The 51,154-nt window shown below is 50.3% G+C and carries 45 protein-coding genes; 4 read left to right on the plus strand and 41 right to left on the minus strand.

Going from position 1 to position 51,154, the window contains the following annotated elements:
* From RW092_RS16025 to ftsE, 5 genes are all read right to left on the minus strand, one after another.
* A partial coding sequence (locus RW092_RS16025; protein ID WP_316010665.1) for a PDZ domain-containing protein occupies positions 1–1,291 on the minus strand: 1,291 nt, incomplete at its 3' end.
* Between the two features lie 140 nt (positions 1,292–1,431).
* Positions 1,432–2,883 carry a S41 family peptidase gene (locus tag RW092_RS16030; RefSeq protein WP_316010666.1) on the minus strand — a complete coding sequence of 484 codons (1,452 nt, stop codon included), beginning with the start codon at positions 2,881–2,883 and terminating at the stop codon, positions 1,432–1,434.
* A gap of 380 nt (positions 2,884–3,263) precedes the next feature.
* Positions 3,264–4,481 (minus strand): murein hydrolase activator EnvC family protein, encoded by a 1,218-nt coding sequence (locus RW092_RS16035; protein ID WP_028538113.1) that lies wholly within the window; start codon positions 4,479–4,481, stop codon positions 3,264–3,266.
* Positions 4,482–4,679: 198 nt separating this feature from the next.
* On the minus strand, positions 4,680–5,594 hold the full coding sequence (ftsX, locus tag RW092_RS16040) for a permease-like cell division protein FtsX (protein ID WP_036625958.1): 915 nt from the start codon (positions 5,592–5,594) through the stop codon (positions 4,680–4,682).
* Complete coding sequence (gene ftsE, locus RW092_RS16045; RefSeq protein WP_009225387.1) at positions 5,584–6,270, minus strand: cell division ATP-binding protein FtsE; 687 nt, start codon at positions 6,268–6,270, stop codon at positions 5,584–5,586. The genes ftsX and ftsE overlap by 11 nt, the downstream gene beginning before the upstream one ends.
* A gap of 232 nt (positions 6,271–6,502) precedes the next feature.
* Here ftsE and RW092_RS16050 point away from each other — a divergent pair, with 232 nt between their 5' ends.
* Positions 6,503–8,116: a VanW family protein gene (locus RW092_RS16050; RefSeq protein ID WP_316010667.1), complete on the plus strand. Its 1,614-nt coding sequence runs from the start codon at positions 6,503–6,505 to the stop codon at positions 8,114–8,116.
* A gap of 259 nt (positions 8,117–8,375) precedes the next feature.
* On the opposite strand, the gene RW092_RS16055 is transcribed toward RW092_RS16050, so the two are convergent.
* A complete protein-coding gene (locus RW092_RS16055) occupies positions 8,376–9,041 on the minus strand; it encodes a PDDEXK family nuclease (RefSeq protein ID WP_016314100.1) in 666 nt (221 codons plus the stop codon).
* Positions 9,042–9,408: 367 nt separating this feature from the next.
* Between RW092_RS16055 and RW092_RS16060 the strand changes: the two genes are divergently transcribed.
* Positions 9,409–10,725: a CynX/NimT family MFS transporter gene (locus RW092_RS16060; protein WP_316010668.1), complete on the plus strand. Its 1,317-nt coding sequence runs from the start codon at positions 9,409–9,411 to the stop codon at positions 10,723–10,725.
* Between the two features lie 93 nt (positions 10,726–10,818).
* Here RW092_RS16060 and RW092_RS16065 read toward each other — a convergent pair whose 3' ends face one another.
* The 13 genes from RW092_RS16065 to argC all read right to left on the minus strand — a co-directional run bounded on the left by RW092_RS16065 (position 10,819) and on the right by argC (position 26,820).
* Complete coding sequence (locus RW092_RS16065; RefSeq protein WP_028538117.1) at positions 10,819–12,090, minus strand: MFS transporter; 1,272 nt, start codon at positions 12,088–12,090, stop codon at positions 10,819–10,821.
* A 98-nt stretch (positions 12,091–12,188) separates the two neighbouring features.
* Positions 12,189–13,739, minus strand: coding sequence for an MDR family MFS transporter (locus RW092_RS16070; RefSeq protein ID WP_016314103.1), 1,551 nt, complete (start codon positions 13,737–13,739; stop codon positions 12,189–12,191).
* Position 13,740: 1 nt separating this feature from the next.
* Complete coding sequence (locus tag RW092_RS16075; RefSeq protein ID WP_316010669.1) at positions 13,741–14,487, minus strand: hypothetical protein; 747 nt, start codon at positions 14,485–14,487, stop codon at positions 13,741–13,743.
* Between the two features lie 27 nt (positions 14,488–14,514).
* Positions 14,515–15,237 carry a hypothetical protein gene (locus RW092_RS16080; protein ID WP_016314105.1) on the minus strand — a complete coding sequence of 241 codons (723 nt, stop codon included), beginning with the start codon at positions 15,235–15,237 and terminating at the stop codon, positions 14,515–14,517.
* Positions 15,237–15,881, minus strand: coding sequence for a YhbD family protein (locus RW092_RS16085; protein WP_316010670.1), 645 nt, complete (start codon positions 15,879–15,881; stop codon positions 15,237–15,239). The genes RW092_RS16080 and RW092_RS16085 overlap by 1 nt, the downstream gene beginning before the upstream one ends.
* 239 nt (positions 15,882–16,120) lie before the next feature.
* Positions 16,121–18,109 carry a methyl-accepting chemotaxis protein gene (locus tag RW092_RS16090; protein ID WP_316010671.1) on the minus strand — a complete coding sequence of 663 codons (1,989 nt, stop codon included), beginning with the start codon at positions 18,107–18,109 and terminating at the stop codon, positions 16,121–16,123.
* Between the two features lie 308 nt (positions 18,110–18,417).
* Positions 18,418–19,833, minus strand: a complete 1,416-nt coding sequence (gene argH / locus RW092_RS16095) for an argininosuccinate lyase (RefSeq protein ID WP_316010672.1) — start codon at positions 19,831–19,833, stop codon at positions 18,418–18,420.
* Positions 19,834–20,091: 258 nt separating this feature from the next.
* A complete protein-coding gene (locus tag RW092_RS16100) occupies positions 20,092–21,330 on the minus strand; it encodes an argininosuccinate synthase (RefSeq protein ID WP_316010673.1) in 1,239 nt (412 codons plus the stop codon).
* Positions 21,331–21,355: 25 nt separating this feature from the next.
* Positions 21,356–22,318: an ornithine carbamoyltransferase gene (gene argF / locus RW092_RS16105; protein WP_016314114.1), complete on the minus strand. Its 963-nt coding sequence runs from the start codon at positions 22,316–22,318 to the stop codon at positions 21,356–21,358.
* Positions 22,319–22,321: 3 nt separating this feature from the next.
* Positions 22,322–23,554: an acetylornithine transaminase gene (gene argD, locus RW092_RS16110; protein WP_316010683.1), complete on the minus strand. Its 1,233-nt coding sequence runs from the start codon at positions 23,552–23,554 to the stop codon at positions 22,322–22,324.
* An 87-nt stretch (positions 23,555–23,641) separates the two neighbouring features.
* Complete coding sequence (gene argB, locus RW092_RS16115) at positions 23,642–24,427, minus strand: acetylglutamate kinase (protein ID WP_085278196.1); 786 nt, start codon at positions 24,425–24,427, stop codon at positions 23,642–23,644.
* Between the two features lie 64 nt (positions 24,428–24,491).
* Positions 24,492–25,727 (minus strand): bifunctional glutamate N-acetyltransferase/amino-acid acetyltransferase ArgJ, encoded by a 1,236-nt coding sequence (gene argJ, locus RW092_RS16120; RefSeq protein WP_316010674.1) that lies wholly within the window; start codon positions 25,725–25,727, stop codon positions 24,492–24,494.
* Between the two features lie 40 nt (positions 25,728–25,767).
* A complete protein-coding gene (argC, locus tag RW092_RS16125; RefSeq protein WP_410055543.1) occupies positions 25,768–26,820 on the minus strand; it encodes an N-acetyl-gamma-glutamyl-phosphate reductase in 1,053 nt (350 codons plus the stop codon).
* A 235-nt stretch (positions 26,821–27,055) separates the two neighbouring features.
* On the opposite strand from argC, the gene RW092_RS16130 reads away from it, so the two are divergent.
* Complete coding sequence (locus RW092_RS16130) at positions 27,056–27,757, plus strand: PIG-L deacetylase family protein (protein WP_316010675.1); 702 nt, start codon at positions 27,056–27,058, stop codon at positions 27,755–27,757.
* 343 nt (positions 27,758–28,100) lie between these two features.
* Here the strand turns inward: RW092_RS16130 and RW092_RS16135 are convergent, their stop codons facing one another.
* From RW092_RS16135 to RW092_RS16160, 6 genes are all read right to left on the minus strand, one after another.
* Positions 28,101–28,997 carry a YitT family protein gene (locus RW092_RS16135; RefSeq protein WP_316010676.1) on the minus strand — a complete coding sequence of 299 codons (897 nt, stop codon included), beginning with the start codon at positions 28,995–28,997 and terminating at the stop codon, positions 28,101–28,103.
* Between the two features lie 134 nt (positions 28,998–29,131).
* Positions 29,132–30,248, minus strand: a protein-coding gene (gene prfB, locus RW092_RS16140; protein ID WP_316010685.1) for a peptide chain release factor 2 whose coding sequence is annotated in 2 segments (ribosomal slippage) — positions 29,132–30,175 and positions 30,177–30,248 — 1,116 coding nt in all. Because the reading frame shifts where the segments join, the coding sequence is not laid out codon by codon here.
* Between the two features lie 412 nt (positions 30,249–30,660).
* On the minus strand, positions 30,661–33,168 hold the full coding sequence (secA, locus tag RW092_RS16145; protein WP_028538132.1) for a preprotein translocase subunit SecA: 2,508 nt from the start codon (positions 33,166–33,168) through the stop codon (positions 30,661–30,663).
* Between the two features lie 224 nt (positions 33,169–33,392).
* Positions 33,393–33,944 (minus strand): ribosome hibernation-promoting factor, HPF/YfiA family, encoded by a 552-nt coding sequence (hpf, locus tag RW092_RS16150; RefSeq protein ID WP_016314123.1) that lies wholly within the window; start codon positions 33,942–33,944, stop codon positions 33,393–33,395.
* Positions 33,945–34,075: 131 nt separating this feature from the next.
* Positions 34,076–34,582: a VanZ family protein gene (locus RW092_RS16155; RefSeq protein ID WP_016314124.1), complete on the minus strand. Its 507-nt coding sequence runs from the start codon at positions 34,580–34,582 to the stop codon at positions 34,076–34,078.
* Positions 34,583–34,737: 155 nt separating this feature from the next.
* On the minus strand, positions 34,738–34,935 hold the full coding sequence (locus RW092_RS16160; protein ID WP_009225364.1) for a cold-shock protein: 198 nt from the start codon (positions 34,933–34,935) through the stop codon (positions 34,738–34,740).
* Positions 34,936–35,388: 453 nt separating this feature from the next.
* Here RW092_RS16160 and RW092_RS16165 point away from each other — a divergent pair, with 453 nt between their 5' ends.
* Positions 35,389–37,323: a tetratricopeptide repeat-containing glycosyltransferase family 2 protein gene (locus tag RW092_RS16165; protein ID WP_316010677.1), complete on the plus strand. Its 1,935-nt coding sequence runs from the start codon at positions 35,389–35,391 to the stop codon at positions 37,321–37,323.
* A 67-nt stretch (positions 37,324–37,390) separates the two neighbouring features.
* On the opposite strand, the gene RW092_RS16170 is transcribed toward RW092_RS16165, so the two are convergent.
* The 16 genes from RW092_RS16170 to RW092_RS16245 all read right to left on the minus strand — a co-directional run.
* Positions 37,391–40,297 (minus strand): IPT/TIG domain-containing protein, encoded by a 2,907-nt coding sequence (locus RW092_RS16170; protein ID WP_316010678.1) that lies wholly within the window; start codon positions 40,295–40,297, stop codon positions 37,391–37,393.
* A gap of 75 nt (positions 40,298–40,372) precedes the next feature.
* Entirely contained in the window at positions 40,373–40,723 is a 351-nt protein-coding gene (locus tag RW092_RS16175) for a hypothetical protein (protein ID WP_167669339.1), read from the minus strand.
* Positions 40,724–40,734: 11 nt separating this feature from the next.
* Positions 40,735–41,133 (minus strand): flagellar export chaperone FliS, encoded by a 399-nt coding sequence (gene fliS / locus RW092_RS16180; protein WP_016314128.1) that lies wholly within the window; start codon positions 41,131–41,133, stop codon positions 40,735–40,737.
* Entirely contained in the window at positions 41,133–41,483 is a 351-nt protein-coding gene (locus tag RW092_RS16185; protein WP_016314129.1) for a flagellar protein FlaG, read from the minus strand. Before RW092_RS16185 ends, fliS begins: the two co-directional genes overlap by 1 nt.
* Positions 41,484–41,502: 19 nt before the next feature.
* A complete protein-coding gene (fliD, locus tag RW092_RS16190; protein WP_016314130.1) occupies positions 41,503–42,438 on the minus strand; it encodes a flagellar filament capping protein FliD in 936 nt (311 codons plus the stop codon).
* 166 nt (positions 42,439–42,604) lie between these two features.
* Complete coding sequence (locus RW092_RS16195; RefSeq protein WP_316010679.1) at positions 42,605–43,411, minus strand: flagellin N-terminal helical domain-containing protein; 807 nt, start codon at positions 43,409–43,411, stop codon at positions 42,605–42,607.
* Between the two features lie 104 nt (positions 43,412–43,515).
* Positions 43,516–43,743, minus strand: a complete 228-nt coding sequence (gene csrA / locus RW092_RS16200; RefSeq protein ID WP_016314132.1) for a carbon storage regulator CsrA — start codon at positions 43,741–43,743, stop codon at positions 43,516–43,518.
* Positions 43,744–44,166 carry a flagellar assembly protein FliW gene (locus RW092_RS16205; RefSeq protein WP_316010680.1) on the minus strand — a complete coding sequence of 141 codons (423 nt, stop codon included), beginning with the start codon at positions 44,164–44,166 and terminating at the stop codon, positions 43,744–43,746.
* Positions 44,167–44,222: 56 nt separating this feature from the next.
* A complete protein-coding gene (locus tag RW092_RS16210; protein WP_016314134.1) occupies positions 44,223–44,783 on the minus strand; it encodes a DUF6470 family protein in 561 nt (186 codons plus the stop codon).
* A gap of 37 nt (positions 44,784–44,820) precedes the next feature.
* On the minus strand, positions 44,821–45,717 hold the full coding sequence (flgL, locus tag RW092_RS16215; protein ID WP_016314135.1) for a flagellar hook-associated protein FlgL: 897 nt from the start codon (positions 45,715–45,717) through the stop codon (positions 44,821–44,823).
* 15 nt (positions 45,718–45,732) lie between these two features.
* Positions 45,733–47,298: a flagellar hook-associated protein FlgK gene (flgK, locus tag RW092_RS16220; RefSeq protein ID WP_316010681.1), complete on the minus strand. Its 1,566-nt coding sequence runs from the start codon at positions 47,296–47,298 to the stop codon at positions 45,733–45,735.
* Positions 47,299–47,339: 41 nt separating this feature from the next.
* Positions 47,340–47,837, minus strand: coding sequence for a flagellar protein FlgN (locus tag RW092_RS16225; protein WP_016314137.1), 498 nt, complete (start codon positions 47,835–47,837; stop codon positions 47,340–47,342).
* Between the two features lie 2 nt (positions 47,838–47,839).
* The gene (gene flgM / locus RW092_RS16230; protein WP_016314138.1) at positions 47,840–48,130 is read right to left on the minus strand and encodes a flagellar biosynthesis anti-sigma factor FlgM; all 291 of its coding nucleotides are present in this window, start codon (positions 48,128–48,130) and stop codon (positions 47,840–47,842) included.
* A gap of 153 nt (positions 48,131–48,283) precedes the next feature.
* Positions 48,284–48,700, minus strand: coding sequence for a TIGR03826 family flagellar region protein (locus RW092_RS16235; RefSeq protein ID WP_036626084.1), 417 nt, complete (start codon positions 48,698–48,700; stop codon positions 48,284–48,286).
* Between the two features lie 112 nt (positions 48,701–48,812).
* Entirely contained in the window at positions 48,813–49,550 is a 738-nt protein-coding gene (locus RW092_RS16240; RefSeq protein WP_051135020.1) for a ComF family protein, read from the minus strand.
* 517 nt (positions 49,551–50,067) lie between these two features.
* The coding region (locus RW092_RS16245) for a helicase-related protein (RefSeq protein ID WP_316010682.1) at positions 50,068–51,154 on the minus strand (1,087 nt) is incomplete at its 5' end.

Below are 51,154 nucleotides of genomic sequence, written 5' to 3' on the forward strand. Positions count from 1 at the left end.
GCGGTGCGGGCGTGGCGCCCCGAGCGCCCCGCGCCGCGCGGGCGCTCGCGCGCGGGCGCAGCAGCTGCAGCAGCGAGAGCGGCTGCAGCCTTACCGCCGCCGGCGCCAGCTCGTCCGGCGCGAGAATCGCGCCGAGCTGGTGGTGATCGCCGGCGTAGATGGCGCGCTGGAGGAATTTACTCTCGCCCGCGAGATTCCGTACCTCCAGCTTGCAGAAAGCCGGGTTGATCCGCAGCGCCGCATGCAGATCTTCCTTCGTGGGCACCGGCACGCCGTTGACCTTCACGATCGACTCGCCGGCCCGAATGCCTAGCTCTTCCGCCGGACTGCCCGGCAACACCGCGAGCACCTTCAGTCCCCCTTGCGGATGGACAAACATCGGGCTGCGTTGCTGCTCCTCATAACGGCTCAGCCAAATCAACGCTTCGTGCAGCCCAAACGCCGCGAGGGCGGCCACCAGCATCAGCGGGCTCCACCACGCCGCGAGCAACGCCAGCACGGTGATCACCGCGCCATACCCCAGCAGGCGGCTGGATGAAACGCGCGCTTTATCCTGAGGCAGCATCCCCAGCGTCATCTCCGAGAATCCAAGCACGATCGGCAGCCCGATCAAGCTGAAGCCGTCTTGCCAGGCATCTCCGCCAAACAACGGCGTCCACGGCAGAACCCCGCCTAACGTCTGCGCCGGGACGAGCAAGAACAGCGGCACCGGCCACAAGCTTTGCATTTGATACCCGCCGATCAGCTTGCCTCTTTTTCCTTCAAAAAACAACGGCCCCGCAAACGAAGCCCCCTGCCAACGAACCAACAATCCTTCGGCCAAATGCAGCAAGCCGACCAGACAAAGCAATGCCGGAATATCCAGCTCCCGGACGACACGAACAACATCGCTTAGAACCGGGGCCTCTGCCGGATCCGGGATCAGATGGAATACAAACTGGAGGACACCCAGCACACCCACAGCGTAAGCGAGACATAAATAGCGGATGCGGAACAGCATCAGCACCAGCGTAACCACCCAAAGGCAGAGCATTCCCTCCATCGTCAAATTCATTCCAAGGAAGACGAAGACGACGGATACCGCCAGCCCCGCCAGCAGCCCGCCAAGAGCGGTTTGCCAAGTCTGCAAGCCCCAGCGGTGCAGGCGAACATGAAACAGACGGCGTTCCAGCACAACCTGTCTGCGATAGAGCAGCAGGATGACGATAATCGAGATATAGTAGAACGGCTGCAACAACAACTGCGCCCCCGCTTCCGCCAGACTCCACAATCCTTCGAGAATGAGATCCAAGAGGTATTCACGCTCCTTTTTTGGTGTACAAGTTCAAGCTTGTCCTCTATCTTTAGGAGTAATGATCAGTTCACCTATGTACTCCAACGAAAATCAGAAAAAAAGAGGGCCGCATTTCAGCCCTCTTAGGGATTCGACATTCACTTCGCAATTTCCTTCCGCATAATCTCGAGTGCCCGATTTAACTGCAAGTCGTTTTTCGGATCGCGGATTTGTTGGATGATGCTGGCTTCCAAAGCCCCGGCGGTTTTCTCGTCCAGCACGCCGTTTGCCGTAAGCTTCTGGTCCGTCTGGAACTTTTTCAGCGCCTTCTCGGTGCTTTTATCGAAATATCCGTCTTTCCGACCCGGATTGTATCCGAGTCCGTCCAGCATCGTTTGAGCGCTTTTGATATCCTCACCGAGCATATCGTATTTGTACGTTTTTTCCTTATTGATTGGTGCTACCATAAAATAATCCGGCTGGGACACCTCAACATCCGGCTTGATCCCTTTCTTATGAATCCATTCGCCGTTTGGTGTCAGCCACTTGGCGATCGTAATCTTCAGCAAGCTGCCGTCGCCCATTTCCTGACTGTAGCTGGATTGCACCGTTCCTTTGCCGTAAGTTGTCTCACCGACCAGCTTCGCTCCTGCAGATTCCTGAAGCGCCCCGGCCAGAATTTCCGAGGCGCTCGCGCTGCCCTTGTTGGTCAACACGGCGACCGGGTAGGACTTCCCACTTCCTTTGGAAACCGATTGCTGCCGGCGTTTATATTTATCCTCGATTTGGACGATGGCTTTCCCTGCCGGCACGAACTGTTCGGACATCGCCTCGACGACGTCCAGCACCCCGCCCGGGTTGTTGCGCACATCGATGATCAGGCCTTTCATGCCTTGTTTCTCGAGGTTTTCCAGCTCCTTCTTGAAACGATCCGCCGTATTCAGCGAAAACTCGGTCACCGTAATAACCCCGATTTTGCCATCCTTCATCTCGGCATAGACCGTTTCCAGCGCAATGTCATCGCGGACAATCTCAAATTCCAGCGTATTGGCGACGCCAGCGCGTTTGACCTTCACCTTCGCAACGGTGCCTTTCGGGCCGCGAATTTTGGCCACTGCCTCATTTAAGCTCAGCCCCTCGAATGACTCCCCATTCACCGACAACAGGATATCCTTCGGTTGAATGCCGGCTTTTTCAGCAGGAGAGCCCTTGATTGGGGAAACGACCACGACATTGCCGTTCTCCATGGACACCTCTGCCCCAATTCCGGTAAAAGAACCCTCAATCTGCTCCGAGAATTGCTGTGCCGTATCCGGGGCCATGTACGAGGAGAAAGGATCCCCCAGCGCATTCATCATCCCGTCGATCGCACCATCAATTAACTTGTTCGTATCCACGTCCTCGACGTAGTTTTTTTGGACGAGCTGCAGCGCCGTCTCGATTTTTTTGATATTTTGCTTCGAGCCGGTGCCGGCCGTGTCGGCATAACTTCCGCTGCGCAGCGGTCCCGTTCCGGCAAAGCTCCATTCCCCCGTCAGCGTTAACGTCAACAAGCTGCTGACCAGCATGGCTGCGACAACGAGCAGGGCTACCGTACGACCTTTAAACATCCTTGATCACCGCCTCCGAAAAAATGAACATCACCGGGCGGCGTGCCCGGCACGTCCGAATTGAACGTCACATAGTATATGTTCCACCCATGAGAAATATTTACAATTTAAGGTGGTTTTAAAATTGGCTTCTTATCACGTGGCACTCTCAAGTAGCCTAGTCGACGTCGAATCTTGAATTCAGCCGGGCCTTCCGTTGCTCACGTAGCCCGTACAAGCTTATGCTTCCGAAGTCGTTTTCTACGAAAACGTTTAGCTCCGCTACTCAGTCTCTAGCTTCATCCAACCTTCTCGGTGCTAATAACCCAATCTAACGGTGAAAACGGACCCTGCCCCAAAGAGGCGGTATCCGTTTTCGCTCGAACACTATAGTTATTTTATTACAAATAAGGCATTGGGTCTACCGGGTTACCGTTGATCCGGACTTCGAAGTGACAGTGAGGACCGGTGGAATTGCCCGTGCTTCCGACTTCGGCAATTTTTTCGCCTTTCTTCACGTGCTGGCCTTTCTCAACCTTAATCCCGCCGTTGCGAATATGGCCGTAAAGCGTCCATACGTTGTCACCGTGGTCGATGATGACCGTGTTGCCGTAGCCGCTCCACCATTCTGCAACGATGACGACGCCGTCCTGGGCAGCATGAATGTCCGTACCTTGCGGTGCTGCGAAATCCACACCTGTATGGGTCTTCTTCACACCCGTAATTGGATGGATACGCGTACCGTAGCCGGAAGAGATGCGTGCACCATCCACCGGCAATCCAAAGGAACCTCCGTTCCCCTTAAATCCGCCGGAACCGGACGAAGTCTTCTTATATTTGTATACTTGTGCGGCCTTTAGCTTGTTCTTCTCTTGTTCCAACGCCGACCGTTTCTTCGCCAGCTCAACCAGGAGCGCTTCTTGCTCCGCGCTGATATCTTCGGATTCCTCGATCTCCGCGTTGTATTTCGCAATCAACTGCTGCTTCTCGATCTCCTTCGCTTCCAGATCGCTCTTCCGCGACTCGGCATCCGCATAAAGCTGCTTCACTTTGGCATAATCCTGCTCCAGTTGCTGCTTCTGTTGCTCAATCAGTTCCTTATCCCGTTTATGTTCGTCCAACAGGATATGGTCTTGATTGGCAATCGCTTGGAGGGAGTCCGCGCGCTCAAGAAAATCGGTGAAGCTGGTAGAGGACAGCAGCACATCTAAATAGGAAACGACGCCATCCGTATACATCAACCGAACGCGAGTGTCGAGTAAGTGGGATCGCTCTTCAATTCGCGCCTGGGTCTCGTCCAATTTTTGCGCGGTTTCACGCAGATCCTCTTCCGTTTCCTCAATTTCGAGGGAGATTTTCGTTAACTCATTGCTGACAACCTCAATCTGACTCATTAATTGCTTCAGATAGTTGGTGTTTTTATTGACGTAATGCTGCGCTTCCTGCTTCTGACTCTCGGCTTTCTCCTGCTGCGCTTTGGCTTGCTTAGCCTGCTCCTGAAGCTGCTTCAGCTCTTTGTCGATCTGGCTGATGGTTTTAGTCTTGGCGAAGCCTTCAGTAGGTTGGAAAATCAAAGCGGCTAATGCGACAACGGTGAGTGTGGTTATCCATTTCTTCAACTTCGTTTCCCCATCCTTCTTGTATAAGGTAGTTAAAAGTTCGACTTTTGTAGATCTAAGAATGAATAACTATGTAACCTCAGCTTCCTTATATCGCAAGAATAAACTTCCGCTAAACGCGGTCTTGCTACTTAGAGATTACGTCGATTAAGGTTTCTCTTATCGTGATGTAATTCTCCGAAGCATCTCGACGTCGCGCTACACCTTCAAAAACTTCCGAATCGACATCGTACTTCCCCAAATGCCAATCAAAAGTCCTAAGCCAACCAGTAATCCGCCTAGTTCCAGACCGATATCTTGGAGCGGCACCAGTTGAATGGCCAGCGTCACATCGGATTTGACCGAGGTCACCAGCTCGTTATAACTAAAGAACAGCACGCCAACGGTAATCAAAGAACCGATCAAACCTATGAGTGCGCCTTCTACGAAGAACGGCCAGCGTATAAAGGTATTCGTCGCGCCGACCAGCTTCATGATGCCAATCTCCCGGCGACGGGCTAAGATCGTAACCCGGATCGTATTGGAGATGAGGAACATCGCCATCAGGGCAAGACCCGCTACAAAGGCAAATCCGATATTGCGGATCGCCCGGGTGATTTTAAATAACTTTTCCACCGTACCTTGTCCGTAGTTAACCTTATAGATCGGCTTCTCTTCGTATTTATCGTTCAGGGCATTAATCTTGCTGGCTACGTAAGGCACCGTAGTAGGTTCAATGACCTGAACCTCAAACGTATCAGGAATCGGGTTCGTCGTCTCGTCGTACCCTTCCAGCAGATCCTTGCCTTCCTCGCCGAGCTTCTCCCGGAAATCCTTGAGGCCTTCGGCTTTAGGAATCAGTTTCACTTTGCTGACTTCTTCCATGGAGCCGATATCGTTATAGATCTGGTCGCGTACGGCTTCGGTCACATCTGAGTTGAGGTATGCTTTGATCTGTACCTGGCTGTCCGCCTCATCGGCAAACGCATTGACGTTCAGCACTAGCAAGGTGAACACGCCTAAGATCAGCAACGATACGATGATCGAGGTGATGGACGCCACCGACATCCAACCGTTGCGGAACACGCTCTTTGCGCCTTCCCGCAAATGCCGCAAGAAGGTGCTAATAGTCATAACCATATTCCCCTCTCAGCTGGTCTCGCACGATATTGCCGTGTTCAATCGCGATAACGCGCTTGCGCATCGTATTGACAATCTCTTTGTTGTGGGTAGCCATAACGATTGTGGTGCCGCGGAAGTTGATTTCGTCCAGCAGTTGCATGATCCCCCAGGAGGTCTCAGGATCGAGGTTCCCTGTAGGCTCGTCCGCAATAATGACAGATGGATTATTGACGATCGCCCGAGCGATCGCCACCCGCTGTTGCTCACCGCCGGATAGTTGGGATGGATCGCGGTTTGCTTTATTTTTCAGCCCGACCAGGTCGAGCACTTCCATCACGCGTTTCTTAATAATCTTCTTCGGGGCTTCGATAACCTCCAAAGCAAAAGCCACATTCTCGTAAGCCGTCAGCTTCGGAAGCAGACGAAAGTCCTGGAAAATCACCCCGATATTTCGGCGTACATAGGGAATTTTGCGAGGTTTTAGCTTACCAATGTTAAAGCCATTCACAGAAATCTGCCCCTTGGTAGGCACTTCTTCCCGGTAAATCAGCTTCATAAAAGTCGATTTCCCTGCGCCGGAGGGACCAACCAGATACACGAATTCATTACGGTCGATCTTGACCGAAACGCCTTTAAGGGCGTGGGTACCATTCGGATATGTCTTCCAGACATCCTGCATTTCTATCACTTGATCACGTCCTAAATCTATGATTCCGTTTCTATAGGTGGCCCTATCTTACATTCGACATGTTCCAGCCAAATCCTTTAAAAGTTGAGGAAATTCCTTGAAGTCCGATATTTATTGTAACAAAGATGTTACCACTTGAGTACCCGAAAGTTTCCAGCTGTTTGATCATACATATAGTTGTACAAGGTTCTTTTCTATGAATCTCAAGGGCTGCGGCCTAAAGGAGACGGCGATGAAAAAGAAACATTTGGCAGCTATATTTCTCTGCATTGGGCTTCTCGGCGCTGCAAGTTGGGGAGCGCTCGCACTTTATGTCTCACAGGACACCTTGCCTGCGGGCACCGTTGTGGCCGGACTGGATCTGGGCCGGCGCCAGCGTGATGAAGCGCTGCGGCTCCTTGACCAGGAGATCGCCGCATTAAACCGGAAGCAAGCTGTGTTTGCGGTCGACGGCACTACCAAAACCCTAACTTGGGAGGATGCCGGGATTACGTTTGACGCAGAAGCTTTTCATGATGAGGTACAGCGACTGGAAGAAGGCTCCTTATGGGAACGGGGAATGGCGAGAAGAAGTTTTCCTCGGCAGCAGACGCTCAGCATCACCTTCGATCCGAAGAAGCTGCAGACGATGTTTTCCCCGGAGTGGGAAAAGAATCGATTTGGCTCCCCAGTGAACGCCGTGCGAACGATTACGCCACAGGACCAAATTCGTTATTTGCCGGGTACGGCCGTGCAACGCATCGACTGGGAACGCTTATTGGAAATGGTGCCGAAGCAGCTTGGTGAAGAAGTACGTCGTTTGGAAAAAAATTCATGGCATGAACCAACCCCAAACGCATTATCGAAACAGCTTCCTACGTTGCAGTTTACCGTGCCGCTCAAAACTGTAGAGCCCGAAATCACCGTAGAACGGCTCCAAAAAGAAGGCATCCGCCGCAAAATCGTCCAGTTCTCCACAAGCCTGATGTCCAGCGGGGCCGGGCGGGTGCATAACGTGGACGCGGCAGCCCGCAGCATCGACGGGATGGTATTGGCTCCAGACGAAGTTTTCGATTACAACGAAGTGATTGAGTATGCCGAGAAAACGTACGGCTTCCGGGAGGCGCCGGTTATTTTTGGAGGGCGGCTGACCCCTGGGGTTGGAGGCGGGATTTGCCAGGTGTCGAGCACGCTCTACAATGCGGCGGTTCGCGCCGGGCTGACCATCGTGGAGCGGCGCAACCACTCCCTTCCGGTCAAATACTTGCCCAAAGGTCAGGACGCCACGTTCGCCAAAGGCTACATCAATTTCCGCTTCCAAAACACCTCCGGCCACCATCTCCTCATCCGCGCCGAGGTGAAAAACGGTCAACTAACTGTTAAGCTTTTTGGCGATATGCCGGAGAACGTGAGTTACACGCTGGAGTCGCGTACAACCGAAGTCATTTCCCCGCCCAACAAGTATGTGATCAACCGCTCCTTGCCTGCGGGCAGCCAGCAAGTGCTCGTGCGTGGAAAGCAAGGATATGTCGTGGAGACATACCGCATCAAGAAAGTGGACGGCAAGACGGTCGAACGCACTCTGCTCTCCAAAGACACGTACCCCGCGCAACCTAATGTCATCGCAGTGCGTGAAGTCAAGGCGGGGTCCACCGGGAGCAGCAATGGCGAAGATGCAGGCAGTGGCAATCGCGAGAACAATCGGAGCGGAAATGGCGGCAGCAAAGGTAGCGGCACGGGCGGTTCAGGAACCGGCGGTCAAGGCGGCTCGGGCAGCTCGGGTGGCAACTCCAGCGGCGGCAACTCCTCTGATAGCTTACCTAAGCAGATTTTGGAGGACGGCGTCACCGGGCCGAATTTTCGGTAAGAATCACGGGGAGGCGGCATCACCCCTCCTCCCTCCCTTCTAACCCCGAGGATAACGGTAAAAATAGGCCTTATTTCGTCAATTTCACGCCGCTTCACTGAAATAAGGGAAAATTGTGGCGTTATTTTACGATATGAAACCTAAACCCGCCCTTATTGCGACGTTTCCTTAAGGATAAGGACATTTTTTACCGTTATTTCCCCGGAAATTGTCTGGGGGAGTCAAATAAGACCACAAAAGGGCGTTATTCCCTCTTGGTCTACAAAAGAAGACGCTCGGCGTCGAGCGAAAGTCGATAAGAACGGATCCGCACGCTGCCGCTTGCCGGCTGGATCCACCGCTTCTCCAACAACTGCCGCAGCCATTTGCGCGCAGTTTTATTTTCCACGCCCATCGTTTGGCAGATATCCGCCGGTGTTAACGGTCTTCCCGCACGAAGAAACTGACGAAGCAGCTCCCTCTCCTGGTAGTTGATCTGCCTCAAATTATCCGCCTCCCCCAACCACCGTCCCATAAACTGCTGCAGAGTTTGCTGACAGTAACGCGGGTTCTCGCAGACATCATCGTAAGTAAATCGCAGCACCTTCCAGCCATCTAGGATCAGGTCGTTTTGCCGGCGGCATTGGTCCGAGAAGCGATCCCGGCTGATCCCGCGCAGATGCGGGCCGTATCCGTCAATTTCAATCGCTAGTTTTAGTCCGGAACGAAGATAAGCAAAGTCAAGATAGCGGTACCCATCCTTAAAATCCGTTACCTCGTATTCGGGATGAAGCTGCCGAAAATGCCCGAAAGCCGGCCACCACACTTTTTCGACAAAAGCTTTTTCCGCGTGCCCATGCCCCTCCCTCAACCTTCGTTCTCTCTCCCCTTGCCGACGTTCCAAATGCTCGCTGATCCACTGCGCATGCATCTGCTGAAATCCCATCCAACACCAACCTCCTCAATTTATGAAAAAAATAAAACGCCTTTCATCGACAGACGAGACAAACGGCATCGTCCGACAACAAAAGGCGTGTGCTTCACGACTCTATATTTTTCGGTTACACATGATTTTACCACATGCTCGTCAGATTCTTCCATATCCCTCTGGAACAAGTCATCTAATCCACAATTTGCCACTCCATGTAAACTTAAAGTATACTGATTGGCATCTGAGACCTGCCACAAACATTCCTCATAAATTTACTGCATAAAATAATTGACAGCTTCTCCAAACTAGGGTATCCAACTTTAAGCGAATCCATCGTTGTTGCTGAAATTATTGTCGATGTCAGAAGGAGGCTTCCTTATAGATGAATAAAACGATCGCGGCCGCCTCTAACCCAGACTTAGATCAAACGCGCCGCACCTCAGTATGGCTACTGGTCACTGCCGTGCTTCTGACCGCCGCTGCCCTGCGGTCGCCCATCACCGGCGTAGGTGCCCTCATTGGCGAAATCGAGGCGGCCACGGGCTTGTCGCACGCGATGTCGGGCATGCTGACGACACTGCCGCTGATCGCCTTCGCGGTGTTTGCGCTGGCTGCGCCGGGCTTGTCCGCAAAGCTGGGGATCGAGCGGACGTTGTTCTTCAGCATGGTCCTGATGACCGGCGGCATCCTAGTCCGCTCCCTGCCGTCCGTTGCTGCGCTATTCGCCGGCACCGCGTTGATCGGCATCGCGATTGCGGTTTGTAACGTGCTGCTGCCCGGGCTGATCAAACGCGACTTCCCGCAGCAAGTCGGTCTGATGACTAGCCTGTTCACCACGTGCTTAACCTTCTGGGCGGCGATTTCCTCCGGGATCAGCGTGCCGTTGTCCCAAGGCCCGCTGGGGTGGCGCGGTGCGTTAACGATTTGGGTGGTGTTGACGGCGATTGCCAGCTTGGCCTGGCTGCCGCTCCTGCCCAAACGCACCGAAGCTGGCCAGAACCAGAACAATGCAGCCGTTGCGGGCCGTTCCGTCGCCCCGAAGGAGGGGGAAGCAATCAGCACTTCCTCACGCCCCCAGTCCGATCAGCTTGATCTAAGCCCTGCTTCTGCTCCACGGATCCGCAATATTTGGCGTTCCAAGGTTGCCTGGCTGGTGACGATGTTTATGGGCTTCCAGTCGATCCTGTTTTACGTCAGCATTTCGTGGCTGCCGGACATCCTGCAGGAGCGCGGGATGAATGCCGAACAAGCCGGTTGGATGTTATCGCTGATGCAGTTAGTCAGTATGGCCGGCTCCTTCTTAATGCCGCTGTTCGCCGCGCGATCGGACAACCAGAAGTGGCTGACCGCCGCCTCCGCTGCGTTATGCGTGATAGGTTTTGGCGGCATCTGGGCCGGATCGGTCTCGTTAGCTCCACTCTTCATCCTTCTGCTTGGGGTTGGTTCCGGCTCCACCTTTGGTCTGGCGATCGTGTTCTTCTCGCTGCGCTCGCGCACAACGGAGCAGGCCAGTGCTCTATCTGGCATGGCTCAATCGATTGGTTATATCTTGGCTGCTTTTGGGCCAACGCTGTTTGGCTATCTCCACGATCTTAGCGGCAATTGGGACATCCCGCTTGCTGTGATCACCGGTGTTTCGATCATAACCGCCCTCTTTGGCTATGCCGCAGGGCGCAAGGGAGATGTTGATGCACGCTAAAGGAGATGCAAGCCCCAAGCCACAACTCAAAAAAGCTGTCCCCAAGGCCCTCAATTAGGCCCCAAAGGGACAGCTTTTTCATTACTGCCAACCTCAGCTCGTTGGCTGACCTTCCAGATGCGGCTGCGGTTGTGGCTGCACCGCCGGCTTGTGCTTGAAGATCGGGACTAGGATCATCGCGCCCAGCAGCATGATGGTGCCGGATACCGCGTAAATGCCAACAAGCGGGAAGAACGTCTTCAACACGCCGGACACCGACATCATGATGACCATCATGCCCATAAACATCGGGCTAAGTACGCCATTGACGCGGCCGACATAGGATTGCTCCGTCCATTGCAGGATCATCGTGTTGATTCCGATCTGGATGCAAGGGAATGTCAATCCGTTCAGGAACTGCAATGCCAACGTCAACGGAACGCTGGTCGACAGCCCCATGCCCACGATACAGACAGCGCTGACCGCCATCCCGAAGGCTAACAGCATTTGAGGCGGGATTTTTTTGGCTAAGCCCATAATTACACCGCCGCCAATCAACATCGCTACCCCGTTCACCGCCAGCAAAAATTGCAGGAATTCCTTAGGCTGACCCAAACGTTCGGTGACGACAAACAACCCCAGCGTCTGAATAATCCCAACCGAGAAGCCGGCGATGGCAAACGTGGCGCCCAATACCTTCAGTACCGGACTACGCCATACGTAGCGGAAGCCGTCCGCCAGTTCCTTGCGAATATTGGAGGTTTTCTCCTGTTTCTCCTCTGGCTCCGCATCCGCCGGCAGCCGGAACAGCACCAAAGCGGAGAGCAGGAAAGCCACGCCCATCACGCCAATCGAGATGTAAATCCCAAATTGATGATAGGAGTAAATCCCGAGCGACGGCCCAATCACCATGAAAATAGCGACCAACGACTGGAACAACGCCATCCCTTGCTGCACTTTATCCGGATGGACATGCTGCTTAAACAGCTTCATAACTGACGGCTGCGAGAACTGCGACAAAATGGCCGAGATAAAGGTGGCAAAATAAACCGCTTCCCACGAACCGTACAGCAACGTCAGCAGCACGGCGAAGACCGACACCGCGGACAGGAAGTCGCACCAGATCATCGTCCGCTTCGGCTTCCAGCGATCCGCAAATGCCCCTCCGATGAATGAGAACACGAAGATCGGCGCAAACTCCACGACGGAAATGAGCGAAATCGCCAGCGGATCGTTATTGGTCTGGTCGGTGACAAACATCAGAATCGCAAAGTTACGGACCCAGATCCCAATCTGCAAGAACAGGTTAGAGATCAGGATCGTCTGGTAGAACCTGTTCCGGAACAAGCTCCCGGAAGGCAAAGCCTGTGACTCATTACTTTTCACGTAAACACCTCATTATTGCTCAGGATAAACTATAGATTATCCATATGAACTGTAGGGATGTCAATTGTTTCTTTGATTCCCTTGAATCTGGATATATCTCACTCCGAAACCACCGGCTTCTTTTCAGTACGACTCGCCGCATTAGGCCCAAACCCGCTCATTTTGGCATGGCCCATAAAACATACCGTGATCAAAGCCAGAACAGCTGGCACCAGCGTCCACCAAAACATCGTGGTAATCGACTTCGACAGATCCGTTACAATCTGCTCCAGGACCGGTGCCGGTATGGCTTTACGTGCTTCCGAAGCCAGGAGCGTCCGAGGATCATCCAGGGATGGAAGCCCTTCGGCTCCGCCGCCCATGCCGGATAACGATTCACTTAACCGATTGGCGAACAAGTTGCGTTGCACGATCCCAAAAATCGTAATCCCCACCGTCATCCCCAGCGAGCGAATGAACGACATCGTCGAGCTGGCAGCTCCCCGCTGCGAAGGTCCAAAATCTTGAATGGCCGACATTCCCAATACAGAGAAGGAGAACCCCACGCCAAAACCTGCGATGGCCATATAAATCGACAGCATCAACTTGGTCGTGTCCGGCGTAATTGTGGCCAGCAAAGCGATCCCCAAGATAAAAATAACCGCCGATAAGATCATCACATTACGGAAGCTGGTACGCTGCACGAGAAAGCCCCCAACTTGGGAAGCAACTACAGAGCTCAGCGTCATCGGCAACAGGATCAAGCCCGAGTTGGTCGCCGTACCGCCCGTGACCCCTTGCACGAACAACGGAATATACACCGAAGCTGCAATAAATGCGGCACCGTAAAACAACCCGGCGAGGTTGCTGCTCGCAAACAGCCGTTTGCGGAACATCGCGAAGGAGATGATCGGCTCCTCCGCCTTACGTTCTACCAGCAGAAAAATCGTAAACAGCACGGCAAACGCCGCAAACAGGCCAAGGATCTGTCCGGAATCCCAGGCGTACAACTGCCCGCCCAGTTCCAAGGCAAACATCAGGGCAACCACTGCACCAATCAAGGTTACTGCCCCCCACCAATCGATGCGTTGTTTGGAGTGAACGGCCGATTCCCGGTAAAAAGCCAAGATCAGGAACAAAGCGACGATCCCCAGCGGGATATTGATGTAGAAATTCCAGCGCCAGTTCAGATGGTCGGTAATAAATGCCCCAAGCAACGGGCCGGCCAGGCTGGAGATCCCGAAGACGGCGCCAAACAAACCGCCCATGGCACCGCGTTTCTCCACCGGGAACACATCAAACACGATGGCAAAAGCGATGGGCATCAATGCCCCGCCCCCGATCCCTTGGATCGCACGGTAGATGCTGAGCTGTACAATGGTGTCAGCCGTACCACAGAGAATAGACCCTAACAAGAACAATGCTATGCCAAAAACAAAGAAACGTTTCCGCCCATACATATCGGACAGCTTACCGAAGATCGGCATCGCCGCCATTTCCGCGACCATGTATGCGGAGGTCACCCATACGTATTTATCCAGTCCACCGAGCTCGGACACGATCGTGGCCATTGCCGTAGACACGATCGTATTGTCCATGGCGGACATTAAGATGCCGAGCAGCAGACCGGCAACCACGAAGCCGAGACGGCTGCTTTTTTGTGTGTTCATCTTATTCATTCCTCCAAACGTTCAAGTGCTCCCCCACCTCGCTGTGCGGGTCTTGATGATAGTGCTTTGTATATTCCACGAGTCGGATCCGACAGCCCGGACCAATATGGACATCCCCGCCGCGCACGACATCGGCTACGGTATTTTCCAGACGAATGACATCCCCTTCAATCACCCTTGCCTGCAACGCCGGTGTGCCCCATTGCTTAAACAGCGATACCCACTTCCAGGTCGGGTGCGGAGCGATGCGGATTTGCCCGCCGACGATTTCTCCCGCTTCGCTGCGGCCAAACATCCCAATCTCCACCCGCTCGGCATTGATCGTGCCTTGGGTTTGTACTGACCCCTTAAGTCGCAACCGTTCGGCCTGACAGTCACCATTCAACTCGCAGCTTCCAAACAGCCCGATCTCCTCTCCTGCGATGCCGCCATCAATGCGAAGCTCCCCATTCAGCTTGGCTCGGCCAGCTTGAAGCCCGCCGCGGACGTTAAGGGTGCCGGTGAGATGCAGCTCTTCTCCGCGCATCGGCCCGGTAACCTCAATCGTGCCAGTCGCCTTGACGATCTCGGCACGTAAGCCTCCGTCCACCTCCAGCGTTCCGGTACAATTCAAGCTGCGGCAATCCACATCTCCATTGATTTCGCCTTCGCCGACAATTTTCACTTTATTAAAAACCCCGCCGTTTGATGTCCCGTTGCCAACAATCTTCAAATCGGCGCTGCGGTCTTGCATAACTTGTTCAGCCATCCTCAATCCCTCCTGAATGATGAGTCGTTATTTCTGTTCCGCGCGCCCAACCGAAGCCTGCGGTGAAACCTCATAGTGTTCCTTATACTCCACGCGGCCAATTTCGCAGCCCGGTCCAATCACAACCGAGTTACCGCGCACCACTTCCGCCTTCGTCCCCTCCAGCCGAATGTCATCTCCTTCGATTAGATCGACCGTCAACCGCGAAGCCCACATGGGAGAGATGTAATCCAACAGACGTTTGCCTTTGTGCTGGCGAACCACAATTACTTCCCCGCCGATTTCCTTCGCATGGCAAGGACCCTCCAAATCCAGCTTCAGATTTCCCGCATTCAGCATCCCGCCAACCTGAAGCTGACCGTCCACCTCCGCGGTTTCAAATTCGGCATTCCCGTCCAGCTTCAAAGCGCCGTCCACCTTCGCCGTCTCACCAATCACAGAGCCTTTGGATTGGAGCATTCCCCGGACATGCAGCGAGGTGAATCGCACATCTTGGTGGACCTTCAACATTCCGTCCAGCTCGATTTTGCCGCCCTGCAGCAACCCCTCCGAGGAACCAGTGCCGTTGAAGCTCATTTGGCCTGCTTGGATCGTTCCTTTGATTTTCAGCGTTCCGTTGGCTTCCAAGGACTCGCAGGTAATGTCTCCGTTCAAAGTGGCAATGCCCTCCGTCTGGATTTCACGGTACGCGCCGCCGGACGCCTGACCTACACCGTTAATTTTCAAATCCTTAACGCTTCGTTCCGCCATTATCCTTCACTCCCGCTCACCAATAGTTTTAATTCCTCTGTGCAGCGTGCCAGCGATAACCGAACAATCGTCCGGACACTGCGGTCAACAAAAATGTCCCCATCCTCCGGCACCAGAATAAAGGCGGCCACCCCCATTTTACGGATGAGATGTACGCCGCATTCCTTCCCAGCCAAGCCTGGTAAATGGTCCTCAAGCGCCTGAACCAATAAACGCCCTTCCTCGAGGGAAATTTCCCCGCTTTGCAACAGCTTATCAAGCACGTAGACGATTAACATCTGATCGAAGCCAAAGTTCGGCTGCGCCTCTTTCTTCTCTGTAGTCTCCATATATAAGTTCAATGATGTCGATGTAACAATGTTTCGTTCCAGAAGTTCATCCGCGCTTAAACGGATATCCTTCGGACTCCCCGAGAAGACGTCCGCCAGCGCATCCAGCGATAAATCATCCTTCATGCCCAGAATGCGGTCAATGCGCTGCAGGATTTTTTCCCTTGGAAAATACGTTTCCTGCCCGGTAAAAGACGATTTGCGGATAAACCACTGCTCCGGGATCAGGTTCTTGCGCTTCCAGCGGTACAACTGTCCATACGAAATACCCGTCAGATCCAGCAATTCCTTCTTGGAAATCAAATCCTCATTCATTGTCATGCTCCTTTCATTGCACAAACAGCGTAACATAACATTGTTACGTTGTAAAGCAGGCGTGAATGGAGATCGATCCAAGTCGTTGCTGCTATTCATCTTAATCGACCCTCGGATCTTCTCCATCCGTCTCGGGGCGGATTTATGCGCCCGGCTCAGGGTGGAAATCCGGCAAAAAATGCCCCTTCGCCACGAACTGTGACTAGGGGCATGAACGGAATTGATTCTATTTTGACCTATTATAGCTTAAACCGATCGATCTGCGCATGCATATCTGCGGCCATCCGAGCCAAGCCTTCTGAGGCGGAGGAGATCTCCTCCATGGACGCCAGCTGTTCCTGGGTTGCCGCCGTCACCTCTTGCAGGCCCTCCATGCTGCTGGCCGAGGTTGCCGCGATTTGTTCGACTGCGTGAGCAATTTGATCGGCACTCGCCGACATTTGCTGCGTGATGGCCGACACTTCATGAATTTGCTCCGATATCCGCTGCGTAGACCGCTCGATTGCTTGGAAGGCTGTTTGCGCTTCCTCGGTTACGGCTCTTCCCCGCTCGACATTCGTATTCACCTTATGATTCATAACTTCGTAGGCTTTGCTCGTAAGTTCGGTCATCTGCCCGATGGTCCGTTGAATCATTTCCGCTGTCGCTCCAGACTGCTCCGCCAGTTTTCGCACTTCGCCCGCTACCACCGCGAAGCCGCGACCTTCCTCGCCAGCCCGCGCCGCTTCGATCGCCGCATTAAGCGCCAACAGATTGGTTTGGTTGGCAATCTCCGTAATTGCACTGCTCATTCCGGCAACCTGTCCGCTGAGCTCATTCATCTGTTGCAGGATGTCCGCCGATTCCAGCGTCGACCGGCGAATCTCATCCATTTGCAAACCGACCAGATTCACCTTCCCGCTGCCTTCTCGAACCTCCTCCACCGTTTGCAACGAAGATTCGACGATCAGGCCGGACGCGTCCGCGATCTTCCGGATGCCTTGAGACATTTCATCCATCGTTTTGGCACTTTCTAACGAAGCAGCGGCTTGTTTCTCCGCATGATCCGAGGCATCCGACACCAGCTGGGCAACATGTTCAACCGCCTTGGCGTTCTGCTCGGTACTCGCATTTAATTCTTCGCTGGAAGCGGTCAACTGGCCAGCCGTTCCTGACATCTCTCGTACCATTCCCCGCAGGGAAGCCAACATGCCGTTGTAGTTCGCAGCCAATTCCCCAATCTCGTCCTTGCGCTTCGTAACGACGTCCTCGTCCAAGTAACCTTCACTCACCCGTTTAGCCGAGCGATTAAGCTGCTCGATCGGACGCGTGATGTTCAAGATCGTTAGGATGAGCAGGATTCCCGCAATGACCATGGAGACACCTAGAACCATAAGCGATGTCCACATGATCGGCTTCGAGGCGTCGCGGAATTCCTGCACATCCAGAACCCCAACGATTTTAAATCCGGTGAGCGGGTTGGTCGTAAAAAATGCACTCTCTGCCTTCCCCGTTTCAGGATCGTTGTAATTTAAGCGGCCCGATTCCGTCTCATGGATTTTCGCCAGATGTTCACCTGAAGCCTCTTCGCCAATCGTGTTGGTCGGATGTGAGACGTACTTGTTCGTACGGTCCAGGATATACACATAACCGTGTTCTCCCAGACGAATGCCGCTGACATCCAAGTTCAGCTTGGACAGGTCCAGGGAGACCGTGACCGCTCCTTGATGGTCTTTTAACGCACGGCTGATATATAGATTAAAATTGCCGGTCGTCGCCGATACGAACGGATCGATAATCACCGTGTCCTCCGGTCGTTGCATCGAAGAGAGATACCAATCACGATCGCGTGGATCGTAATCCTGTTTTCCAGGATCGGGGGATTTCATCCATGCACCGTTTTGATTGCCAACAACTAGAATCTCCAACTCCGGATGCTTAGCCATGAACAAGTCAATAAGGGACCGGATCTCAGGAGAATTGGCATCTATTTGAGCAGAATCGATTTGCTGCACCAGCTGCTCCACATTGCGAACTTCCGCCTCTACAATATGGTTAATCGTTTTATTCAATAGATTGACGCTCGCTTGGGTGTTATCATCCATTTGTTCATGTAACTGTTCGCTGGCGCGGGTGTAGCTGGAGTAAGAGGTCACCAAATTGGGAACTGCCAGCAGTACGGCAAAAATGATGAGCATCCGATTACGTAATGTACGGACCTCCAACAACTGCATCCATCTTTTTTTCATCGTGTTCTTCCCCTCTTATTTATTAATGGGCATTTAGTGATTCTTGTTGTCTGCCAAGGGTTAATCAACTACAAAACCGCCAGGATTGCTTCAGTCCGAGTCAATGCACCAAAATAAAAGCTTGGCAAGGTAAGTTATTACTTTTATTTCGACAAAAACCGACTATTTCTTTATATTTTTCTGAAAATTTCGTGAAGTTTCCATAAAATTCAATATCAATCGGAACTCAACCAAGGAAAATAAAAAACAGCCGTTCGTCTTTCGACGAAGGCTGTTTCTAAAGTTCTGTCTATGAAGCGGCGATTCACTTATTTACTTTTTTCCAAATATGCTTCCGCCCATTGGCGAGTCGCCTCCAGCTTGCTTTCTGCACGTTCGATGGCAGCCGTCACTTGAGCGGTAGCTGTCCCGCCGTATACGTTACGGGCATTCACGACCGTCTCCGGCTGGAGCACGTCATAAATGGTATCGTCAAACAATGGCGAGAACTGCTTGAACTCGTCTATTGTCAGATCCAGCAGGTATTTGCCGTTTTGAATGCAGTAAAGGACGGTTTTGCCGATAACTTCGTGCGCCTGACGGAACGGCAGACCCTTGCTTGCCAGGAAGTCGGCAATGTCGGTGGCGTTGGAGAAGTCCTGGTTGACCGCTTCGCGCATCCGCTCCTTGTTCACCTTCATCGTGGCGATCATCGGCGCGAACAGCTGCAGCGCTCCTTGCAATGTGGCGACGGTGTCGAACATGCCTTCCTTGTCTTCCTGCATGTCCTTGTTGTACGCCAGCGGCAGCGACTTCAGCACGGTTAACAGGCCCATCAGGTTGCCGTAGACCCGGCCCGTTTTGCCGCGAACCAGCTCCGGCACGTCCGGATTTTTCTTCTGCGGCATAATGCTGCTGCCCGTACAGAACGCATCATCCAGCTCGATGAAGCGGAATTCGGTGCTGCTCCACAGCACGAGCTCCTCGCTGAGACGCGAGAGGTGCATCATCAGAATGGAGGCGTTGGCAAGGAACTCGACGATAAAGTCACGATCGCTTACGGCATCCAGACTATTTTCATATACCCCGTCAAAATGCAGCTGCTCGGCTACAAAATGACGGTCGATCGGGAACGTCGTGCCAGCCAACGCCCCTGCCCCCAGCGGCAGCACATTAATCCGATTATAGCTGTCCTGCAGACGCTCGATATCGCGTTGGAACATGGACACGTATGCCAGCAGATGATGGGCGAACAGGATCGGCTGCGCCCGCTGCAGATGGGTATAGCCCGGCACAATCGTGTCGAGGTTCGCCTTGGCTTGTCCCAGCAGCGCCTCCTGCAGCTCCTGCAGCAGGCCCACGAACTCGACCACCCGCTTACGCAGATAAAGGTGCATGTCCGTCGCTACCTGGTCGTTGCGGCTGCGCCCAGTGTGCAGCTTCCCGCCAACCGGCCCCACCTCGTCGATCAACTGCTTCTCTATGTTCATATGGATGTCTTCGTCCGACACGGAATATTCCATCTCGCCGCGGCGGATCTTCAGCAGAACATGATGCAGGCCTTCCTTGATCTTCTCGACATCCTCTTCCGGCAAGATCCCGCATTTGCCCAGCATGGTGACATGCGCGAGACTTCCTTGCACATCCTCTTCCGCCAACGCTTTATCAAACCCGATGGAGGCGGTATACTCCTCAACTAAACGGTTGGTCTGCTTCGTAAAGCGGCCACCCCACAGCTTGCTCACCTGACCCACTCCTTAACTCGAAACTTGATTGTTATTCCAATCAATCAGAACAGAAACAGAAGGAAATGTATTCGAAATTTCGACTACATTTCCTCGCGAACCATCGAAATTGCAGATTCTATTCGAAAAATCATACACATTCCCGCCTCATCTCCGCAAAATGCTCAATTATATACGAAATTTCATACACATTGGGTTCAAATCGCTGAAAATCGGCGAATTGTACTCGATTTTTCGAATAGATTTTGGGTACACCCTTTACTTGCCGCTGTTTTGCGCCACACCTGCGCCAACTTTCAGGCGCAACGCGTTCAGATGGATGAACCCGGTAGCGTCGCCTTGGTCGTACGCTTGTGTAGGGTCGGCCTCCATCGTAGCGATGTCCGGGTTGTACAAGCTGACTGGGCTCTTCACGCCGGCGGCGATGATGTTGCCTTTGTACAGCTTCACGCGCACCGTACCTGTTACATTCTTCTGGCTCTCCGTTACCAGCGCTTGCAGCGCCAAGCGTTCCGGCGCAAACCAGAAGCCGTTGTAAACGAGCGTGCTGTAACGGGTGATCAGGCTGTCGCGCAGGTTCATGACCTCGCGGTCCATCGTCAGCGATTCCATTTTGCGATGAGCCGTGAACAGGATGGTTCCGCCCGGCGTCTCGTATACCCCGCGGCTCTTCATGCCGACAAAGCGGTTCTCGACCATGTCGACGCGGCCGATGCCATGTTTGCCGCCCAGCTCATTCAGCTTCTCTATCACCCCGAGCGGACTTAACCGTTCGCCGTTCAGCGCCACGCAGTTGCCTTGCTCGAACTCCAGCTCCAGATACTCCGGTTGATCCGGGGCATCTTCCGGCGAAACGCTAAGCAGGTACATGTCTTTGTTTTCCGGTGCAGATGCGTCGAACCACGGATCCTCCAACACGCCGCTCTCATAGCTGATATGCAGCAGGTTGCGGTCCATCGAATACGGCTTGGCCGCCGAAGCCGTTACCGGAATGCCGTTCGCTTCCGCATAAGCGATCATTTCAGCGCGTCCCGGGAAGCGGTCGCGGAACTCGCTCAGCCGCCAAGGGGCGATCACGCGAATTTCCGGCGCCAAAGCCGCTGCCGCCAGCTCAAAGCGCACTTGGTCGTTGCCTTTGCCGGTGGCGCCGTGGGCGATCGCCGTTGCGCCTTCTGCGCGGGCGATTTCCACCATGCGCTTGGCGATCAACGGACGGGCGATGCTGGTGCCGAGCAGATATTGCCCTTCGTACAAAGCACCCGCCTGGAACATCGGATAGATGAAGTCCTTGGCGAACTCGTCGCGCAGGTCGTCGATGTATACTTTAGAAGCGCCTGTAGCCAAAGCCTTCGCTTCCAGCCCGTCCAATTCTTCCTTCTGACCGATATCAGCCGTAAACGCGATAATTTCTGCATCGTACGTTTCTTTTAACCACTTGAGAATGACCGACGTATCCAGGCCCCCGGAGTATGCCAGTACGATTTTTTCCTTTGCCATGATTCCTAGTCCTCCCGAAAAAAATTTATCCCATCAATGCGGCCATCAGCGCTTTCTGCGCATGCAACCGGTTCTCTGCCTGATCAAAAATAATCGAATGCGGTCCATCGATCACGCCTTCGCTGACTTCCTCGCCCCGGTGGGCCGGCAGGCAATGCATAAAGACGTAATCCGGCTTCGCATACCGCGCCAGCTGCTCGTCGACCTGGTAATTGCGGAAGGCCTCTTCGCGGATCTTCTGCTCTTCTTCAAAGCCCATGCTCGCCCACACGTCGGTGTAAATAGCGTCCGCTTCTTGTACCGCCGCCTTCGGATCGCGCACCACTTCGATAACCGCGCCCGTCGCTTTGGCAATTTTCTGCGCATCCGCAACAATTTGCGGGTCCGGTTCGTACCCTTCCGGGCTGGCCACGGATACATGAACGCCCAGCTTCGCCCCGCCGATCATCAGCGAGTGCGCCATGTTGTTGCCATCGCCCACGTAGGCCAGTTTAAGGCCTTGCAGCTTGCCCTTATGCTCGTAAAGCGTCTGATAGTCGGCCAGCACCTGGCACGGATGAGCCAAGTCACTCAGTCCGTTAATGACTGGCACGGTAGCATAGCGGGCCAGATCGACCACCTTATCATGACCGAAGGTCCGGATCATGATCCCGTCCAGGTAGCGCGACATGACTCCCGCCGTATCAGCGATCGTTTCGCCGCGACCGAGTTGGATATCATTTTTGCTGAGAAAGAGCGCATGGCCTCCCAACTGATACGTCCCCACTTCAAAGGACACCCGCGTCCGCGTTGACGATTTTTCAAAAATCAATCCGACGGTTTTCCCCAGCAGCGGCTGGTACACCTCGCCGTTCTTCTGCTTGCGCTTGAGCTCAATCGCCAAATCGATCAAATAGTGGATCTCATCGGTCGAATAATCTGTCAGCTCGATAAAATCGCGGCCGTTCAAATTCATGCTGCTGCGTTTGGATGGTTCCAGCAAAGTCATAGTTTAGTTCCCCTCCTTGGAAGTATAAGCGGCGATGACGTCTGCCAAAATCGCTACGGCCTGGTCAATCTCTTCCTTCGACACCTTGAGGTTCGGCAGTAAACGAATGACCTCCGGGCCGGCGGTAACGAACAGCAGTCCATGTTGTTGTCCAAGCAGTACGATGTCGCCTACCGGTCCGGCGCATTGGATTCCGATCAGCAAGCCTTTGCCGCGCACTTCTTGGACGAACGGCTCGTCCTTAAACGTCTCCTTCAGGAGCTCCGTCAAGTACTCGCCCATCTCTGCGACATGCTCCGGAATGCGCTCCTCCTGCATCGTCTCCAGTGTGGCAATGATCGCTGTCGTCACGATCGGATTGCCGCCAAATGTAGACGCATGGCTGCCCGGAGGGAACGCTTCGCGCAAATACGCTTTCGCCAGCATCGCCCCGGCCGGCAAGCCGCTGGCAATCCCTTTGGCCGATGTAAAAATATCCGGCTCGATCCCGTAATGCTGATGGGCAAACCATTTGCCCGTACGTCCCATGCCGGTTTGGACCTCGTCGATGATGAGCAGCAGTCCCTCTTCCTTGCACAGCTCGGACAGCTCTTGCACGAACGCCGGATCCACCGGGTACACGCCGCCTTCGGCTTGCACCATTTCCAGCATCACTGCCGCCGTTTGTGGGCCAATCGCTGCCTTCAGGGCAGGCAGGTCATGCAAGGGTACAGACTTGAAGCCTTCCGGAAGCGGCAGGAAGCCGTCCTTCACCTTCTGCTGACCGGTCGCGGTCAGCGTAGCCAACGTCCGCCCATGGAAGGATTGATTGAACGTAATAATCTCGAAGCGGTTGGTTCCCTTCACCTTTTGATGGTAGCGCCGCGCCAGCTTGATCGCCGCTTCATTCGCCTCGGCCCCGCTGTTGCAGAAGAAAACGACGTCCGCGCAGCTAATCTCCGTCAGCTTCCGCGCTGCAACTTCCTGCTGTGGAATATGGAACAGGTTGCTCACATGCCAAAGCTCATCCAGCTGAGCTTTCACTTTGTCCGCCACCTTCTCCGGGGCATGCCCCAGGTTGGCGACCGCAAGACCGCTCATGAAATCAAGGTAGCGGTTGCCCTTATCGTCCCACAGCCAGCTGCCCTTCCCTTTCACCAAATGGATCGGGTACCGAGCATAACTTGGGAACAACGCGCTGGGGCTGCTCCCTTCCGCCGCAGCTGCAGCGGCATTCGCTCCGGTGGCCGGAGCCATAGTAGCTTCTTTCAGATCACTTTGCGCCATCGTTTTTTCCACTCCCATCTTCTTAATTACTAATATAACCTTCCGTCAGCCGCTGCGCTACGCCATCCGCACGATTCGGGTGCCGATGCGTCCCCCGGCCAGCACTTTGCCAAGCACACCCGGCTCGTTGCCGCCTACAATCACCGCTTCCTTCACGCTGCCGCTGATGCAAGCTACAGCAGCTCGCACCTTCGGAATCATCCCGCCGTAAATTTCCCCGGTCGAGATCATATCCTCAATTTGCTGTACCGTAATGGAATCGAGTACTTTTCTTTCGGTACCCGTCATTTTCAAAATCCCAGGCACATCGGTAACAACAATCATGCGCGAAACCCCAAGTGCCGATGCAACCGCTCCTGCAGCCGTGTCCGCGTTGATGTTATAACGTTGCGTTCCGTCTGCACCAATACCTACGGGAGCAATGACTGGAATGTAACCGAGGTCCAGTACGCCGCGGATCAAATCCGCATTCACATCCGTCACTTCCCCGACGAATCCAACTTCCTTGCTGTTCGCCACCGGCTTCGCCTGCAGCAAGCTGCCATCCGCGCCGGACAAGCCCAACGCTTTCCCGCCGTTCTGAGCGATGCGGCGTACGATCAATTTGTTAATGCTGCCGGCCAGCACCATTTCCACGACGTCCAGGACTTCATTCGTCGTGTAACGCAGCCCGTCCACGAACTTGCTCTCAATTCCGAGCTTGCCAAGGTTTTCCGAAATGGCTGGCCCGCCGCCGTGTACGATCACCGGGTTGGCCCCTTCTTTTTGCAACTTCACCAAGTCAGCAAAAAAAGAATTCGGCAGCTCCGCGAGCGTGCTGCCGCCACATTTCATCACAAACATTAATCTTTCTGCTCCTTTCCGGAGTTAATCTCATCTGATAAATGATTTAGGATATAAATTCATATTAAGTGCGATAAGCCGCATTAATCCGGACGTAGTCATAGGTCAAATCGCAGCCCCAAGCGGTGGCTTCGCCTTGACCGTTATGCAGGTCCACGGAGATATTGACCGTGTCGCCCTTCAGGTAAGCAAGCGCCGCATCCTCATCGAAAGGAACCGGACGCGAGCCCTCCAGCACAACGATGTCACCCAGCTTGATGTCCACCGTCTCCGGGTTGACCGGCTCTCCTGCACGGCCGACCGCAGCAATGATGCGGCCCCAGTTGGCATCGGCCCCAAACACCGCCGACTTCACAAGGCTCGAGCCGACGATTGTCTTTGCGATCGCCCGAGCCGAGTTATCGCTTACGGCGCCTTGGACCGTCACCTCAACGAGACGGGTTGCGCCTTCCCCGTCGCAGGCAATCGCCTTGGCCAACGTCTCGCACACGTGGCGGAACGCCGCAGCGAACGCGTCCCAATCGGCGTGTCCGGGGGACAGCTCCCGATTGCCGGCCAACCCGCTCGCCATCGCTAACAGCATGTCGTTCGTGCTCGTGTCGCCGTCGACGGTGATCATGTTAAACGTCACGTCGGTCGTTTGCCCGAGCAGGCTTTGCAGCGCCTGCGGTTCAATAGCGGCGTCCGTCGTGACGAACGCCAGCATCGTGGCCATGTTCGGGTGAATCATGCCCGAACCCTTGGCAGCCCCCGCGATCGTTACCTCGCGGCCGTCCACGTCCAGCTTCACGCACACCTCTTTCTTCACGAGGTCCGTGGTCAAAATTGCCTGGCAGAACTGCTCGGCCCCCTCGCTGTTCGCCGCCAGCGCCGCCGGCAAGCCTGCGATGCCGGCGTGAACGCGGTCCATCGGCAACAATTCGCCGATGACGCCGGTGGAGGCTACGGCGACTTCGTGTTCGCCGAGCCCCAACGCCTTCGCCGCCGCTGCGCGCATCGCGTAGGCGTCAGCTTCGCCTTGCGCGCCGGTGCACGCGTTGGCGTTGCCGCTGTTGACGACGACGGCCCGCAGGTGCTGCCCGCTGGACGCGACGCTCTCGCGCGTCACTTTCAGCGGTGCCGCCTGGAATACGTTCGTCGTATAAACTGCCGCGGCGACCGCCGGCACCTCGCAGAGGATCGCGCCGAGATCGTTGCGGGTCGTCTTCTTCAGACCGCAATGCAGTCCGCCGGCCTGAAAGCCTTTTGGCGTGGTGATGCTCCCCTCCGGCGCTGCACGAAATAAACTAACCACTCCCATGACTGACTCCTTTCACAAGCCCAAATAAGTTGAGATCTCCCTACGGGTAAACGGGTGTAAACTTCAAGCCGGTCGTTTCCTCCCAGCCCATCATCAGGTTCAAATTCTGAATGGCTTGCCCCGCTGCCCCTTTAACCAAATTATCAATGACGGACACGATCGTCAGCCGACCTGTACGCGCATCCGCTGCAAAACCGATATCGCAAAAGTTCGAGCCAAACACTTCCTTGGTTGCCGGCCACTTGCCTTTGTCCCGAATGCGGACGAACGGACGTCCTTCGTAATATTGACGGTACAGCTGAATCAAATCTTCCTCGGTGTAAGCCCCCTTCAATGTGGCGTACATCGTGCACATAATCCCCCGCGTCATCGGCGTCAGGTGCGTCGTGAACGTCACCGTAACCGATTCCCCGGTGATTTGCCCCAAGGTTTGTTCGATCTCAGGGATATGCTGGTGCTTGTTGACCTTATATACTTTCATATTTTCATTGATTTCCGCGTAATGGTTCGTCAGGTTCATCCCACGGCCCGCGCCGGATACCCCCGATTTCGCATCGATGATGATGCTGCCCGGTTCAATCCAACCTGCACTTAACGCTGGGATTAGGCCAAGCAGCGTAGCGGTCGGATAGCAGCCCGGGTTGGAGACGAACTCCTTGCCTTTTACTTCATCGCCGTAAATCTCTGCCAAGCCGTACACCGCCTGCTCAAGCAATGCGGCTTCCGGAGCCTCATGTTTATACCAAGCCTCGTATTCCCGGCCGTCTTTAAGCCGAAAATCACCGGACAAATCAATAACCTTCAGTCCAACCTCCAGCAGCTGCGGCACCAGCTTCGTGCTGACCCCGGATGGCGTTGCAGTAAATACCACATCCACCTTCGTCGCAAGCTCCTCTGGATACAAGCCATCCAGCGGCTGAACGATGATCTCCGATAAATGCGGGAACCCGTTCGTTATAGGCTCTCCTGCGCTAGAAACGGAAATCACCGAAGCAATCTCGACATGCGGATGTCCCCATAAAAAACGAATCAGCTCCACGCCCCCATATCCCGTGGAACCGACGATGGCTACTTTTATTTTCTCCCCGTTCACAATGCTAACCTCGCTTCCTCTCCCGTTGGATCAACCCTATGAAATCAACAATATGCATCATTCCGTTGTAAATATGTATTATTATACGGCTGAACTTATATAAATACAACAACTCTCACAAAAAATTTCCCCTCGCATGTCAGGCCCCTCTTTTGGCCGCCAAACTTTTATGTAGGGGCTGAATCAGGTATATTTAAAAGGTGCTCATGAACCGTATCAAAGGAGGAGAAGCACCATGTCGAACGAAAAAACAATCGCATTCGTATACGCTCATCCCGATGATGAAACATTTGGATGTTCTTATTTAATCCGGCAAATCGCGGATGAAGGAGGCAAGGCGGTGCTGCTTACGGCTACCCGGGGAGACGCGGGCAAAACCGGCCGCTTAGGGGAGATGACCCGCGAACAGTTAGCGGCCCGCAGGGATCAGGAGCTGGCCAAAGCCGCTGAGATCCTCGGCATCTCCGTTGTCGAGCAGCTGGGGCTGCCGGACGGCAAGCTGAAGGAGGCGGACCCGGCGATGCTGCGGGAGAAGATTGCCGACTTCTTGCAGCGCCATCAGGCACAGGTGGTCGTCACGTTCCCGGAAGACGGCCTGTCCGGACACCCGGATCATATCGTCATCCATCACGCCGTAAACGATGTCGTCTTTGGGGGCCAAGCGCCAACCGTGCAGAAGTTGTATTACAACCAACTGGGATCGTACACTTCCGATCATTCCAGCGTGCTGCGCGTAGCAGCCGGCAACCGTTGGGAAGCCAAACGCCAAGCCCTCGCCGCCCATGAATCGCAAATTTGGAGCGTGGAGCGGGTATTTGGCGTATTGGGGCCGCAAGTACCGCCCCGTCACCAATTCGAATCGTTTGAGCTGGTTTGGGAGCGCGGCGAACGGTTCCCGCAAAAAAATGAGCAGTCTATCTATGATGGCTTGGCTTAAATGCTACAGGAATCAAAAAAACCGTCCGAATCATTTCGAACGGTTTCTTTTTTTGCGTGGGGATTCTATTTTGGGGCCTGCGTCTTCCTGAATGTATCGTATCAGATGCTGCTGCAGCCCTCTTTTTACACCATTATCCCGTTCAATCAGAGCATCATACAGTTACTTGATCAATGATCCGCACAGGTCAGTCATCCCTGCCCAACTCTCATCCCTCCTGAAGGAAAGGGATAATGGTGCAAAGAAGCCCTGCGGCCCCTCCCCCTGCCAAGCGTATCCCTTTGGGTCAGTCAGCCGCAGAGGAAGCAACTGGTATCCAGCTTAGGTACCCAGCAACCGAAAGTCACTGTTCTCCCTGCACTCTTTTAAACCCTTCCCCTAACACTTCATGCGCATTGGTGATAATCACAAACGCATTGGGATCCAGCGTCTGCACCAAGGTCTTGAGCCGTGTAACTTCGCTCTGCCCGACGACGACCATCAGCACGGTCCGCGCATCGCCGGTGTACCCGCCGTGACCGTCCAGCTTAGTCAGCCCCCGGTCCAGGTGAGTGAGCACAGCCTGCGAGATCTCCTCCGTCCGGTCGGCAATAATGTAAGCGACCTTCGTGTAATTGAAGCCCAGCTCGATGGCATCGATGATTTTACCGGTGATGTACAGTCCGATCAGGGCATAGAGCGCTTTTTCCGGGGTCAGCAAAAATAACGCCAACACAATCACAATCCCGTCCATCATCACAACGCAAACGGAGAGGCTGAGGCCGCTGTATTTTTGAATAATTTGCGCCAAGGTGGACAGCCCGCCGGTGGATCCCCGGCCTCGGAACACAATACCGAGTCCTATCCCCACCCCGATGCCTCCATATAACGAAGCCAGCAACGGATCTGTCGTTGGTACGGGAATGTCTCGTGTCAAAAAGACGAAGAACGGCAGCACCACCGTGCCCAGCAGAGAACGGATGGAGTAGTCCCGCCCAAGCAACACGTAGCCGGCAATGAATAGCGGGATATTCAGGGCCCATTGTGTGTAGGCGGGTTCGATCCCAAATTGCGATTGAATGATGATCGATAATCCCGAGACACCGCCTGAGGCGATATGACTGGGGACCAGAAACAAATTAAACGCCAAGGCCGTGATCAGAGAGCCTACGATAATCATCAGCGTATCTATCGTATGGCGTACCGGACCGGCGACCGGGATATAGTCTTGAAGATGGCGTTTGCGAACTTTCGGCGGCATTGCTGCCCCTCCTTACTGGCATTTCATGAAATTGGTACAACGAAAAACCCACCCGTACCAAGCGTGGCCAAGGTGGGTCATATTTAGCAGCGGCACGGGCGGAATGGTCACACCAAGGCGCTCCGCCCTGCCGATTAATTCTCCGTGTTCGTTTTAATCTGACTGCGCAGATAACCGTCGATAAACGCGTCCAAATCCCCGTCCATCACCGCGCCGACATTCCCTGTCTCCACGTTCGTCCGGTGATCCTTCACCATGCTGTACGGATGGAACACGTACGAGCGGATTTGGCTGCCCCAGGCGATATCGGACTGCTCGCCGCGGATCTCATCCAACTCGCGTTGTTGCTCCTCGATCTTGCGTTCGTACAGCTTGGAGCGAAGCATCGTCATCGCCCGTTCACGGTTCTTGATCTGCGAGCGCTCATTCTGGCAGGTTACCACGATCCCAGTCGGGATGTGGGTAATCCGCACGGCCGAGTCGGTCGTGTTGATGTGCTGACCGCCGGCACCGCTGGCGCGGTACGTATCGATTTTCAGATCCTCGTTACGGATTTCGATCTCCACGTCATCGCTGATCTCCGGCACGACGTCACAGGAGACGAAGGACGTATGCCGGCGTCCGGAAGCGTCAAACGGCGAGATCCGCACCAGCCGGTGAACGCCCTTCTCCGCCTTCAGGTAGCCGTAGGCGTTGTAGCCCTTGATCAACAGTGTAACGCTCTTGATCCCGGCTTCATCGCCCGGCAGATAATCCAGCGTCTCGACCTTGAAGCCGCGTTTCTCCGCCCAGCGGGTATACATCCGCAGCAGCATTTGGCCCCAGTCCTGGGACTCGGTGCCGCCGGCGCCGGGATGCAGCTCGAGAATCGCGTTCATTTTGTCGTATGGCTGGTTCAACAGCAGCTGGAGCTCGAATTCCTCCAGCTTCTTGACGAGCTTCTCTACGGAGTCCGCAACCTCCGCAGCCAGCGATTCATCGCCTTCTTCCTCCGCGAGCTCCGCCATCATTTCCAGCTCATCGTATTCGTTCTGCAGCGCCGTATATTGGTCGACCGAGGATTTGACCGCATTCATCTCGGCGATAATCCCTTGAGCTTTCTCATTGTCGTCCCAGAAATCCGGTGCCGCCATTTTCTCCTCATAGTTGGCGATCATCTCTTGCTTCAGATCTAAGTCAAAGAGACCCCCTAAGGTTGGTTAATTTCTTTGCGATTTCGCGCATGTCTTGTTTCACGTTCGCATCGATCATACGGTAGATCACCTTTCTTTGTAAAAGTTTTTTTGTAGCTGCCACTTTGGTTTAAAGGTAACGCCCTTTTGTACCCTTATTCAACTCCCGGGCACCGAATTTCAAAAAATAAGGACAAAATCTACCTTTATTTCATTCCTAAACCTGGAAAAACCCTGTTTTGAGCCATAGTCTGCAAAAATAAGGCCAAAAAACTCCCTTATTTACCAGACATCCGCCCAAAAAAGCAAAATAAGGCCCTTTTTTACCCCTATTTCGCCTGTGGCTGAACCAACGTCGAGGTGGCTACCTCGGATGAGCCAACATCGACGCGGCCGCTGCGGCCGAGAACAGGTTTTCCCTCCAAACGGGGCAAAAGCGGGCAGCCTAAGGAAATCCTCAGGCTCCCCGCCGCACCCAGCTTATGCCGACATTATGCGTTTTGGCCGTGGCAGTGTTTGTACTTCTTGCCGCTGCCGCATGGGCACAAGTCGTTGCGGCCGATCGTCTCGCCGCGTTTGACCGGGCGTTTCTCAGCCGGCTCGCCGCTTGTGGTGATTTTGTTCTCATCCACGACCGCTTGACGTTCCTGGTTCGTTTCGATCTGCGCCTTCATGATGTATGTCGCGACTTCTTCCTGAATGTTGGCGATCATCGCGTTGAACATCTCGTAGCCTTCAAATTGATACTCGCGCAGCGGATCAGTACCGCCGTATGCACGAAGATGAATACCTTGACGCAGCTGATCCATCGCGTCGATGTGGTCCATCCATTTGCTGTCGACCGCGCGGAGAGCGATAACCTTCTCAAACTCCCGTACCATTTCCGGACCAATTGCTTCTTCGCGAGCGTTGTACTTCGTCAGGACGCGTTCAAAAATATACTCGACCATCTCATTTGGCTCTTTGCCCCACAGATCGTCTTTCGTAATCGCGCCTTCGTCCAGCAGCTTGCTGTTGACGTAATCGGCAACCTCTTGCAGTTCCCAGTTCTCCGGTATCTCGTCAGCGGTATGGGCTTCAACCACCCGTTCGATGACCGGCTTAATCATATCGAGAACGATTTGCTTAATGTTCTCCGATTCCAGCAGCTCCCGGCGTTGTTTATAGATAATTTCGCGCTGTTGGTTCATGACATCGTCATATTGCAGGACGACTTTGCGCACGTCGAAGTTGTTGCCTTCTACGCGTTTTTGCGCTGACTCAATCGCGCGGGTGATCATCTTGCTCTCGATCGGTTGGTCTTCCTCAAAGCCAAGGCGTTCCATCATGTTCAGCACGTTATCCGCACCAAACCGCTTCATCAACTCGTCACCCAGCGACAGGTAGAACTGCGTGGAGCCTGGGTCACCTTGACGACCGGCACGACCGCGCAACTGGTTATCGATCCGGCGCGATTCGTGGCGTTCGGTACCTATGATATGCAGGCCACCCAATTCGGCCACGCCTTCACCCAGCAAGATGTCGGTACCGCGACCCGCCATGTTGGTAGCGATCGTCACGGAACCCGGTTCCCCTGCGTGGGAAATAATTTCCGCTTCCTCCGCATGGTATTTCGCGTTCAACACCTTGTGCGGGATTCCTTTGCGCTTCAGCATCTCGGATACGCGTTCGGAGTTCTCGATCGAGACCGTACCAACGAGCACCGGTTGTTTTTTCTTATGACGCTCCACGATTTCTTCGACAACGGCTTTAAACTTGCCGTCAACGCTCTTATAAACAACGTCCGGCAAGTCAATCCGACGGTTCGGCCGGTTGGTCGGCACCTGGAGCACTTCAAGGCCGTAAATTTTCTTGAATTCTTCTTCCTCGGTCTTCGCCGTACCGGTCATCCCGGCCAGCTTGCGGTACATCCGGAAGTAGTTCTGGAACGTAATCGTCGCCAGCGTCATGCTTTCGTTCTGTACCTCGATGCCTTCTTTGGCTTCGATTGCCTGGTGCAGCCCGTCGCTGTAGCGGCGGCCCTGCATGATCCGACCGGTAAATTCATCGACGATCAGCACCTCGTCATCGGTCACGACGTAATCGACGTCGCGGCGCATGATGACGTTCGCTTTGAGCGCCTGCACCACGTGGTGGTTCAGCGTAACATGTTTATGATCGTACAAGTTATCAATGCCAAAAACGCGTTCCGCTTTAGCAACCCCTTTTTCGGTCAGCGAAACAGCCTTTACTTTAATATCTACCGTATAATCTTCCTCCGGCGTCAGCGTCTTCACGAAACGATCGGCTGCATAATACAGCTCGGTGGATTTCTGAGCTTGGCCGGAAATAATCAGCGGCGTCCGCGCTTCATCGATCAAGATGGAGTCCACTTCGTCAATAATGCAATAATACAGCGGCCGCTGAACCATCTGTTCTTTGTAGAGCACCATGTTGTCGCGCAGGTAGTCAAATCCAAACTCGTTGTTCGTGCCGTACGTGATGTCGCAAGCGTAAGCTTCTTGTTTCTGCTCATGCTCCATGCCGTTGAGGTTCACCCCAACCGTCATGCCGAGGAAGTTGTAAATCTGCCCCATCTGCTGGCTATCGCGTTGTGCCAAATAGTCGTTGACGGTAACGACATGCACACCTTTCCCCAGGAGCGCATTCAAATAAACCGGCAGGGTTCCGACCAGCGTCTTCCCTTCACCGGTTTTCATCTCCGCAATCTTGCCTTCGTGAAGCGCCATGCCGCCGATCAGCTGCACATCAAAATGACGCATCCCGAGCGTGCGTTTCGAAGCTTCCCGTACTGTGGCAAAAGCCTCCGGCAACAAATCATCCAGCGTCTCGCCTTTCTCGATCCGTTCCCGGAATTCAGCGGTTTTCCCTTTCAATTGCTCGTCCGAAAGCGCCTCAAATTGCGGTTCTAATGAATTAATATAATCTACCGTCTTCATCAGACGTTTGACATCACGTTCATTCGTGTCGCCAAATATCTTTTTTACTAATCCCAGCATGATTTACCCCTTTCACGCATAAACAGATGATTTGCCTAAATTGTAACAGTTTGTAAGGCACGCCGCAACACGCCCCGTCACGTCTGCATTGCGGTAAAGCGCCTTTGTATACGAATAAAGAGCCCTATCCGCGGGCGGATAAGGCTCGTTTCCTTTGCGTAAGTATCACAGGAATTACCACCTAGTTTGAAGCAAGTTGCCATGATTGCACGGAGTGCAAGGGGTTAATCCTGTTCAATCAAACCGTATTTGCCGTCATTGCGCTTGTAGACGACGTTCACTTCTTTAGTGTCGATGTTCGAGAAAACGAAGAAGTTGTGTCCTACCATATTCATTTGCAAAATCGCTTCCTCTACGTCCATCGGCTTCAAGGTAAAGCGTTTCGTACGAACCACTTCCAGCTCTTCCTCGCCTTCATCCAGCGCAACGGAGCCTGCGGTCGTGCCCTCTACAAAGAGGCTGTTCTTCACGCCTTTCTGGCGCAGTTTACGGTTGATTTTCGTTTTGTGCTTGCGGATTTGACGTTCAAGCTTGTCCACAACCGCATCAATGGATGCGTACATGTCATCGCTGCGATCTTCCGCACGGAGCACAACGCCGGTCAAAGGAATCGTTACCTCGACCGCGTGCAAGCCTCGTACCACACTTAACGTGACAGTACCGTCTGAGGTAGGGGGTGCATCAAAGTACTTGTCTAGCCGGCTGAGCTTCTTGTCTACGTAGTCACGCAAGGCCTCAGTCACTTCAATCTGCTGTCCTCGAATACTAAAATTCATAGGGCACTCCTCCTTTGCTTTGCACCTTTATTATACCATGACGTTAAGGCAAAGTAAAAAGTGTTAAAGGTCTGTAAACCACCGCGATATCCGTAAAAAAAGACGGGCAGATCGGCAAATCCCCCGCGCTTTCAAGCCCGGCGATCCTTCCGGTTTCCCCACCAGGATTTCAACAAAATCGTGAACGCCGCCCCACACGCGGCCCCGATCGTATCCAGCAACACGTCCTGCACCATCGCCGTCCGCCCCGGCGTAAAGCTCTGATGCAGCTCATCCGTACAGGCATAGAGGAATGCGATCAAAATCGCAAAGAGCAGACATCGCCGATTGGATCGTCCCCGACCACCTAAAGCGTAAACCAGGAACGCTGCCAGTAAAGCATAACTGCCGAAATGCGCCGCTTTGCGAATAAAAAACTCGATGAAGCTCGCCCCGCCCACACTGTCCACACTGATTTCATAGTCACCATAGCTGAACCGGATCCCGCCGAATCGATTCTCAATCCACTGGTCCGAGGTGCTCTTCTCAATTTCCGGCACCAGCGACTGCTCCTCATAAGACTGCGAAGAAAACCCAAAAAGAATCGCCATCATCGCGATCGCCGGCAGCCAGCGCAGCCAAGGTCGAAGGTTGTGCAAAGGAGGTCACCTCATTCGATTACGAACTCATTCACTTTAGAAAATTATAGCATAATAAAAATAAGAAAACCCCGGGTTCCCCCGGGGAGTTGCTAGCGAATCTTTAATTGTTAACCATCGTACCGTTCATATGTAGGTCGGCTGTGCCGGGATGATTACAGTTTGATTACGTTAGCGGCTTGTGGACCACGTGCGCCTTCAACGATTTCGAACTCGACGGATTGGCCTTCTTCCAGCGTTTTGAAGCCTTCAGCTTGGATCGCGGAGAAGTGTACGAATACGTCGCCGCCTTCTTCAGTTTCGATGAAACCGTAGCCTTTTTCTGCGTTGAACCATTTTACTTTACCTTGCATGCACTAACATTCCCTTCATTATCAAATAAGAGTGTGATCCTTGTAACCAAGCCCCACATGTCTGACTATACCACCCAAGCTTATCCAGTGTCAATTGCCAAGGAAAAGGTTTTACTGTAAATAATTTGTAGATTTTTGTCAGAGTGGTAAACGAATGGACTTCATTTTCATGATCTTAAATTAATTACCCGGCAGAATGTAAAACGAAACGGATAGTTCTTTAAGTGGTCATGAAATAATCTGTACATAAGGATTCTGGTTCAGACTATTTACGTATACTTTCATTTCATATCCTAGTATAATTCAACTAATTGAAATTCAGTAAATGTCGAATAGATGTCGAAATAAATATTATCTTCTATTTCTAAAATCGTGAAATGGGTCTACTCCAGGAGGAAATACACTCCTCAGATGGAATACTTAAATTTCAGGAATAGCTTAACGGGAGGATATATGAACAACTTGATTTCACTCTGCATGATCGTAAAAGATGAGGAAAAGGTGATTTCCCGATGTTTAGATAGCGTGCAAGGGCTTGTTGATGAAATTATCATTATCGATACCGGTTCGGTTGATAATACAAAAACAATCGCTCGAAAATATACAAAGCACGTCTATGATTTCAAATGGGGCAACGATTTCTCTGCTGCCAGAAATGAATCATTACGTTATGCTACTGCAAAATGGATACTGGTACTAGATGCAGACGAGTATATTAACTCATCCGATATCGAGGGATTAAGAAACGCGCTACGATTAACCACGACTGACAAGGATTCGCTAAAATCATTCATGTTACCTATACACAATTTTACCGGGCGAACCGTCGATCCCTCTAGAATAATGATCTCGCAAGGTGCTCGTATTTTCGAAAATCATAAAGGGATGTACTATAGTAGTCCTATTCATGAGCAACTCACCTCAGATCACTACAAAATCACATTCCAGAACCTCCCTTATCCAGTCTATCATGACGGCTATACCGAAATACGGGTCAAGGGTCATAACAAGTCTGAGCGCAACTTGTCGATTCTAGAATCTATGAAAACCGAAGAAAAACTACAGGATCCTTACTTTTGTTTTATTTTGGGGAATGCCTATATCAGCGACAATCAACTCGAAAAAGCCGGCCAACTATATCGAGCATGTTTAGCATCCAGCACGCCAAATCATTCGTGGTATATCCATCTTCTAGATAACTTGATATCAACTGAATTAAAATTAGAAAATTATGTTGAAGCATATCAATTAATTCAGCAGGCTATACAACAATATCCAGGAATTTCCGACTATTATTGTCATCTTGGCCTTCTTTACGATCAATTCGGAATGTTCCAACAAGCGATCGGTTATTTTGAACAAGCTTTAAAGTGTGCTGAAACGGCTGTCCGTCAAAATCGTCCCTACTGGAATGTTCAACCGTCCTATGGCTCTACGGTACCGTTACAAATGTTGCTCAAGCTGCATAATCAATTGGGCCATAAGACCGATGCTGTTCGATATGGGGTTCAATTGCTTCAAATTCAGCCGAGAAACTACACTGTTCTACAACAAGTATGGGAACTGCTCATTCAGGCAGAGCAAGACAACGAGGCCATTATCCGATTGTTTCAAACGGTTTATCCGAATGCTTCAGCCATTGAATACATCGCCTTATTTCTCGTTGCCTTACGAACTGGCTCTAGATCACTGAGTTCATATTACTATCAGAAACTAACAATACAGGTTTCTCCTAGTGATGCTCTAACCTATCATTTATTGCAACATGAAGAGAAGCCGTTCAAACTATCGATAGATATGGAGCTAGATGCCTCTCCCGCTTTAATCGCTGCTGTTGTGTATAATGATCCAAATTATTTATCAGCTATAACCGATACTGAAGGCTGTGAGTCTGCTCGGGAACTCTGGACCTATCACTGCGATCTCCAAGCAAATCCGAATAGTTCCCCTCAATTAACGGACAGTGCATCGGATTTACTTGCTAAGACACTTCTCATTTTATTAAGTTATTCGTATAACGACATTTATCTTCACTGGCTTCAGTCGATGGCAACCGCAGATACAATTAATAAACTTGCTGATTTAATGTACGAACATGGATACTACGAACCTGCAATTGAATTATACGCGATTCTATTAGACAACGGAGTATTATCACCAAAAAGTATGATTAATATAGGGCAATGGCAGTTAGTAGGTAATAATGCGGATGATGGCTATTTATTCATTGATACTGCATTTGATCATGAAAAAGATTTATCCGTGATTGGGTGGGTCTTTAACTATTGTTCCAAAAAGCAATATGAGCAGTTTCTTGAGCGTTATCTAGATGCTTTCCCTCACCTAATTGAACTTCCATTCTTGACACAACCAACAAATAAATTATAACGAACTAACAAAAGAAGATCGGATTGAGATTTAAATCTCAGTCCGATCTTCTTTATGTTGCTCGTAATTAATTATAAGTATAGGTTACTGTATTACTTTCTTGCATGTCTGGATTTACAACCTTCACTAAAACCTCACCAGTGTTGCCTGCTGGGACTGTGACTCGTAGCGTAGTCGAACTAGTGTAGACAACCGTAGTCGCTTCAACAGATCCAAAGTATACTTTAGGTTTATTCTTGAAGTCTGTCCCATAAATATATATGGTATTACCTGCTTTACCTGATACAGAAGATAGTCTTGTAATAACTGGAGCAGCGGCAACCGGAAGATCCGTATAAGTAAATGTAAAGCTAGCGGTCTGTCCATTTGACAAGGTTACAACCAATGGTACCTCTCCAACCGTTGAGCTAGCTGGTACTGTCACTCTTAAGCTTGTAGAATTCACATAAGTTGTTGGAGCAACAACACCATCAATGCTGACAGTTGCGGACGTATCAAAGTTATTACCGTTAACATAGATTGTCGCCCCACCTGCACGGCTTGCACTCGCAGGGGAAATGCTAGTGATCTCTGGTACAATTGGCAAGTACTCAAATCCGCCTACCAAAGTTTCCGTTCCGCCATCTTTATTCGTAACCGTAACATCAACAAACCCTGTTGAGGTGGATGCCGGAACAACTATTCTAAGCTGATTTGAATTAATATAAGTTACACCAGCACTTACACCGCCTAGAGTTACAGTGGCACCACCACTAAAGTTCTCTCCGTCGATCAACGCGATATATCCGCCTTTGATAGAGCCACGATTTGGAGTTATAGCCGTAATGTTAGGGTCAGAGATAATCGGCATTGTATATTCATAGGCTTCTGGTAACACTGCAGTTTGTTGTTTATTCGCAACAATAACATCCACCTTACCTGCCGTTTCCACAGCTGGTACAGTTACGCGAAGTGTTGTTGAATTCACATAAATCGCATTGACACTATTTGCACCAAACGTAACTTTCGTCACGCCATTTACGAAATTGGTACCGTAAATATATACCGTATTTCCACCTGTTATCAAACCTGTGTTTGGTGTTACTGATGTGACCGTAGGCGTTGGATATACGACTTCGTTATAAGTATAGCTTTGTGGTAATGTGTATAGTTCCCCATCTGCAGTGCGAACAGAAACATCTACGGTACCTGGTTCATCAACTTCTGGAACCGTTGCTCTTAATTGTGTTGAAGATATATAAGTGGTCGTTGCATCTTTAGCACCAATAACCACTTTCATACCACTTTTAAAATTCTTACCGTTCACATAAATGGTATTTCCGCCTGTTACCAAGCCATTGTCAGGGGAAATCGATACAATTTCTGGATCTGTTGATGGAGGAGCATCGTAGGTGAATCCTTCCGGAACAGTTACAGTAGTCCCATCTGGATTCGTAAGCGTAACATCAACTGGACCTGCCTCATCGCCAATCGGTGATTTGACTGAGATTTGATCGCTCCCAGAATAATAGAAGAGTGGAGCCGCTTTGTCGCCGAACTTCACTGTCACACCCTTCATGAAATACTCTCCCTTAATCGAAACAATCGTTCCACCGGCAAGCGGACCATTAGCAGGAGTTATAGAAGTAACAATCGGATCAACCTTATATTGATATTGAGCTTTCGCTACTTGATTATCCGGGTTTGTTACACTTACCTCAACCATCCCTTGTTTTCCTGGAGGCACAGTTGCTGTAATTTCAGTACTGCTAACAAATGTTACATCGGTGGCGGAAGTTAAACCAAATTTAACTTTTGCTCCAGGTACGAAATTTTGACCTGTAATTGTAACTGTCTCACCGCCATTTGGATGTCCGAAAGGTTCTGTTATTGCGGTTATAACTGGGGCGGGAAGTTTTACCGTAATATTCACACTTGGAATACTTTTCGTACGGTTAGCTCCCGCATAATCTTTGTAAGTAATGCTAGATGTGCTTAACGAAGCCGGGAAATTACCTGCTTTCGTTTTATCGACGGGACGAATTTTGTACTTGAAGGTTAGTGCGCTATTCTTCAATTCGTTGAATTTCCATGTCAGCGTGTTACCTGTTACCGTAGGTTTTGGAATATTATCCTCGTAAGATCCAGGTACAATCTCAAAATCGTTACCAACCGTATCTGTCACGGTAACATCATAGGCGCTTGCCATCCCAATTTCTTTAACAATGGCAGCATAAATTTGATCAAGTCCCTGTGAACCAAGTACAAAGTAATGATGCGTTGCAGTTGTCGCCATGTTTTTCATAAGGATGTTCGGAGCACTGGTTTCAGGATCTTCATTAGGATTCAGAAGAGCAATTGTATAGAATATGACACCTGCATCCTTTGCAGCTTGTGCTTTCTGTAGCGCATAGTCAAACGGATCCGTATTCGACGGCGACTCTGTTGCCGCTCCATCTGTCAACAATACAATTACCGGCTGAGCTTCTTCGCGGTGATCAGCCAGCAAGGCGGTCGCTGCATCAATCGCAGAACCTGTAGCGGTTCCTCCATTTGCATTAATTTTATCTATGTAGGATTTCACAGCATCTTTATCCACCGTGAAAGGGAACGAACTTGCGGTAGAAGCGAAATCAACAACCGCAACTCTATGTTTCGTCATATCCATGAGGTCAACGAACCCTTTAGCCGCTTCTTTCGCATTCTTCATTTTGTCTTCCCCATTATTAGGGCCATACGTTGGAGCCATGCTGCCTGATTTGTCAATAATCAGCACAACATCATTAGGCATGACCACATTCACAGGCGGAGTTCCTGTAATATTAAGCAAAATTTCCGTTTCCTCTTCTGTTGTAATCGTTTTTGGATTTGCTGTTTTGGTCACCGTGACATAGTCATTGACCGCTGCCTCCAGCTGTTGCGGAGCGGCGATGAATCCGTAAACCGCAAACCACACAGCGAAGATGCTTAAAAAGCATTTTTTTACCTTCCCCATAAGCCTTTCCTCCTCTTTATAAAAAAATAATAGCAACAGGTTGCTATTCTTGAAAAACCAAAGGTCATGTTTTCTTTATTGATGACTATCGATAAAGTACCCTACATGCTGCGTATATTCACCAAGGTAGGTATTTTTCGACTTTCGGCTCTCATTGATTCTCTTTAGCTCCATACTTGCTTCCTGTAATTTCTGCGCAAAAGCCTCATTATTCTTCATCTCTAAGTCAATGCATTCCTGTAGAATACTTCTATCTGACTCCGTATATGAGAAGTCTTTCACTTGAGATAATTGATCAATACGTTCCCTTAGCAGAGCTTGATTGTATTGAAGAGAAAGAAGCGTTTCGTAGTCCGCTTCATTCTCTAGATCCAAAGCACTAATCGCTCGAATTAAGTCCCTTAATTCCAGCAATAAATTTGTCACAGAGCTCGATGTCATTGGACTTTGACCTTCTCTCCATTCGAAGTTAACTTCAGTGCTTCAGCCCAAGTATCTCGAAGCTCGGTAAGTAGTTGGATGCTTTCCTCTGCTGCGTTCACGTCAAGCTTGACATTCGCTTCGAATAGTTTCTCATTGATATAGGTGTATAAGCTGTACAACTGCATCGATAGTTCATACTCCATATTCAGAGTCGCTTGAAGCTCATCAATGATGTTTTGGGCTTTAACAAAATTCAAATGTTTACCTTCCATATCATGACGTTCCATACTCTGAACAGCTAGCTTGATAAATTTAATACAACCGTTATAGAGCATTAATGTAAGTTGACCCGGCGACGAAGTTTGAATTTTCGTATGCAAATAGTTATTTTGTGCTTGTAAGTTAATTTTCATCACCTTTTTTCATCAATGATTGCCCCAACTGAAAGTTCCTTCAATTTCTCAACAAGGTCGATAAACTTCTCAGAAGGTATTTCGTGGATGACCTCTTTGTGCTTGTCCATAATTTGGACAATTAACTGATGAGTGCTGTCATGTATTTTGAGTTGAAATGAATGTTCGGTACCTTGAGCAGCCCGGTTTGCTTTCTCAATCGCATTTAATAGGGCTTGCTCACTAACCGACAAGATGGCGTTCTTGCTCTTTAACTTCAACTCTTGATATTCTCCACTAACCCGAATAATTGGTGCAGATTCTTTTCCCGTTGATGACTGAACCGGCTGCGTATGAGTTGTTATCTCCATTGCCTCACAGCCCTTCCTTTTATGCAAATTGTTGTGCTAACCAACTTGACATCGCATTGCTTTCTGTTAGCGCTTTTTCCATTGCAGCGAACATTTGATAGTAACGATCCTCACGCTTATTAAGCTGTTCGTTTTTGATTGCGACTTGTTTATCAATTTGGTTCATCTGAGAAACCAAGCCCAAGTTAGTTACATTACCACCGCTGATCTTTCTAGTTACCGAAGTGATCGCAGTGTTCATCGCATCATATGCACGTTGAAGTATACCCTTCCCCTGAGGATCAGAACCTTGCGCCGAGAAAAGCGAAATAACCGCTTCCGGATTCTTCTCTACCGCTTCCCGCAGTTTGTTTTCATCCAGGATTAGCTTACCATTCGTTGCTGCTGATGCACCAACAATGTATTTAGGTGTGGTTATTCCGATTTCACTCAATGTATCAAATTCAGGGTCAACACCGGATACGACCGCCGAAGTCAAACCTCGCAAATCATTTAACGCACTTTTCAAAACATCATCATTACGCAGGATACCGCTCTTTGCTTTGGTCTCCCAGTTTTTAATATCTGTTTCGCTTAGTGCCGCCTTCTCATCCGAAGTAAGCGGTTGATAGTCCCGGTACACTTCCTCATTTAATGCTCCGCTGATGGAAGTCATCGTTTCATTATATTTGTTTACAAAATCTTTGACCTTGGCAATGATCTCATCCGTACTTAAACGTACCGTATTGCCATTTCCATCAGTCTTATTCCAACCACCAGAAAACCGTAATGTAGATAACGATTCGCGCAGGTTTGAGAACTGTAAATTCAAACTAGTGTATCTCTCAACCTTCCACTCCATCGTCTGCTTCTTCTGCAATAGTTTGTCTACAGGAATTCGTTCAGCCTTCATGAGTTCTTTAATCATGGCGTCGGTATCAAGTCCCGATGCTATTCCAGTAAGGCGTATTGGCATTAGAATACCCCCCTCTTGTACAATGATTTGTCCTCTAACTGTATATATCGAATGTATATACTATAAAATTTAGATTAGCAAAAAAATATATCTGTCGTATGGGTTCAGCATTATAGAAAAAGAGGTCCACAATTCTCGTGGACCTCTTCTGGCTTCAAGCAAAATCTTAACGAAGCAATTGCAATACACCTTGCGGTGCTTGGTTTGCTTGTGCCAGCATTGCCGTGGAAGCTTGTTGCAGGATGTTGAATTTTGTAAACTTCATCATTTCTGCAGCCATATCCGTATCACGGATACGCGATTCAGCAGCTTGCAGGTTTTCGGCATTAACGCTTGTGTTGTTGTAAGCATGCTCCAGACGGTTTTGGTAAGCACCCAGCGTGGAACGAGCTGTGTTAACAGATGTGATTGCAGCGTCAACTGTAGCACGCTCAGTAGCAGCACTTGCTTGGTCTGTAATGTCATTGAACGTAAGTGCTGTAAGATCGATACCAGACAAATCAAGAACGATCGCGTCTGCGTCGCTACCAGCGCTTTGGATTGTAACATTACCAGCAGAACCGTCAAGCAGCGTAATTCCGTTGAACGAGAAGTTCGTAGCAATACGGCTGATCTCATCGGACAATGCTTTGTACTCAAGTTGAATAGCCGCGATATCGTCGCTGCTATACGTACCGTTGGACGCTTGAGTTGTCAGTTCTTTCATACGAGTCAGCATGTCGGAAACTTCGTTCATCGCACCCTCAGCTGCTTGAACCATGGAGATACCGTCTTGCGTATTACGCATACCTTGATTCATGCCTTTGATTTGCGCACGCATTTTTTCGGAAATCGAAAGACCTGCAGCATCGTCAGCCGCACGGTTGATACGATAACCGGAAGACAATTTCTCAGAAGACTTCCCTTGTTGGATGTTGTTAAACGACAGGTTGCGGTGCGCGTTCATTGCGTTAAGATTGTGGTTGATAATCATTTGATTCTTCCTCCTTGACTTTTAAAATTTCACATCCTTGTGAATTAGGCTTCGCGCCTCTATTTTTATATATCGGTTGTTTAATACGAGAGTTTATACCGAAATTAATATTTTTTGATTTTTTTAATAAGACTTAAGTCCTTATGTCCTCCACTAATTGCCTCTCTATTACTTGCTTGGACTTCCTCCAACAGTTCCTTTCTCATAATGGTAACATCGGCAGGGGCACTTATGCCTAATTTCACGCTGTCTCCATCGATGGAAACTACATAGATTTCGATGTCATTATTAATTTGGATCGTTTGTCCCCGTTTTCTCGTCAGCACAAGCATTTAATCACCCCTGCTTTCTTTAACGATGTTCTTCATTAAAGGATTATTTGTTCGATATAACGTCTGTTCATGAAAGACATATTGAATTCCACTTTGATGTTTAATGTTAATCAATAAGGGGGCCAATAAGTTAATTGTAGATAACTCCAAGTCCTCTTTAAGTGTGACAATATTAAGTACAAGTACATCTTCTTCTCTTTCGAGTTCTAATTTTCTCTTCGCTTGTTGATCCAGTGTCAACGTATATTCCTTATACCAGTGAAAAGGAGTTGTTGTTAGGAAAGAAATTTCTGGATTTTCGATACTATTCAAATAAGCAAATGGAGTATCATTAATGCTCTCTAATTGGAAGATGTCCAGATCTTCAAAGCCCAATATGTTCCCTTGAAAAGAAATTTGCATGTTGTTAAACCGAGTTAACATTTTAATTGCCCGCCTCCTATAAAAAAAACTACAGCTTTCAAAGCTATAGTTCTTATCTACGCATAAATATCGTAATTGCTGACCCACATCTGAATGGTGTTTTTGTTTTTTAAATAGATATTAACTGCACCAGGCTCTACCGAGATTTCCGGCTTATTAGGCGTATACTCAATATTCGGATGATGCGTGCTCCATTCCACATTCATTTGATCAGGTTCAAACTGAAGCCTCACATTATCGGCAGATGCCTCGCCCACATACTTGATCATCGTTTTTTCTTGCGTTCGATTAAGCATCATCTCGGCAATCGTATTTCTTTTAAATTTAGCTAATCGATTGCCTTCTTCAACGATATTCGACAAGTTCTCAAGAAACTGTCCTTGCATTTGATCTGTAACCATCTTGTACCATTCCAAGTGATTACCACTCCCTAAGGCGAGCCAAGCTTTGGAACTGTCGATTTTCAAGCCCCCGCGCGATTTGTGAATCTCCATTTCTGCGGGTGTGCTCTCGATTTGCAGGTCGCCAGGAGGAGACTCCATGAGTTGCTTGGCTTGACGTGTCTCAATTCCAATCGTCGCATAGGTTTGACGGATGGATAATCTTTGTAAATTCATCTCCTCCCCGACCTCCTCACCGAAATAATTAATAAGTTTATCTCAGATAATCCAAAAGACTTGTTTGCATAATTTTGGCACTCGTTGCCAAAGACGCCTGGTACACACTTTCATCTTGTTTTAATTTCATGATGACTTCTGCATAATCCGCGTCTTCTACCTTGGTTTGCATACTGGTCAGATTGATTTCCAAGTCATCCAACCGGTTGTTTATAAGTTCAACTCGATTAGACTTAGCGCCCACTTCGGAACGGGCTTCGCTAATTTTGGCCAATCTGTTCGAGAAGTTATCTAACTCCGCTTGTGCAGCAGCTTTGTCATTCGTAGTTAGAGCTGCTTGTACCCTTTTCAGAATGCCGAACAAGTTGTCTGGATCCGTGGGCTCCCCAAAAACAGCCTGGCCGGTGACATTAATATTTAAAGTAGCCACTTCGGAAAATTTGTAAGTAATCCCTGCAGGGTCTGTACCTTGTGTTTCCGCTATTGCCGCATCATAAGGTGCTTGGTCTGTTAATTGACCATTAAAAATATACTTATCATTAAACTTACTATTCCCTAGCGAAATCAATTGATCATAGATCTGCTTCAGTTCCACATTTACTGCGTCCAACGCTTCCTGAGGATTCGTACCATTTACTGCCTGCACTAATAACTCGTTAGCTCGAGCTGAGATATCATTAATTTGTCCAAGAACCGTATCGGTATAATCCAACCAAGATAATGCCGCATCCGCATTTTTTTGATATTGCTCATTAATCGAGAGCTCACTACGATACCGTAAGGAGTATGTAATTCCAACCGGATCATCAGAGGGTCGATTCAACTTCATACCTGTTGAGAGTATATTCTGACTTTTATCCATCCGCTGCAAATTGGAGTTAATATTTCTCATCATTTGCAGATTCATCATTCCGGGCGTCACACGTAATGCCATTGTTTAATCCCCCCTCTATCTACCTACAATCCCCATACTATTAATAACTTTATCCAGATTTTGGTCGATGGTCGTCATAAAACGAGAAGCTGCGCCATAGGCATGCTGTAGCTTAATAAGATTGGACATTTCTTCATCTAAGGACACCCCACTGACGGAAAGGCGTCTGGAATCAACTTGATCAACCAACAACTGGTTATTCTCCTGTTGTCTTAATGCTTCACGACTTTGCACACCTAACTGTCCAATCATCGCGCGGTAATAATCATCAACGGTCCCTTGAGTGATCCCGTTATTACTTGGAATAGGCTGAAAAGTAAACGGACGGTCTTTGAGTTGGGACATTAATAGCGCTAATGTATTGTTCCCTTTAACCACGGTATCTCCGGCCGCTCCAATTTCCACACGTAAAGATGAAGCGATTTTATTCGGGTCATCCGCGATGGCCTTATTCAAACTGAAGGATGCAGCAGTAATAGGTCCTCCGTCACTCGAACTAAAGAATTCTCCAGCTGTTTGTGCAGGAGTAGTGAATAGATATCCTAATTTATGAAGACCATTTATCCCCATTACCGTTACAGTAGTATCTGCAGTAAGAGTCCTACTCGCACCTGTATACAAAACTCCGTTTAGAATAGTGCCCTCAGGCAATACAGAGCCTGCCGGAATGGTAATACTAACCTCACCATTAGCCAAAGTATTGGCCATTTCATTTAGCTGATCGAGGTAATCCCGAACCAGGCTGTCTCTGGACTTGATGATGCCAAACATGGCACCGCTGTTTAGTGTATTGCCGGCATATGCAGTTTCTAGCGTTGCACCAGTAATTTCAACATTGTTATTTCCATTTACAAGTTCAAGTCCGCCAAATGTCACACTATAATAACCATTTTCATCTTCATTTACGGTAACGTTACCTAACTTAGACAACTCGTCAATCAATAAGTCTCGTTGGTCACGCAAATCATTGGCATTGTCTTTCAAACCTTCAATGCGCATGATCTCATAGTTAAGCTGTGCGACCTGGGCTGTAAGCGTGTTGATATGCTCAGCATTTACATTTAAGCCCCGAGTCAAGTCTTCCTGCATATCAGTTAGTTTCTTGCTGGTTTCGTTAAAAGCATCCGCTAAAGCTAATGCGTTTTCTCGAACGATTTTTCGGGAAGTCACATTTTCAGGATCTTTACTAAATTCAGACCAAGCTTTCCAAAAGTTATCGATAACCGTAGTTAGGCCAGATTCAGAAGGTTCATTAAATATTGTTTCCAATTTAGCCAATGTCTCAGCTTGAATCTCCCAATCCCCTAGTGATCGATTGGCATTCCAGTATTGCTCATCCAAGAATCGATCCCGAACCCGTTTAATATAACTAACTTCTACACCCGTACCGAGTTGCCCAGGCGCAACCGATTTAAACAACCCTGGCATTTCTAAAGGTCTAGAAGCAACCATACCTACAACTTGACGGGAATATCCTTGAGTGCTGGCATTCGCAATATTGTGACCGGCTGTATTCATACCAGCCATTTGAGTAAACAAGCTACGTTTTGCAGTTTCTATTCCATGAAAAGTAGATGGCATGTTTCCCCTCCTCGTTTAAAGCGTACCTAACCTATATAAATTTAAGCCTTTGCGTCGAAAAAATTATTCTTCGTGGGCTTAAGAGGTGCATTAGTTGGGTTCTGATATATTAAGTCGTCATCCACACCGACTAGTAAATTTAATGAAAAGTCTATAAAACTTAGAGATTGCTCAAGCAATTGTTGAGTGATTTGATTTTGTGTTTTTAATTCAGAGGCATTGTTTAACAATTGATCACGTATTTCCAGCAATTCAGCCTTCTCATCCGGATCAAAGACTAAGCGTGAAAGCTCAGAAACCGTTAGATTTAACTGAGATTTTATCCCTTTTTCTTTCAGATAGGCATTCATTGCTTCAACTCTTTGGTCCTCAGCCTCGTTTATCTGATTTAATACTCGCGTTTCCTCTGACATGCACTTTACTAATTCACTAGTGTTGTTATCAATAATTGCGCGCTGTTTATCTCTGCATACCGAAAGCATTCTCAGATATAAGTCATTCATTTTTTTTAGGGCAGAAATAATTCGTTTTACGCTCACCGTTATTCTCCTGACTTAAGATAGGATTTAAAATACGGCAATAACTTCTCGACAATCTTCTCGTTTTCCACATGATAATTGCCTGTCGAGACCGCTTCTTTTAATTTTTCAATCCGTTCAGCCCGCGCAGGGTCATTTACACGATTTTGTGCATCCAGCATCTCTTTGGCTTCGGTAGAAATTGAAATCTGATCTTGGGATTGCTTCTTTTTATTCAAATGAAGATCACGTAGTTCCTGATTACGCTGATAAGGATTTATCCCAACTACACGTCCAATATCATTTACTTTCATCTTGATTCACCATCCTTGTCAATAAACCATCGTTAATGACCATCAAAAAAGCCGATAATCTTTACTAAGTTTATCGGCGTTGGTTTAGGCTTTTTTAATAGCGAACGATTGGAGCTTAAAGAATATTAAGCCAAAGAATCAGGGTTTTAGTCATTAAGGACTACGGAATTTGTCGATTGCATTGTAAGCCCCACTGCCGCGCTTATCGCCAAATTCCTGGCCATTCTGAGAGTCCTCTCTAGCTGCTGCAGCAAAACCACGTACAAGACGAGTGCGGCAAGAATCACACATATTTCCATCCCGAATTAATACACCACATACCTCGCAGGGATACATCATGTTCGGGTTATTTGCAACGGAAATGCGACCTTCTTTTATGAATTTAGTGATTTGACGAATAGAAACACCAGTTGCTTCATGAACTTCCTGGATTGTGGCCATTTTCTCTTCACGCAAATATTTCAGGCATTTTTCGTACTCTTCTTCAATTTCCTTGATACAAGAAGGACAAATATCTCTGAAATTATTGGCAAACAATCTCCCGCAGCGCGGACAATTCTCTAGATTGATCCCCATATGCTTCGACGTCCTTTCAAGAATCGCTTCGTTTGATGCTAGATTACCTCATTTATGGGGGGTTCGTCTATACATTTGATGAGAAGAATTAGGAAGTTTACATTTTCTAGGATCGAGCCCAAGTCAAACAATAAACTTCGGCGCGGCGACCTATGCGTCCACAAAGCTCATGAAGTACGCGGGAGCAAGCCTCAAGCGTGCTTCCTGTTGTATAGACGTCATCGACCAATAATATACGTACCGGCTCGGGCGACCGATCCGAAAGGATTTGGAAAAAAGGATCTGGCTTTGTATCATCATAAAAATGGGGTTTCCTCATGGAGACCTGCGGGTTGGCACACACGTCCCCTCCAATCACCCAACCCTGAGGCGCCGCCCAATAGGGGGATTTGGTGCGATTCAACTTCACTTCGTTTATCGCTGTTAATAGTTTGTCTGCGGCAAGCGCAGACGGGCGGAAAACATCATGCAGATCATGGAGACGCTCCCAGCGGGTTTTGAAGCTTTGTTTCTCAGTATGGCGGGAACGTTCCAGCAAATGCAGTAGAGGAATTCGGCCAGCAGTCGCAGCACCATAGGCCAGACGGGCGGCTTGATTGAATCCCCGTTCCTGCATGCGTTCGCTGCTGACTGGAACGGCGGTGACTGCATGGAAACGAAAAGAAGTTTCGCCGATTTTATTTTTGCTTATGACACCTGTTTCTTCTAGCTCCTTCACCATTTGCCGATAAGCCACCCCCGTCATCCGAGCTAGAATCGTGCCATAGGTTTCATTTCCACGGTATTTATATTGAGCAAGCCACTCGCGCATCATCGGGTTATAGGTAACAGCACTTCGATTCATCACGAAGCTACGGGGAGCTTGCCCCTTCCGGGTGCAATCCGGGCACCCCATCGACCGACCACAAATTTGGCAGCGCGGGCTTTTGATCCAAGGGATCGAGAGATAGCAGGATAAGCATATTTCCGGATAGCCCCGCACTCGCTCGGATATTGTCTTGCCGCACGTTAAGCAAGGAATGGAGGGAGGTGCCAACAATTGATGTAAAGGTGTTAATAACCCATTCCAGGAAAAGCTTTTCTCCTCACTAAAGCAATAAGTGCTGGAGGACACAGGGTTTGACAAGAAATCATCCGCAGAACAGATCTCGGTTGCCGCTTGTGCTCCTATTCCCGCTGAAGTAGACCGCCCAGACCTAATTCGAGCATAGGTATTCTCGTCGAAATGCCCTGAAAACAATCTGCCGACGGATTGTCCTTGGGAATTTGGCTTAGGATATCGGAACTTGACCGCCCCACGCCGATTTCGGTTTCGCGTGCTTGAACCGTCATTCGCAACGCTCTGGGATGACTTCATCATATTATTGAACCTCCTTTACCTTTATAAAGCCGTTTTTGTAAGCAGCCGCGTTCATCATTCGGATTTGCCGAATCGCGTCACGTTGTGACTTGGTCCACGCCGGTGCGGCAAACACAACCTTTCCTTTCGGATCGTCCTTGGAGCGGCCAGCTCTCCCTGCCATTTGGACCAAAGAGGCTTCATCAAACAAATCGCTGTCCGCATCCACTATGTATACATCGCTTTTAGGTACGGTAACGCCGCGCTCTAGTATCGTAGTCGTCACCAGCATGCGAATTCGTCCTTCCCGGAAGGCGAGCACTTTCTCGCTCCGGTCCGGATCTATGGAAGAGGTCCCCTCAATGGGGAGCCCAGGAAAATAAGTGCGTAAAAGTTCGGTAAAAGCCGCAATCTGGCGAATTCGGGTGACGAAGAGAAAAATTTGTGCCCCACGTTGAACGGAATGGCGCAGTAAGTGAAGTAAAGCAGGGGGCAAAACGCGGCGGCGGAGACAAGCCTCCACGCTCGCCATAGTAATTCTCTCAGGAACCGGTAACGGATAGCCGTGATATCTTGCCGGCACTTTAGCATGCGGCAGCCGGCCCGCCCGAATCTCTCTTCGCATTCGCGCAGGCGGCGTTGCTGACAGGAATATAAAGCGGCCTTCCGGTTTGCAAGCGGCCTCCGCCGCAAAATTTAACATTGGGTCATTGTGATAAGGGAATGCATCCAGCTCGTCGATCACGACCAAATCAAACGCCTGGTAAAACCGCAGCAGCTGATGGGTTGTAGCCAGTATTAACCGCGCTTCTTCCCATCGCTGCGGGCTTCCTCCATATAAGACTGCCATCGGCTCCTCCGGAAAAGCCTTCGCCACCCGTGGGGCCAACTCCAGCACGACATCACGGCGCGGCGTCGCCACCAGCACCCGGCCGCCGCTATCCAATGCATAGCGCAGCAGCGGGAAGATCATTTCGGTTTTGCCGGCGCCGGTTACGGCCCAGAGGAGGAAGCGCGGCGGTCGTGGCTCGGTTTCTATCTGGCGCGAGAGGGAGCGCCGCAAGACCAGGGAGAGAGCCGGCCTTCCGTGAGCCGTTGCTGCCCCTGGC

This window comes from Paenibacillus sp. 3LSP (assembly GCF_032465655.1).
Taxonomy (GTDB): Bacteria; Bacillota; Bacilli; order Paenibacillales; family Paenibacillaceae; genus Fontibacillus; species Fontibacillus barengoltzii.

What these genes read in the sequence shown, in the direction of transcription:
- RW092_RS16185 (WP_016314129.1), bottom strand. Translation starts at nt 41,483, where the DNA reads ATGGAGATAACAACTCATACGCAGCCGGTTCAGTCATCAACGGGAAAA.
- fliS (WP_016314128.1), bottom strand. Translation starts at nt 41,133, where the DNA reads ATGAAAATTAACTTACAAGCACAAAATAACTATTTGCATACGAAAATT.
- argB (WP_085278196.1), bottom strand. Translation starts at nt 24,427, where the DNA reads ATGTTTGTGATGAAATGTGGCGGCAGCACGCTCGCGGAGCTGCCGAAT.
- RW092_RS16090 (WP_316010671.1), bottom strand. Translation starts at nt 18,109, where the DNA reads ATGAAAAAAAGATGGATGCAGTTGTTGGAGGTCCGTACATTACGTAAT.
- RW092_RS16030 (WP_316010666.1), bottom strand. Translation starts at nt 2,883, where the DNA reads ATGTTTAAAGGTCGTACGGTAGCCCTGCTCGTTGTCGCAGCCATGCTG.
- RW092_RS16195 (WP_316010679.1), bottom strand. Translation starts at nt 43,411, where the DNA reads ATGATTATCAACCACAATCTTAACGCAATGAACGCGCACCGCAACCTG.
- hpf (WP_016314123.1), bottom strand. Translation starts at nt 33,944, where the DNA reads ATGAATTTTAGTATTCGAGGACAGCAGATTGAAGTGACTGAGGCCTTG.
- RW092_RS16060 (WP_316010668.1), top strand. Translation starts at nt 9,409, where the DNA reads ATGAATAAAACGATCGCGGCCGCCTCTAACCCAGACTTAGATCAAACG.
- flgL (WP_016314135.1), bottom strand. Translation starts at nt 45,717, where the DNA reads ATGGCATTACGTGTGACGCCCGGAATGATGAATCTGCAAATGATGAGA.
- fliD (WP_016314130.1), bottom strand. Translation starts at nt 42,438, where the DNA reads ATGCCAATACGCCTTACTGGAATAGCATCGGGACTTGATACCGACGCC.
- RW092_RS16050 (WP_316010667.1), top strand. Translation starts at nt 6,503, where the DNA reads ATGAAAAAGAAACATTTGGCAGCTATATTTCTCTGCATTGGGCTTCTC.
- csrA (WP_016314132.1), bottom strand. Translation starts at nt 43,743, where the DNA reads ATGCTTGTGCTGACGAGAAAACGGGGACAAACGATCCAAATTAATAAT.
- RW092_RS16075 (WP_316010669.1), bottom strand. Translation starts at nt 14,487, where the DNA reads ATGGCTGAACAAGTTATGCAAGACCGCAGCGCCGATTTGAAGATTGTT.
- secA (WP_028538132.1), bottom strand. Translation starts at nt 33,168, where the DNA reads ATGCTGGGATTAGTAAAAAAGATATTTGGCGACACGAATGAACGTGAT.
- argJ (WP_316010674.1), bottom strand. Translation starts at nt 25,727, where the DNA reads ATGGGAGTGGTTAGTTTATTTCGTGCAGCGCCGGAGGGGAGCATCACC.
- RW092_RS16170 (WP_316010678.1), bottom strand. Translation starts at nt 40,297, where the DNA reads ATGGGGAAGGTAAAAAAATGCTTTTTAAGCATCTTCGCTGTGTGGTTT.
- RW092_RS16210 (WP_016314134.1), bottom strand. Translation starts at nt 44,783, where the DNA reads ATGAATTTACAAAGATTATCCATCCGTCAAACCTATGCGACGATTGGA.
- ftsX (WP_036625958.1), bottom strand. Translation starts at nt 5,594, where the DNA reads ATGACTATTAGCACCTTCTTGCGGCATTTGCGGGAAGGCGCAAAGAGC.
- RW092_RS16085 (WP_316010670.1), bottom strand. Translation starts at nt 15,881, where the DNA reads ATGAATGAGGATTTGATTTCCAAGAAGGAATTGCTGGATCTGACGGGT.
- flgM (WP_016314138.1), bottom strand. Translation starts at nt 48,130, where the DNA reads ATGAAAGTAAATGATATTGGACGTGTAGTTGGGATAAATCCTTATCAG.
- RW092_RS16205 (WP_316010680.1), bottom strand. Translation starts at nt 44,166, where the DNA reads ATGTTAACTCGGTTTAACAACATGCAAATTTCTTTTCAAGGGAACATA.
- RW092_RS16100 (WP_316010673.1), bottom strand. Translation starts at nt 21,330, where the DNA reads ATGGCAAAGGAAAAAATCGTACTGGCATACTCCGGGGGCCTGGATACG.
- RW092_RS16080 (WP_016314105.1), bottom strand. Translation starts at nt 15,237, where the DNA reads ATGGCGGAACGAAGCGTTAAGGATTTGAAAATTAACGGTGTAGGTCAG.
- RW092_RS16130 (WP_316010675.1), top strand. Translation starts at nt 27,056, where the DNA reads ATGTCGAACGAAAAAACAATCGCATTCGTATACGCTCATCCCGATGAT.
- argF (WP_016314114.1), bottom strand. Translation starts at nt 22,318, where the DNA reads ATGACTTTGCTGGAACCATCCAAACGCAGCAGCATGAATTTGAACGGC.
- RW092_RS16165 (WP_316010677.1), top strand. Translation starts at nt 35,389, where the DNA reads ATGAACAACTTGATTTCACTCTGCATGATCGTAAAAGATGAGGAAAAG.
- RW092_RS16070 (WP_016314103.1), bottom strand. Translation starts at nt 13,739, where the DNA reads ATGAACACACAAAAAAGCAGCCGTCTCGGCTTCGTGGTTGCCGGTCTG.
- RW092_RS16135 (WP_316010676.1), bottom strand. Translation starts at nt 28,997, where the DNA reads ATGCCGCCGAAAGTTCGCAAACGCCATCTTCAAGACTATATCCCGGTC.
- argD (WP_316010683.1), bottom strand. Translation starts at nt 23,554, where the DNA reads ATGGCTCCGGCCACCGGAGCGAATGCCGCTGCAGCTGCGGCGGAAGGG.
- RW092_RS16240 (WP_051135020.1), bottom strand. Translation starts at nt 49,550, where the DNA reads ATGAATCGAAGTGCTGTTACCTATAACCCGATGATGCGCGAGTGGCTT.
- RW092_RS16055 (WP_016314100.1), bottom strand. Translation starts at nt 9,041, where the DNA reads ATGGGATTTCAGCAGATGCATGCGCAGTGGATCAGCGAGCATTTGGAA.
- RW092_RS16160 (WP_009225364.1), bottom strand. Translation starts at nt 34,935, where the DNA reads ATGCAAGGTAAAGTAAAATGGTTCAACGCAGAAAAAGGCTACGGTTTC.
- flgK (WP_316010681.1), bottom strand. Translation starts at nt 47,298, where the DNA reads ATGCCATCTACTTTTCATGGAATAGAAACTGCAAAACGTAGCTTGTTT.